The sequence below is a fragment of the Myxococcota bacterium genome (genome assembly GCA_035498015.1).
Taxonomy (GTDB): domain Bacteria; phylum Myxococcota_A; class UBA9160; order SZUA-336; family SZUA-336; genus VGRW01.
Map to the genome: position 1 here is coordinate 1 of DATKAO010000149.1, position 57,177 is coordinate 57,177.

52 protein-coding genes (1 of these 52 only partly in view) are annotated in these 57,177 nt (G+C 71.8%); 25 read left to right on the top strand and 27 right to left on the bottom strand.

All coding sequences use genetic code 11. The features are described 5' to 3' along the window. The 3 genes from VMR86_13475 to VMR86_13485 all read left to right on the top strand — a co-directional run. Positions 1-1,194, top strand: a 1,194-nt coding sequence (locus tag VMR86_13475; protein HTO08053.1) for a carboxyl transferase domain-containing protein, incomplete at its 5' end; no start/stop codon positions are given. Positions 1,195-1,204: 10 nt separating this feature from the next. Continuing rightward, entirely contained in the window at positions 1,205-2,026 is an 822-nt protein-coding gene (locus VMR86_13480; GenBank protein HTO08054.1) for an enoyl-CoA hydratase, read from the top strand. Positions 2,027-2,037: 11 nt separating this feature from the next. Further along, positions 2,038-3,507, top strand: a complete 1,470-nt coding sequence (locus tag VMR86_13485) for an exosortase/archaeosortase family protein (protein HTO08055.1) — start codon at positions 2,038-2,040, stop codon at positions 3,505-3,507. Here VMR86_13485 and VMR86_13490 read toward each other — a convergent pair. Both VMR86_13490 and VMR86_13495 read right to left on the bottom strand, forming a co-directional pair. Beyond that, a complete protein-coding gene (locus VMR86_13490; GenBank protein ID HTO08056.1) occupies positions 3,480-4,544 on the bottom strand; it encodes a GDSL-type esterase/lipase family protein in 1,065 nt (354 codons plus the stop codon). The two genes, VMR86_13485 and VMR86_13490, sit on opposite strands and share 28 nt — an antisense overlap. 3 nt (positions 4,545-4,547) lie before the next feature. Continuing rightward, positions 4,548-5,411, bottom strand: coding sequence for a GNAT family N-acetyltransferase (locus VMR86_13495; GenBank protein ID HTO08057.1), 864 nt, complete (start codon positions 5,409-5,411; stop codon positions 4,548-4,550). 26 nt (positions 5,412-5,437) lie between these two features. Here VMR86_13495 and VMR86_13500 point away from each other — a divergent pair, with 26 nt between their 5' ends. Continuing rightward, the gene (locus VMR86_13500) at positions 5,438-7,396 is read left to right on the top strand and encodes an ABC transporter ATP-binding protein (GenBank protein HTO08058.1); all 1,959 of its coding nucleotides are present in this window, start codon (positions 5,438-5,440) and stop codon (positions 7,394-7,396) included. Then, positions 7,393-9,318: an ABC transporter ATP-binding protein gene (locus VMR86_13505; protein ID HTO08059.1), complete on the top strand. Its 1,926-nt coding sequence runs from the start codon at positions 7,393-7,395 to the stop codon at positions 9,316-9,318. Before VMR86_13500 ends, VMR86_13505 begins: the two co-directional genes overlap by 4 nt. On the opposite strand, the gene VMR86_13510 is transcribed toward VMR86_13505, so the two are convergent. Further along, the gene (locus VMR86_13510; protein ID HTO08060.1) at positions 9,315-10,379 is read right to left on the bottom strand and encodes a MaoC family dehydratase; all 1,065 of its coding nucleotides are present in this window, start codon (positions 10,377-10,379) and stop codon (positions 9,315-9,317) included. The genes VMR86_13505 and VMR86_13510 overlap by 4 nt on opposite strands. Before the next feature lie 25 nt (positions 10,380-10,404). Beyond that, positions 10,405-11,700, bottom strand: a complete 1,296-nt coding sequence (locus VMR86_13515; GenBank protein ID HTO08061.1) for a Mur ligase family protein — start codon at positions 11,698-11,700, stop codon at positions 10,405-10,407. 21 nt (positions 11,701-11,721) lie between these two features. Here VMR86_13515 and VMR86_13520 point away from each other — a divergent pair, with 21 nt between their 5' ends. After that, the gene (locus tag VMR86_13520) at positions 11,722-12,858 is read left to right on the top strand and encodes a lipopolysaccharide kinase InaA family protein (GenBank protein ID HTO08062.1); all 1,137 of its coding nucleotides are present in this window, start codon (positions 11,722-11,724) and stop codon (positions 12,856-12,858) included. Positions 12,859-12,970: 112 nt separating this feature from the next. Here the strand turns inward: VMR86_13520 and VMR86_13525 are convergent, their stop codons facing one another. The 4 genes from VMR86_13525 to VMR86_13540 form a co-directional block, all read right to left on the bottom strand. Continuing rightward, entirely contained in the window at positions 12,971-14,005 is a 1,035-nt protein-coding gene (locus tag VMR86_13525) for a radical SAM protein (protein HTO08063.1), read from the bottom strand. 23 nt (positions 14,006-14,028) lie between these two features. Next, positions 14,029-14,349, bottom strand: a complete 321-nt coding sequence (locus VMR86_13530; protein ID HTO08064.1) for a hypothetical protein — start codon at positions 14,347-14,349, stop codon at positions 14,029-14,031. Positions 14,350-14,361: 12 nt separating this feature from the next. After that, on the bottom strand, positions 14,362-15,120 hold the full coding sequence (locus tag VMR86_13535) for an NRDE family protein (GenBank protein ID HTO08065.1): 759 nt from the start codon (positions 15,118-15,120) through the stop codon (positions 14,362-14,364). Positions 15,121-15,254: 134 nt separating this feature from the next. Next, the gene (locus VMR86_13540) at positions 15,255-16,565 is read right to left on the bottom strand and encodes a patatin-like phospholipase family protein (GenBank protein HTO08066.1); all 1,311 of its coding nucleotides are present in this window, start codon (positions 16,563-16,565) and stop codon (positions 15,255-15,257) included. 259 nt (positions 16,566-16,824) lie between these two features. Between VMR86_13540 and VMR86_13545 the strand changes: the two genes are divergently transcribed. After that, positions 16,825-18,273, top strand: a complete 1,449-nt coding sequence (locus VMR86_13545; protein ID HTO08067.1) for a hypothetical protein — start codon at positions 16,825-16,827, stop codon at positions 18,271-18,273. Positions 18,274-18,283: 10 nt separating this feature from the next. Here the strand turns inward: VMR86_13545 and VMR86_13550 are convergent, their stop codons facing one another. From VMR86_13550 to VMR86_13560, 3 genes are all read right to left on the bottom strand, one after another. Next, positions 18,284-19,654: a vWA domain-containing protein gene (locus VMR86_13550; GenBank protein HTO08068.1), complete on the bottom strand. Its 1,371-nt coding sequence runs from the start codon at positions 19,652-19,654 to the stop codon at positions 18,284-18,286. A gap of 13 nt (positions 19,655-19,667) precedes the next feature. Then, the gene (locus VMR86_13555; GenBank protein ID HTO08069.1) at positions 19,668-20,279 is read right to left on the bottom strand and encodes an OmpA family protein; all 612 of its coding nucleotides are present in this window, start codon (positions 20,277-20,279) and stop codon (positions 19,668-19,670) included. A 68-nt stretch (positions 20,280-20,347) separates the two neighbouring features. Further along, on the bottom strand, positions 20,348-21,298 hold the full coding sequence (locus VMR86_13560; protein HTO08070.1) for a M28 family peptidase: 951 nt from the start codon (positions 21,296-21,298) through the stop codon (positions 20,348-20,350). 93 nt (positions 21,299-21,391) lie between these two features. On the opposite strand from VMR86_13560, the gene VMR86_13565 reads away from it, so the two are divergent. Continuing rightward, positions 21,392-22,903, top strand: coding sequence for a YifB family Mg chelatase-like AAA ATPase (locus tag VMR86_13565; protein HTO08071.1), 1,512 nt, complete (start codon positions 21,392-21,394; stop codon positions 22,901-22,903). Positions 22,904-22,907: 4 nt separating this feature from the next. Here the strand turns inward: VMR86_13565 and VMR86_13570 are convergent, their stop codons facing one another. The 7 genes from VMR86_13570 to VMR86_13600 are packed head-to-tail and all read right to left on the bottom strand — an operon-like array spanning position 22,908 to position 27,529. Beyond that, complete coding sequence (locus VMR86_13570; protein HTO08072.1) at positions 22,908-23,492, bottom strand: hypothetical protein; 585 nt, start codon at positions 23,490-23,492, stop codon at positions 22,908-22,910. Then, a complete protein-coding gene (locus tag VMR86_13575; protein HTO08073.1) occupies positions 23,446-24,126 on the bottom strand; it encodes a dienelactone hydrolase family protein in 681 nt (226 codons plus the stop codon). Before VMR86_13575 ends, VMR86_13570 begins: the two co-directional genes overlap by 47 nt. 48 nt (positions 24,127-24,174) lie before the next feature. Next, positions 24,175-24,846: a methyltransferase domain-containing protein gene (locus VMR86_13580; protein HTO08074.1), complete on the bottom strand. Its 672-nt coding sequence runs from the start codon at positions 24,844-24,846 to the stop codon at positions 24,175-24,177. A gap of 43 nt (positions 24,847-24,889) precedes the next feature. Further along, positions 24,890-25,309: a YkgJ family cysteine cluster protein gene (locus VMR86_13585; GenBank protein HTO08075.1), complete on the bottom strand. Its 420-nt coding sequence runs from the start codon at positions 25,307-25,309 to the stop codon at positions 24,890-24,892. Beyond that, positions 25,306-26,316 carry a low-specificity L-threonine aldolase gene (gene ltaE, locus VMR86_13590; GenBank protein HTO08076.1) on the bottom strand — a complete coding sequence of 337 codons (1,011 nt, stop codon included), beginning with the start codon at positions 26,314-26,316 and terminating at the stop codon, positions 25,306-25,308. Before ltaE ends, VMR86_13585 begins: the two co-directional genes overlap by 4 nt. Next, positions 26,313-27,206, bottom strand: coding sequence for a CehA/McbA family metallohydrolase (locus tag VMR86_13595; protein HTO08077.1), 894 nt, complete (start codon positions 27,204-27,206; stop codon positions 26,313-26,315). Before VMR86_13595 ends, ltaE begins: the two co-directional genes overlap by 4 nt. Before the next feature lie 5 nt (positions 27,207-27,211). Beyond that, the gene (locus tag VMR86_13600; GenBank protein HTO08078.1) at positions 27,212-27,529 is read right to left on the bottom strand and encodes a tetratricopeptide repeat protein; all 318 of its coding nucleotides are present in this window, start codon (positions 27,527-27,529) and stop codon (positions 27,212-27,214) included. Positions 27,530-27,564: 35 nt separating this feature from the next. Between VMR86_13600 and VMR86_13605 the strand changes: the two genes are divergently transcribed. The 5 genes from VMR86_13605 (at position 27,565) to VMR86_13625 (ending at position 32,584) form a co-directional block, all read left to right on the top strand. After that, entirely contained in the window at positions 27,565-28,581 is a 1,017-nt protein-coding gene (locus VMR86_13605) for an isocitrate/isopropylmalate family dehydrogenase (GenBank protein HTO08079.1), read from the top strand. Between the two features lie 3 nt (positions 28,582-28,584). After that, on the top strand, positions 28,585-29,538 hold the full coding sequence (locus tag VMR86_13610; protein ID HTO08080.1) for a GNAT family N-acetyltransferase: 954 nt from the start codon (positions 28,585-28,587) through the stop codon (positions 29,536-29,538). 255 nt (positions 29,539-29,793) lie between these two features. Continuing rightward, positions 29,794-30,951 carry a 2-isopropylmalate synthase gene (locus tag VMR86_13615; GenBank protein HTO08081.1) on the top strand — a complete coding sequence of 386 codons (1,158 nt, stop codon included), beginning with the start codon at positions 29,794-29,796 and terminating at the stop codon, positions 30,949-30,951. Then, the gene (locus VMR86_13620) at positions 30,948-32,213 is read left to right on the top strand and encodes a metallophosphoesterase (protein HTO08082.1); all 1,266 of its coding nucleotides are present in this window, start codon (positions 30,948-30,950) and stop codon (positions 32,211-32,213) included. The genes VMR86_13615 and VMR86_13620 overlap by 4 nt, the downstream gene beginning before the upstream one ends. Then, the gene (locus tag VMR86_13625) at positions 32,210-32,584 is read left to right on the top strand and encodes a VOC family protein (GenBank protein ID HTO08083.1); all 375 of its coding nucleotides are present in this window, start codon (positions 32,210-32,212) and stop codon (positions 32,582-32,584) included. The genes VMR86_13620 and VMR86_13625 overlap by 4 nt, the downstream gene beginning before the upstream one ends. A 76-nt stretch (positions 32,585-32,660) precedes the next feature. Here the strand turns inward: VMR86_13625 and VMR86_13630 are convergent, their stop codons facing one another. After that, positions 32,661-34,169 carry a beta-ketoacyl synthase N-terminal-like domain-containing protein gene (locus VMR86_13630; GenBank protein ID HTO08084.1) on the bottom strand — a complete coding sequence of 503 codons (1,509 nt, stop codon included), beginning with the start codon at positions 34,167-34,169 and terminating at the stop codon, positions 32,661-32,663. 54 nt (positions 34,170-34,223) lie between these two features. Between VMR86_13630 and sppA the strand changes: the two genes are divergently transcribed. Next, entirely contained in the window at positions 34,224-35,927 is a 1,704-nt protein-coding gene (gene sppA, locus VMR86_13635) for a signal peptide peptidase SppA (protein ID HTO08085.1), read from the top strand. 118 nt (positions 35,928-36,045) lie between these two features. Here sppA and VMR86_13640 read toward each other — a convergent pair whose 3' ends face one another. Continuing rightward, positions 36,046-37,602 carry a VCBS repeat-containing protein gene (locus VMR86_13640; protein HTO08086.1) on the bottom strand — a complete coding sequence of 519 codons (1,557 nt, stop codon included), beginning with the start codon at positions 37,600-37,602 and terminating at the stop codon, positions 36,046-36,048. Between the two features lie 44 nt (positions 37,603-37,646). Further along, on the bottom strand, positions 37,647-39,173 hold the full coding sequence (locus VMR86_13645) for an AarF/UbiB family protein (GenBank protein HTO08087.1): 1,527 nt from the start codon (positions 39,171-39,173) through the stop codon (positions 37,647-37,649). 125 nt (positions 39,174-39,298) lie between these two features. On the opposite strand from VMR86_13645, the gene VMR86_13650 reads away from it, so the two are divergent. The 11 genes from VMR86_13650 to VMR86_13700 all read left to right on the top strand — a co-directional run bounded on the left by VMR86_13650 (position 39,299) and on the right by VMR86_13700 (position 48,647). After that, the gene (locus VMR86_13650) at positions 39,299-39,718 is read left to right on the top strand and encodes a hypothetical protein (protein ID HTO08088.1); all 420 of its coding nucleotides are present in this window, start codon (positions 39,299-39,301) and stop codon (positions 39,716-39,718) included. Positions 39,719-39,728: 10 nt separating this feature from the next. Further along, positions 39,729-40,544 (top strand): alpha/beta hydrolase, encoded by an 816-nt coding sequence (locus VMR86_13655; GenBank protein ID HTO08089.1) that lies wholly within the window; start codon positions 39,729-39,731, stop codon positions 40,542-40,544. A 33-nt stretch (positions 40,545-40,577) separates the two neighbouring features. Continuing rightward, positions 40,578-40,784, top strand: coding sequence for a hypothetical protein (locus tag VMR86_13660; protein ID HTO08090.1), 207 nt, complete (start codon positions 40,578-40,580; stop codon positions 40,782-40,784). Between the two features lie 79 nt (positions 40,785-40,863). Further along, positions 40,864-41,415 carry a sigma-70 family RNA polymerase sigma factor gene (locus VMR86_13665; protein ID HTO08091.1) on the top strand — a complete coding sequence of 184 codons (552 nt, stop codon included), beginning with the start codon at positions 40,864-40,866 and terminating at the stop codon, positions 41,413-41,415. Then, the gene (locus VMR86_13670) at positions 41,415-41,918 is read left to right on the top strand and encodes a zf-HC2 domain-containing protein (GenBank protein HTO08092.1); all 504 of its coding nucleotides are present in this window, start codon (positions 41,415-41,417) and stop codon (positions 41,916-41,918) included. The genes VMR86_13665 and VMR86_13670 overlap by 1 nt, the downstream gene beginning before the upstream one ends. Before the next feature lie 31 nt (positions 41,919-41,949). Continuing rightward, positions 41,950-42,333 (top strand): DUF3106 domain-containing protein, encoded by a 384-nt coding sequence (locus VMR86_13675; GenBank protein ID HTO08093.1) that lies wholly within the window; start codon positions 41,950-41,952, stop codon positions 42,331-42,333. Positions 42,334-42,379: 46 nt separating this feature from the next. Beyond that, entirely contained in the window at positions 42,380-43,291 is a 912-nt protein-coding gene (locus tag VMR86_13680) for an SDR family NAD(P)-dependent oxidoreductase (GenBank protein ID HTO08094.1), read from the top strand. Continuing rightward, positions 43,288-43,914: a glutathione S-transferase gene (locus tag VMR86_13685; GenBank protein ID HTO08095.1), complete on the top strand. Its 627-nt coding sequence runs from the start codon at positions 43,288-43,290 to the stop codon at positions 43,912-43,914. Before VMR86_13680 ends, VMR86_13685 begins: the two co-directional genes overlap by 4 nt. Positions 43,915-43,931: 17 nt before the next feature. Continuing rightward, complete coding sequence (locus tag VMR86_13690) at positions 43,932-45,476, top strand: alpha-isopropylmalate synthase regulatory domain-containing protein (GenBank protein HTO08096.1); 1,545 nt, start codon at positions 43,932-43,934, stop codon at positions 45,474-45,476. Beyond that, complete coding sequence (locus tag VMR86_13695) at positions 45,473-46,396, top strand: hypothetical protein (GenBank protein HTO08097.1); 924 nt, start codon at positions 45,473-45,475, stop codon at positions 46,394-46,396. Before VMR86_13690 ends, VMR86_13695 begins: the two co-directional genes overlap by 4 nt. After that, the gene (locus tag VMR86_13700) at positions 46,374-48,647 is read left to right on the top strand and encodes a hypothetical protein (protein ID HTO08098.1); all 2,274 of its coding nucleotides are present in this window, start codon (positions 46,374-46,376) and stop codon (positions 48,645-48,647) included. The genes VMR86_13695 and VMR86_13700 overlap by 23 nt, the downstream gene beginning before the upstream one ends. Here the strand turns inward: VMR86_13700 and VMR86_13705 are convergent, their stop codons facing one another. From VMR86_13705 to VMR86_13730, 6 genes are all read right to left on the bottom strand, one after another. Next, complete coding sequence (locus VMR86_13705; GenBank protein ID HTO08099.1) at positions 48,648-49,877, bottom strand: (Fe-S)-binding protein; 1,230 nt, start codon at positions 49,875-49,877, stop codon at positions 48,648-48,650. Position 49,878: 1 nt separating this feature from the next. After that, the gene (locus VMR86_13710) at positions 49,879-51,069 is read right to left on the bottom strand and encodes an FAD-binding oxidoreductase (protein ID HTO08100.1); all 1,191 of its coding nucleotides are present in this window, start codon (positions 51,067-51,069) and stop codon (positions 49,879-49,881) included. A 3-nt stretch (positions 51,070-51,072) separates the two neighbouring features. After that, entirely contained in the window at positions 51,073-52,518 is a 1,446-nt protein-coding gene (locus VMR86_13715) for an FAD-linked oxidase C-terminal domain-containing protein (protein ID HTO08101.1), read from the bottom strand. Further along, positions 52,511-53,506 (bottom strand): tetratricopeptide repeat protein, encoded by a 996-nt coding sequence (locus VMR86_13720; protein ID HTO08102.1) that lies wholly within the window; start codon positions 53,504-53,506, stop codon positions 52,511-52,513. Before VMR86_13720 ends, VMR86_13715 begins: the two co-directional genes overlap by 8 nt. A gap of 190 nt (positions 53,507-53,696) precedes the next feature. Next, entirely contained in the window at positions 53,697-54,404 is a 708-nt protein-coding gene (locus tag VMR86_13725) for a hypothetical protein (GenBank protein HTO08103.1), read from the bottom strand. A 588-nt stretch (positions 54,405-54,992) separates the two neighbouring features. Then, positions 54,993-57,177, bottom strand: partial view of a hypothetical protein gene (locus tag VMR86_13730; GenBank protein ID HTO08104.1) — the 3' portion only. It continues 1,118 nt past the right edge of the window; 2,185 of the gene's 3,303 nt are visible here — the last part of the coding sequence; the start codon falls outside the window, past its right edge — the gene reads right to left on this strand; its stop codon occupies positions 54,993-54,995.

Below are 57,177 nucleotides of genomic sequence, written 5' to 3' on the forward strand. Positions count from 1 at the left end.
CCGATCGTGCGCCTGGTCGACGGCACGGGCGGCGGCGGCAGCGTGAAGTCACTCGAGACCACGCGCCGCACCTACGTGCCCGCCAATCCCGCCATGGAGATCATGGCCGAGTCACTCGCCACGGTGCCGGTGGTGGCGGCCGCGCTCGGCCCCGTGGCCGGGCTGGGCGCCGCGCGCGTGGTGCTGTCGCACTTCTCGGTCATGCCGCGCGGCACGGCCCAGCTGTTCGTCGCCGGGCCGCCCGTGGTGCGCCGCGGCATCGGCCAGGACGTCGACAAGGAGACTCTGGGCGGCTCGTCGATCCACACGCGCGAGAGCGGCGCGGTCGACAACGAGGTCGCGAGCGAGGACGAGGCCTTCGCGCAGATCCGGCGCTTCCTGTCGTATCTCCCGAGCTCGGTCTTCGAGCTGCCGCCGGTCGCGCCCTCTTTGGACCCGCCGACCCGGCGCGCGGAGGAGCTCCTGCAGATCGTGCCGCGCAGCCGGCGCCAGCCGCACGACGTGCGCCGGATCATCGGCCTGGTGTGCGACGCGGCCAGCTTCTTCGAGATCTCTCCGCGCTTCGGGCGCTCACTCGTGACGGGGCTGGCGCGGCTGGGCGGGCGCCCGGTCGGCGTCTTGGGCAACGACCCGAAGTGGCTCGGCGGCGCGATCGACGGACCGGCGGCCGACAAGTGGACGCGCTTCGTCGACCTGTGCGACACCTTCCACCTGCCGATCGTGAGCTTCGTCGACAACCCGGGCTTCCTGGTCGGCGTGGCGGGCGAGCGCCAGGGCACGATCCGGCGCGGCGCGCGCGCGATCGCCGCCGTGTACCAGGCCACCGTGCCGACCGCCTCGATCCTGGTGCGGCGCGTGTTCGGCGTGGCCGGGGCCGCGCACGGCAATCACTCCAAGCTCAACCTGCGCTACGCCTGGCCCTCGGGCGACTGGGGCTCGCTGCCGATCGAAGGCGGCGTCGAGGCGGCCTACAAGCGCGAGCTCGCGGCCGCGCCCGACCCCGAGGCGCTGCGGCACGAGCTCGAGACCAAGCTCCACGCCATGCGCTCCCCGTTCCGCACCGCCGAGATCTTCGGCGTGGAAGAGATCATCGATCCGCGAGACACTCGGCCGCTGCTGTGCGAGTGGGCCGAGACCGCGTACCGTCTGCTACCCGCCGAGGTCGGCGTGAAGCGGCGTGGCATGAGGCCTTGAGGGAGGTTCCGTGTACGAGCAGATTCTCTACGACGTCTCCGACCCGGTCGCGACCATCCAGCTGAACCGGCCGGACCGGCTGAACGCCTGGACCGATCGCATGGGTGAAGAGGTCCGGCACGCGCTGGCCAAGGCCGAAGCCGACCGCAGCGTGGTGGGCATCGTGCTCACCGGCGCGGGCCGCGGCTTCTGCGCGGGCGCGGACCTGAAGAACCTGCAGGCGATCAGCGCGGGCGAGCGCGGCGGCCGGGCCCACGCGGAGCTCGCGGCCGACCCCGGCGACCCCGAGATGGGTGACTCGTTCCGCAAGACCTACTCGTACCTGATGTCGCTGCGCAAGCCGATCGTGGCTGCGATCAACGGCCCGTGCGCGGGCATGGCCATGCCGATCGCGCTGTTCTGCGACCTGCGCTTCGCCAGTGAGTCGGCGACCTTCACCACGGCGTTCGTGCGCCGCGGGCTGATCGCCGAGTGGGGCCTGTCGTGGACCCTGCCGCGGCTGGTCGGCACGGCCCACGCGCTCGACCTCCTGCTCTCGGGCCGCAAGATCGACGCGCGCGAGGCCGAGCGCATCGGGCTCGTGAATCGCGTGCTGCCCGACGAGAAGCTCGTGAGTCACTGCCAGGACTACGTGCGCGAGCTGGCGGCCAACTCCTCGCCCTCGTCCATGATGGTCATGAAGCGCCAGGTCTACCAACAGCTCACGCGCGAGCTCGGGCCGTCTTGTGACGAGGCGGTGAAGCTGATGGTCGAGAGCTTCAGCCGGCCGGACTTCAAGGAGGGCGTGCAGTCCTTCCTGGAGCGCCGTCCGCCGAAGTTCCCGAGGATCTGAACCCCAGCGCCATGACGCGCCGCTGGCTCTGGCTCGCCATCTTCGCGCTCGCGTTCGCGCCGACGTTCGCCTGGCTCGTGGGGCGTTGGACGGACTCGATCTACCGCAACGGTCACGGGATCTTCGTGCCGTTCCTGATCGCCTACCTCGCGCTGGACCAGCTGAAGCAGGACACCGACCCCGAGCCGCGCGCGTCGGCCTGGGGCTTCGCGTTCGTGGGCGCGGCGGTGGCGCTCCTGGTGTTCGACAGCGCGATCAAGACCCAGATCCTGTCGGCGCTCGCGCTGGTGCTCGCGCTGCCCGGGCTGTCACTCCTGTTTCTCGGTGGCGCGCGCACGCGCGCGATCGCGCTGCCGCTCGCGATCGGTCTGTTCATGCTGCCGATCCCCGCCGGCGCGATCTCGGCGCTGTTCATGGTGCTGCGCACGATCACCGCGATCGCGGTCGCGGCCGTGCTGCCGTTCCTGGGCCTGCCCGTGGCGCGCGACGGCACGATCCTCGCGATCCCCGGCCAGAGCGTGAACGTGGCCGACAACTGCAGCGGCTTTGCGACGCTGTACGCGGCGATCCTGACCGCGGTCATCCTCGCCCACCTGTCGCGCAGCCCGGCGCGGCGCGCGATCGTGCTCGCGGCCGCCGTTCCGCTCGCGCTCGCCTGCAACGTGGTGCGAGTCACCGTGCTGACTCTCCTGGTGAGCCGCTACGGCGGCGGGATCCTCGAGACCTGGATCCACCCGGGCTCGGGTCTGTTCCTGTTCGTGTTCGTGATCGGGGCGCTGGTCTGGCTCGCGGGCCGCGACGCGCTGCATGGCGCGGCCGGCAACGCACGGCCGCCGCTCTCGGGGCGCTTCGCGCTGCCCGCGGCTGCGCTGTTCGCCGTGGCGCTGGTGCCGGTCTCGATCCACTCGTACCTGCACGTGCGCAGGGACGACTGCGCGAACCCCGACGCGCTCGTGCCCGCCATGGGCCCCGGCATGGTGACTGCGGAGCGCGACGCCGAGGTGCGGCGCAACTTCGACGTGCACCAGTGGCGCGAGGGCCGGCTGCCGCCGGGCGAGGGCGCGCCCGAGCTCAAGTTCGCGATCGTGCGCTCCTACGACCCCAAGCAGCTCTACTACCGCGGCACGCGCCGGCTGTGGTGGGACATCGAGCCCGGCGGCGACCAGCCCGACTGGCTCGAGGTCGACGGCGCGAAGCTGCCGATCGTGCGCTCGAGGCTCGGAGGCGACGACGACGCACACCGCGACCGGGACGCGGTGATCGAGTCGTTCACCGTCTACGAGGGCAAGCCCGTCGAGAACGGCTGGCGCACCCAGCTGCGCGCGGCGCCGCGGCAAGCGTTCACGGGCAGCCGCCCGATGACCCTGTTCGCGATCCGCAGCGACGTGAACGCGTCGCAACGCGAGGCCGCCGAGAGACGCGCGCGCGAGTGGCTCGCGGCTTCCTGGCGCAACTACCGGGCGGTCTGCGGAGCCGAGTAGCCGGCGCGCGACCGGACCCGCGGCAGCACCTCGCGCGCGAGCTCCTGGGCCACCAGCCGTGCGTACAGGCGCGAGCCGTCGTCGTTCACGTGCAGGCCGTCGTAGTAGAGCTCCTCGGGCTTCCGCACGCTGAGCTCGCGCTGCATCAGGGCCGCCAGGTCGATCACGCTCGCGCCCTCTTCCACTCCGATCGCGCGCACGCGGTCGTTGAACAGCGCGAGCGCGCCCGCGTCGGTCCAGGGCGGCGTGTACTGATTGCGCATGCTCGACAGCGGCTCGGTGATCAGCACCGGCTCGATGCCGAAGGCGCGCGCCGTGCGCACCCACGCGCGCACGCGCGCCACGTAGGGCAGCGGGTCGGGCTGGCCCGCGAGCTTGCCCGCCTCGCTGCGCACGCCGGCCAGGTCGTTCTGCGCCGGGAAGTCGAGCGCGCGGCGCACCAGCCCGGCCAGCGCCGAGTGACTCGAGAGCGACATGCCCGCCCAGCGCAGCCCGACGCGCCAGCCGTCGTGGTTCGAGCCGTGGCGCGCGTAGCCGTACTCGGCCAGGAGCCCCACGTCGTTGACCGCGTTCATCAGCAGCACCACGTCGGGCCGGCTCGAGCCGATCAGCTCGACCAGGTTCACCAGTGAGTCGTGCGCGGTGTTGCCCGACTTGCCGGCGTTCAGCGCGTTCACGCGGAAGCCCATGGGCTCGAGCTGCACCGGCACCAGGTTGGGCCAGCGCAGGTCCTCCTGCACCACCAGACACTCGGTAGTCGAGCCGCCCTGGAAGACCAGCGTGAACTCGGGCCCGCTGACGCGCGCCACCGGCTCGATGAAGCCGCGCGCGTCGGTGCGGAAGCGGACCTTGGGCGGGTCGAGGTGCAGGACGCTGCGGTCGACCAGCCGGTCGGTGAGGTTGTGCTGCCAGCGCAGCGTGAGCAAGAGGTCGGGTGACTCGCTGGCGAACGGGTTTCGCCAGAGCACGCGCAGCGCGAGCTCGCCCAGCACGAGCATGAGCAAGAGGGTGCCGACCAGCAGCGCGAGCTTACGCACGGCTCACGACGGGACGGGCGAGCCCTCGAGCGGCTCGTCGAGCAGGTAGCTCCGGTTGGAGTACACGCGCCGGAAGCCGAGCCGTTCGTACACGCGGCGCGCAGCGGTGTTCGCCTCGTCGCAGTACAGGGTCACCATGTCGTGGCGCTCGAGCATGCGCGCGGTCACCGCGCGCATGCCGCGCGTGGCGTGGCCGCGCCCGCGCGCCCAGGTCGGCACGAAGACGCCGCCGAGCTGCACGGCGGTCGGGCTCGCCGCGCCCACGTGCACCTGGAACACGATCTGGCCGCGCACGCGCGAGACCCACCAGCGGCCCTCGCGCACGTCGCGGTGGTGGCGCTCGCGGAAGCCGGCCTCGTCGGCCGCGTAGCGGTCGTCGCCCAGGTCTTCGCGGTGCTGCTGGGCGCTGTTCTCGGTGATCTCCTCGGCCTCGCCCGGCCGCGCGGGGTCGACGCGCACCAGCCGCGCGCCGTCGTCGCTGCGCGCGAGGTCCTCGGCGCGCATGGCGAACACCGGCTCGCGCCGCGACCAGCGCAGCGCCGGTGCGTGGCGCGCGTACTCATTCCAGAACGGCTCGGTCACGTCCTCGCTGCCCACGATGTGGCGCGGGCGCAGCGCGGCGCGCCCTGCGGCGTCGGCGAGCGGCGCGTAGGCCGCGGGGTCCTGCACCTCGAGCGCGGTCCCGCCCAGAGGCCCGATCAACAGGATTCCCAGCAGGCGGCCACCCGACTCGAAGCCCAGGAAGCCCGGTGCACGCCCCAACGCACCGGCCGAGACCACGTAGTCCAGGAAGACGTTCCGCAGCGGCCGGGCGCGCAAGAGACTGCGCGCGTCCGCCGTGTCGGCCAGAGTCAGGGCTCGAACCATCGCTGGCAGGGTAACATCGCGCGCGCATGAGCTGGAACGGACCCGAGCTCGCCCCGGCTCGCGACGCCGGGCTGGACTTGCGCGGGCTGGCCCGGCTGGTCGTGCGCACGTGGCCGCTCCTGCGCGGCCTGCGCCGGCATCTCGTGCTGCTGGCGCTCTCGGCGTCGGCGCTCCTGCTCGCCGGGCTCTCCTGCTTCCTGGTGCTGGCGCCGGCGCTCTGGAACGGGGTGCTGCAGGGCCACGACTTCTCGCCCCTGGCGGCGCGCGTGCTCGGGCTCGACCCGGCGGCCGCGAGCGCACTCACTCCCGAGCTGCGGCGGCACGCAGCCGAGCGACTCACCTGGCTGGTGGGCGGCGTGGCGATCGCGACCGCGGCCGGGGCGATGGCCGTGATGTACTACGGCGTCTGGATCCTGCAGAGACTCAACCAGTCACTGCGCATGCAGATGGTCGATCGGCTGCAGGCGCTCTCGCTGCGCTTCCACGACCAGAGCCGCGTGGGCGACGCGATCTACCGCACGGTGCAGGACAGCGCCATGGTGACTCAGATCGTGCAGTCCTTCCTGCTGGCGCCCGGCTTTGCGCTCTTGCGTTTCGTGGCCCTGACCGCAGTGCTGGCCTCGTTCTCGCCCTGGCTGGCGCTCGCGCTGGTCGCCGTGTGGCTGCCGCTGGGCGTGCTCGCGCACACGCTGGGCGCGCGCCTGCGCGGCCGCTTCCGCGTGGCGCGCGCGTCGAACAGCGCGCTGACCTCGCAGATCCAGGAGAGCCTGTCGGGCATGCGCGTGATCAAGGCGTTCGGGCTCGAAGCGTTCGAGCAGGCGCGCTTCGAGTCGGCCTCGCGCGCGGCCTTCGCCGGCGCGCGCGCGGCGCGCAGCTGGGTGGCGGCGTTCGGGGTCGGGGCGTTCTGGGCGGTGGGCGCGGTGGTGCTGGGCGCGACGCTCGTGGCCACGCTCGCGACCGCCGAGGCCCGGCCGCTGTGGCTGGCCGAGGTCGCCTCGCGCCTGCAGATCGGCCCGCTGCAGGCGTTCTTGCTGCAGGCCGGCTTCGCGGTCTGGACGCTCGGGCTCTACAACACCTGGAAGGGCCTCTACGCCAGCGGCTCGGACGGGATCACCGACGTGTTTCGCGTGTGGACGCACGCGCAGGACATCGCGGTGGGGCTCGACCGCGCGTTCGAGCTGCTCGAGCGCGAGCCCGAGATCGCCGACGCGCCCGACGCGCGGCCGCTCGCGCCGCTCGCGCACGAGATCGCCTTCCGCGACGTGTCCTTCGCCTATCGCCCCGACCGCCCGGCGCTGGTCGGTGTGGACTTCACGGCGCCGGTCGGCGGAGTCACTGCGCTCGTCGGGCCCACGGGCGCGGGCAAGAGCACGGTCATGGCGCTGCTCCTGCGGCTGTTCGATCCCGACTCGGGCGCGATCGAGATCGACGGTGTCGACCTGCGCCGGCTGCGCGTCGCCGAGCTGCGGCGCGCGGTCGCGATCGCCCTGCAGGAGAACGTCTTGTTCGCGGCCAGCATCCGCGAGAACATCCGCTACGCGCGGCCGGGCGCGAGTGACTCCGAGGTGCGCGCCGCGGCGCGCGTGGCCTGCGCCGACGAGTTCATCGCCGCCCTGCCCGAGGGCTACGACACGCAGCTCGGCGAGCGCGGAGCGAAGCTCTCGACCGGCCAGCGCCAGCGGCTCACGCTGGCGCGCGCGCTGCTCAAGGACCCGCGCGTCCTCCTGCTCGACGAGCCGACCGCCTCGCTCGACGCCGAGACCGAGCACAGGCTGGTGCGCAACCTGGCCGAGTGGGGCCGCGGCCGCTGCATCTTCCTGGTGACTCACCGGCCGTCGACGGTGCGGCTGGCGGACCGGGTCGTGTTTCTCGACCACGGCAAGGTGGTCGAGACCGGAACGCCCGCCGAGCTGCTCGCGCGGCCGGGCGGCGCCTACCGCGCGCTGGCGGAGGCCGACGCGAGCGCGGCAGGGGCCCGGCCGTGAGCACCTGGGCCACGCTCGCGCGCGCGCTGCGCTACGTGCGGCCGCTGCGCGCGCGCTTCGCGGCCAAGGTCGCGATGAGCCTGCTCTCGATCACGCCGCTGCTCGTGCTGCCCGTGCCGATCAAGCTCCTGATCGACCACGTGATCGGGAATCTCCCGCTGGCCGAGCGCATCCACACCTTCCCGTTTCTCGCGCGGCCGCTGGTGCGGCTCCTGATCGGCGCGTCGCCCGTCGAGATTTTGTGGCTCACGGTCGCGGCGCAGGTGGTGCTGCTCTTGGTGATCGGGCAGATCGGCACGAGCGGGGGCGAGCGTGACCAGACCAATGCGTTCGGCGCCGGCGGGGTCGACGCCGCGACCGAGACCGAGAACGCGGCGAACCTGGGCTTCAGCTACGTGGGCGGGATCTTCGGCCTGTTCGAGTTCGGCTGGACCCTGCGACTCACCCAGGACCTGAATCACGGCTTCCGCTCGCGCCTGTTCGAGCGCATCCAGGCGCTGCCGCTGTCCAAGCTCGAGGACGCGCGCATCGGCGATGCGGTCTACCGGCTGATGTACGACACGCCGTCGATCAGCTGGGCGTGCTACCGGCTGGTGCTGATCACGACCGTCGCGCCGTTCGGCGTGGCGGTGTACGCCTACGCGATCTGGGACAGCTTCGGGGTGCCCGAGCTCGCGCTCTGGGCGCTCGCGCTCGCGCCGGTCACGCTGCTCGCGACCTGGCCGTTCGCGGAGCTCTTGCGGCGCCGCATGCTGCGCAGCCGCAGCGCGGGCGCGATTGCGACCAGCTCGCTCGAAGAGGGCGTGGCGAACATCGTGGCCGTGCAGACGCAGAGCGGTGAGTCGCGCGAGCGCGCGCGTTTCGACCGCGAGAGCCTGGAGTCGTTCCAGCGCCACCGCGGCATGATCGCGGTCGCCATGCTCGCGGTCCTGTGTGCGCTGGTGCCGGGTGTGGCCGTGGTGCGGGGCGCGTTCCTCGAGGTCGTCGACCTCGCGATCGCCGGCCGCATCAGCCTGGGCGACGTGTCGGTGCTGGTGACCTGGTTCGTGCAGATCGCCGTGTTCTGCGGGTATCTGGGCGGCATGTGGTTCTCGCTGAACTTCTCGGCGCCGGGCCTGGAGCGCGTGTTCGCGCTGCTCGACGCCGAGCCGGAGCGCGACGCGCCCGGCGCGCGCGACCTGCCGCGCGCCCGCGAGTCGCTGCGCTTCGAGCACGTCGACTTCGCTCACACCGAGGGTGGGGCGACGCTGCGCGACGTGGACTTCGAGGCGCGCCGCGGCCAGATGACCGCGATCGTCGGCCCGGCGGGCGCGGGCAAGACCACCCTGCTCTGGCACGTGCCGCGCTTCCTCGCGCCGCAGCGCGGCTGCGTGCGGGTCGACGGCGTCGACCTGGCGGGAGTCACGCGCGAGTCGCTGCGCGCGCAGATCGCGTTCGTGTTCCAGGAGACCGCCCTGTTCGCGGGCACGCTCGAGGAGAACCTGCGCCTGGCCAAGCGCGACGCGAGCGAGCTCGAGCTGCGCCGCGCCGCGCAGGTCGCCGGCGTGGACGAGCTGGTGCGCAGCCTGCCGGACGGCTGGCAGACGCGGCTGGGCCGCGGCGGCGCGGGGCTCTCGGTGGGGCAGAAGCAGAGACTCGCGATCGCGCGCGCGCTGCTGCGCGACGCGCCGATCCTGATCCTCGACGAGCCGACCTCGGCGCTCGACCCCGACACCGAGCGCCACCTGCTCGCCTCGCTGCGCGAGGCCGCGCGCGACCGGATCGTGCTGCTCGTGTCTCATCGGCTCTCGACGGTGCGCGACGCCGACCAGATCCTGTTCCTGCGCGAGGGCCGGATCGTGGAGCGCGGAACGCACGAAGAGCTCGTCGCGTTGCCCGACGGCGCGTACCGGCATTTCGTCGAGCTGCAAGCGGCCGGCTAGCTCTTGGCGTAGTGACTGCGGCGCTTGACCGAGAGCTCGCGCTCGAGCTCGAAGATCTGCACGCGCTTCTCTTCCGTGCCGGTGCGCTCGAACTTGTGGCCGCGCAGGGTGACCTCGAGCCGGCCGAGGTCGGGCCGGCCGGCGAAGTCGCGCTTGCCGCGGATCTCGGTCGAGGCGAACACCGTGTCACCCGAGAAGATCGGCGCGGTGTGGCGGCCGGTCCTGTAGACGACGTCGCCCAGGCTGTTGTCCGAGATGTCGGGGCTGGAGAGGCCGAGGCACAGCGCGAACGGGATCCCGCCGTAGACCACGAGCTTCCCGCCGAGATAGCGGCTGGGGTCGCGGTCGATCAGCGTCTGGTTGCAGTGCACCTGACTGGTGTTGTCGAGCATGCCGGTCAGGAAGATGTGCTCGTCGGTCATGACCCGGCCGCGCGAATGCTCGATCGTGTCTCCCGCGCTGAAGTCCTCGAAGTAGGTATCGGAGTTGGACAGATGCGCGAGCTCGGCGTAGCCGGCGTTGGGATCGTAGGCCGGCAGCTCGAGTGACACGTCGACCGGCGCGGCCGGCACCTCGCCCTCGTCGAGCTTCGCAGCGGCCTCGTGCCGGAACACCTGCACCTTGCGCTGGTAGGCGAGCACGATCTGGCCGGTCTGCTTGCGCGCGATGCTCTGCACGTGCACGACGCCGAGCTCGGGCCGGCTCGCCGAGCTCTTCACGCCCAGCACGGTGGTCTCGGTCTCGATCGTGTCTCCCACGTACACGGTCGCGCCGAAGCGCATGTCGATGTACTCGAGGTTCGCGCGCGCGTTCTCGGAGATGTCTTCGACGGTCTGGCTGAACGCGACGGCCATCACCAGACCGGGCGGGATCGGCATCGACTCGTAGCCGTAGCGCTGCGCGTAGCGCAGGTTCCGGTGCAGCGGGTTCGCCGTGTAGGAGAAGTCGGTGAAGTGAGCGGTGAGTCCCTCGCTGACCGTGCGCCCGCCCTTGTGGCGGAACAGCTGTCCGAGTCGGAAGTCCTCGAGAAAGTTGCCGGTCTTCTTGCGGATCAGGGCCACGGGGGATCTCCTCGGGGGCGGCAGTCTACACGGGGCGCGCGGCGGCCACCAAGTGCCGGCGCAGCGCGCCGGCGAGAAACACCGAGCCCGAGACCGCGATGCGGTCGCCCGGGTGCAGCAGCTCGCGCGCGCGAGCCAGCGCCTTCACCGGCTCGGGCTGGGTCTCGACCGCGCCGATGCCCGCGGCCCAGGCCAGCGACGCGATCTCCTCGGGGTCGAGCGAGCGCGTGGCTTCGGCCGCCGTGGCGACACAGGCGCGTGTCACCGGCGCGAGCTCGGCCAGGATGCCGGCCGCGTCCTTGTCGCGCGAGATCGAGAGCACGAACACCCAGCGCGTGTCGGGCCAGAGCGCCGCGAGTGTCTCGCGCAGGGCCCGGGCCGAGTCCGGCGTGTGTGCGTCGTCGACGATCGCGTCGCCGATCGGCTCGACGCGCGCGGGCAGGCGCAGGCTGCCCAGTGTCGCGAGCTCGCTGGCAGCGAGCGTGCGGCCCAGGTGGAGCTCGACCGCGCGCACCGCCAGCGCCAGGTTGCCCGCCTGGTGCGCGCCCAGCACGGGGCTCGCCAGCGCGCGGCCGTCGGAGAGTCGGAAGCGCAGGCCCGCGCGGTCGGCGCGCACGTCGAGCGCGCGCACCTCTTCGAGCGGCGCGTCGACGGCGATGGCCTGCGCCGCCACCGCGCCCCAGGCCTCGGGCGCGAGCGCCCCGTGCAGCGCGGGCACGCCCGCGCGGAAGATGCCGGCCTTCTCGCGCGCGATCGCCTCCAGCGTGTCGCCCAGCTTGTCGGTGTGCTCGAGCTGGATCGCGGTCACCACGGTGACTCGCGCGTCGACGGCGTTGGTCGAATCGAGCCGGCCGCCCAGGCCGACCTCGATCGCGCCCACCTCGGCCCCCGCGCGGCGGAACAGCACGAGCGCCAGCGCGACCGTCACGTCGAAGAAGCTCGGACACCGTTCGGTGTCGCCGCGCAGGCCCTCGATCGCCGGCTGGATGTCGCGCAGCGCGGCGACCAGATCGCCCTCGGCCACGAGCTCGCCGTCGACGCGGAAGCGCTCGCGCCAGCTCTCGAGGTGGGGCTTGGTGAAGGCCCCCACGCGCCGCCCCGCGCCGCGCAGCAGCTGCTCGGCCGCGAGCGTGGTGGTGCCCTTCCCCTTCGAGCCCGCGACCAGGAGACAAGGGAAGCCGCGCTCCGGGCTCCCGACGGCCGCGAGCAGCGCGCGGATCGGCCCCAGACCCAGCCGCTCGTAGTCGTACTGAGTCTTCTGCTCGCGGTTGATGAGTCCGTCGAGATAGCGCTCCGCATCGCGGAGCGTTTCGATCTTCATCTCTGCTAGCCTCGTGTCTCGATGGCGCGCTCCGAGACGAGCCTCCGCTGGTGGGTCGACGGCGAGCGCACTCCGCGCCTCGAAGCGCTCATGGCCGCGCCGGAGCGCGCGCTCGAGGGCCCGGGCAGTGTGGCTCGCGAGTCCGCGGGCCGCAAACGCTTCTACCGGCTGGAAGGCGGCGGCGAGCCGGTCCTGTACGTGAAGGTGTTCAGCCTGCCGCCAGGCCTCGCGCGCTGGCGCTACTTCTGGCGCCCGTCGAAAGCGCGGCGCGAGCGCGCGGTGGCGCGCCGGATCGCCGCACGCGGCGTCGAGGTGGTGCGCCCGGTGGCGGTGGGGGAGCGGCGCAGCCGGGGCCTGCTCGAGCGCAGCTTCGCGGTGAGTCGCGACGCGGGAGCGCGCGACCTGCGCGCCGTGTTCGAGGGGCTGCGCGAGCAGGGCCTGGAGCGCCGCGAGTTACTCGTGCGCTTCGCCGCGTTCGCCCGCCGGCTGCACGACGCCGGCGTCGACCAGGACGACTTCTCGCCCAACAACTTCCTGCTGCGCCCCGACGGCGCGTTCGCGCTGATCGACTTCGAGCGCGCGCGCCTGCGCCGCGGCCCGCTCGGCGCGCGCGCCTGGACCTTGCTCGCGAAGCTGCACCGCAAGGATTTCGGTATCTCGCGCAGCGACCGCCTGCGCTTCCTGGCCAGCTACCTGGGCCCGGGCACGGGCCGCGCCGAGCGGCGCGCCGCCTGGCAACGCATCTGGCCCGAGTTCCGCCGCATCCGCGCGCGCGACGCGCGGCGCGCCGCGGACTCGGCGCTCTCCGAGGGCCGCAATCTCGCGCGCGAGGGCAGTGCGCTCGTGGTGCGCGCGCGCGCCGGCGCGAAGACGCTGCGGCTCGAGCTCGGCCCCGACGAGGCGCGCCGCTGCTGGGTCAGCGCGCACCAGCTCGAGCGCCTGAACCTGCCCGCGCTGCGGCCCGTGCGGCTCGACGGGGCGCGCGTCGAGCTGCTCGACCCCGGCACGGCCTTGCCGCGCGCGCCCGCCGACCAGGTGATCGGCCGCGCGCTGGCCGCGCTCGCCCCCTACGGCCGCTTCCGGGCCCCGCCGCACTGGCGCTTCACGAGTCACGGCGCGCTGCTCGCGAATCCGCAGGCGTTCGAGTTCGAGGCCTAGGTCAGAGCGTTCGAGCGAGCGATGGCTGCCGCTCGATCAGAGGCTTGATCAGCTGACTCGCCTCGGCCTCCTCGATGGAAGAGCCGAAGCGCAAGGTGGAGGCGCCGGCGCCCTACAAGAACAAGTAGCCGTTGTGCTTGCAGGTCTTGCAGATCGTGTCTTGGGTCGGTGACTCGCCGATGATCTCGCGCCGCGCCTCGGTGTACATCGAGCCGTTCCAGATCTCGCCGAAGTCCTGCTCGTGGATCGAGCCGTAGTGGTGCTTCTCGCTGTAGACGCTGCAGCAGGCCAGCACCTTGCCGTCCCAGTTGATCGCGGTGTCCTTCCAGGGCAGCGTGCACATGGCCTCGCGCTGCGCGCTCTTCTTCTCGCGGTCGAACGCGAGATAGTCGGTCGACTCGGGCAGCCAGTGACCGTCGCGCTCGAGCGCCTGCTCGGCGGTCTCGAAGATCTCCTTGCCCATGTCGGTGCGCGCGGCGTTGAGCTGCAGCTCGACGCCGAGCTCGGCCGCCAGGCGCTTCGCGATCGGCACCTCGTGCTCGTTGTGGCGGAACACGTGGAACAGCCAGATCACGCGCGTGAAGTCGGCGTTCAGCTCGCGCTTCTTGGCGACCAGCATGCGGATGTTGTCCATGACCCGCTTCCAGTCACCGCCGCGGCGGTAGATCGCGTAGCTCTCCGGCGTGGCGCCGTCGGCCGAGATGTAGATCTTCTTCACCTTGGCGCGCAGCAGCCCCTCGGCGAGCTCCGGCGTCAGGTCGTTCAAGTGACTCGAGAGCTTCACCGACACGCGCCGGTCGTAGGCGAGCTGGCACATCTTCACGATGTGCTTGTTGAGCAGCGGCTCGCCCCAGTTGTAGAGCCGCACCGTGATCAGGTCCGGACCCAGCTGGTCAAGGACCTTCACGAACGTGTCGTAGGGCATCATGCCCTTCTGCGCCGAGCGGTCGCCCTGCCCCGTCGGGCACAGCGGGCAGCGCAGGTTGCACACGTTCCCCGACTCGACGGTGATCTTCGTCGGGCGATAGGGCAGCCGCACCCAGCGCAGGCGCGGGGCGATCGCCTCCAGCGCGAGGTTGTACAGCTTGCGCGGCGACAGGAACCGCAGCTCCTCGCGAGCAATGCGCGCCCTCGTGGAGAGCTTCACTGACTCACCCCCCTCGGTGTCAGTTACTGCGCCATGTACCGCTTCCAGGCGCGGTACTTGCTCACGGCCTCGTCGTTGCTCTCGACCGCGGGATAGAAGTAGCGGACCGCGTGCCCGCAGGTCTTGCAGATCTTGTAGCAGAACTTGAAGCCGTCGATCTCGCGCGTGTTGCCCACGAGCTCGCGGTTCTCGTCGGTGCAGCACTCCTTGGGCGTCGGCGGCGAGAGGATGCGGCGCGGGTAGTCGTTGTACGGCTTCTCGCTCGTCGAGTAGCGGATGATGCTGCGCAGGTTGCGGTGCGGCTTCTGGTCCGCGGGTCTCAGGTTGCTTCCGATTCTCTTCAACTGGTCATGCCCTCACACCTGCCCGACGACGCGAAGGTCGTGGAGCAGGCCGGTGAAATCGCGGTACTCGGACTGGCAGGGTGCCCCGTCGGCGTACCAGTACGCGCTGTGCGCTGCGCCCAGGAGGATCACGGACGACGAGCGGGTGCCGTACTCGGCGGTATGGACGCAGGAATTCTCGAAGGGATTCGAGGCCGAAGCGTGCCGGCGCAGCACGGAGAACAGCTCCCCGCGCAGCGCCTCCGGCTCGAGCAGAAGATCGATGCCGGCGACCTCCTTCTCGATACGTCGGACCTTCTCGGAGCTCGGGTCCTCGGGATCTCGATTGCAGATCACATGTAAGCCCGGATCGAGCGCGCGCACCTGCTGGCGTTCTGGGGTGCGCCGGATGAGCCACGTCTCGCGGCCGTCGGCGGCCAGCAGGTTGAACGGGGCGTAGTGCGTACGCGCCTGGCGCTCCAGCTCGGCTGCCACGGCCTCCGCGGAGCCCTGGCCCAGGGCATCGAGCACGAGGAGGCCCCGCGAGCGGGCACCCTGGGGCTTCTCGGAGACGGGCCGGTTGGTCAGACCCACGAATACTCCGGAGGCGTTCACCCCCATCCACGTGCCGCCCGCTTCGAGATCGCGGGGCGCCACGTGCGCCGGGCGACCCCCTGAGGCCGGAAAGAGGGCGGGCCGGGCCGCCGGCCGAGCGAAGAACTCGTCCCGGTTCGTGGCCGCGATCAGCGGGAAGTGCGGCACGACGCGGTCCAGGAGGATCAGCGTGCACATGTTCCCTGGTGGGCTCCCTCGGTGTGGTCCGGGCGCGTACGGGCGCGACCTCACGAACCCCGATTCCACGGAAACTCCGTGGTAAATCGCGGGCCAAGCTATCACGAGCCCTGTGCGGGCTCAAGGACGGAGCGCTAGCCCGAGACCACGCGCAAGTTGGGCCCGGCGGAGCGGGGCTCCGCCTGGGGGGCCTCTTCACCGCCCAGGTGGCGCAGGTCGGGGGCCCGGAAATCGACGCCGTAGCGCGCAAAGATCGGCTGCAGCACGTCGGCCGAATCGAGCAGCGTCTTGCGCACCGACTCCAGACCGTGGCGCACCGCGTCGGACCGGCGCCAGAACACGAGCGGGTTCAGATCGAAGAACTTCTCGTCGGTCTCGCGCGCCTCGATCACCACGATGTCGCCGCGGAAGTGCTCGTCGTACATGTACGCGCGCAGGCCCATCGCGAGCCGACTGTGGAGCAGCGTGCGCAGCACCTGATTCATCACGGTCTGCAGCCCGCGGTCCGACAGATAGCGGCTGCCGACGCGGCCGGGCGCGTGCGGCTCGTTCAGGTACGGCCGGAACGGGTTGTAACAGATGATCAGGTCGGCGCCCTGCTCCACCGCCACGTCGATGTTCGCGGTGCGGCGGATGCCGCCGTCGACGTAGTCGACGCCGTTGATGCGCGCGGGCCGGAAGAAGCCCGGCAGCGCGCTCGAGGCCCGCACCGCTTCCGAGATCGTGAGCCCGTGATCGTTCTCGGGCCCGAACAACACGCGCTCCGCCGTGTCGAGGTTGGTCGCCGTGATGTACAGCTTGCGGCCCGTCTCGCGGTAGAAGTCGGCGAAGTAGTTCGGCACGCCGATCTTCGCCATGTTGGTGGCGAGCCAGCGCTCGAGCGGCGCGTTGTCGAAGATGCCCGACGGCAAGAGCGCCCCCACCGACGGGAACTCGCGCTTGGGCGAGACCTCGGCGTAGAGCTCCATGAGAAACGACTCCAAATGCGTGTAGCTCGGCGCGTCCATCAGCCGGCGCAGCGACGGTCCGAGCTTGCCCGGCAGGTCGGGCAGCACCGACAAGAGATCGATCAAGAGCCCGGGCAGGTACGCCGCGAGGCGCGCGCTGAACACCGCGCCGCGCCCGATCACCTCGCCGATGTTCGGGTTGTAGAAGTCGATCGGGCGCAGCTGGTCGAGGCGCTCCGACGTGCCCTCGAGCGCCTCGATCATCTCGTCGGGCGTGATGCCCGCCGCGAGCGACGTGGCGAGGAACGCGCCCGCCGACAGACCGATGTACGAGTCGAAGTCAGTGACCTTGCGGCCGACGAGGAACTCGTCGAGCGCCTTCAGGCCTCCGACCTTGAACGCGCCGCCCGTGACCGCGCCCCCCGCGAGCACCAGCGCGATCTTCGGATTCTTCGGCGGCCTCGTGCCCGAGCTGCGTTGGATCAGCGTGAGGCCCACGCGTCCCTCATGAAACCGAGATCGGTCTCATTTTTCGCAGACCTGAGCATCTGCCCACCCATAGAACGTGTTCGAGCTTACGCAGCGCGTCAGCGAAGTCAACCAATCGCCTCGAGATCTTCCCGGGCCCGCCGTGGCGTAGAACACAAACGAGCGCAGCTGGTTGCGCGAAGCCCCGTCTCAAGCGCACGTTTCCGCCGACCGATCAGTCGTGGGGCAAAATCCGACGGGGCGGGTTAGAGTTGCCCGAGAGGCCGCGATGAAGCGCAAGCCGATGAGCGACGTCCCTCAGGTGATCCTGATCGGTTTGCTTTGCGCGAGCCTGGCGTGCGCGACGGCCAAGCCGACCCCGCCGAGCGCCCCCGCACCGGGCCCGACGCCCGTGTCGGACACTTCGTCGGCCCCGTCCGCTCCCGCGACCGACCCCGCGCCCGCGAAGACCGATCCGGCGGCGACTTCCCCGACGCCCGCGAGTGACTCGTCGGCGAAGCCCGCGGCGACCCCGGCGGCGTCGAAGGACGACGACGACAGCGCCCCCGATCCCGCGCCGACCAAGGGCGGCAAGAAGAAGCCCGCCACGCAGGCGCAGCGCGTGCGCCAGAGTGACATGGCGCGCCGCGCCGAGGCCGGGCTGGAGAGCATGATCATCGGCACCGTGATCGGCGCCCAGTTCGGCGGCATCGGCGCGCTCGCCGGCGCCGCGCTGTTCGGCATGTACGGCATCATCACGGGCGACGTTCCGTTCGAGTCCGGCCGGCGCCAACAGCCCGCCTCGAGTCACCCGCGCGGCAACGACGAGGACATGGAGAGCGAGGTCGACCAGGAGCTCAAGAAGCAGGAAGACCTCGAGGCCGAGATCGAGGCCGAGCTGAAGCACCAGGAAGAGCTGCTCGCCGCGATCAACAAGCAGGAAGAGATCAACAAGGCGCTGCAGAAGGAGTCGAAGGACTGCGCGGGCTCCACGCCGGCCGACGCCACCGCGGCGCCGCGGCGCCCGTGTCAGCGCGAGATCCCGGACTCGATCTTCGAGACCAAGACCGTGAAGGACGGCAAGCGCGAGCTCTTGGTGAAGACGCTCGACGCCGACCGCGACGGCAAGCCCGAGATCAAGATCACGATCGACCCGAAGACCGGTCAGGTGCTCACGCGCGAAGAAGACACCGACTACGACGGCACGCTCGACGCCGTGAACACCTATCTGCCCGACGGCCGCCTGAAGGACCGCGCGGAAGACACCAACCAGGACGGCAAGCCCGATCGCTGGATCATCTACAACGGCGCTGAGTCGGCGGAGCGCGTCGAGGTCGACCGCAACTTCGACGGCAAGCGCGACGGCTTCCTGCAGTACCAGAACGGCGTGCTCGCGTACGAGGAATACGACAACAACAACGACGGCAAGATCGACCGCCGCATCGAGTACGTGAACGGCAAGCGCCACGTCGAGATCGAAGACACGAACCTGAACGGCGTGATGGACTCACGCACGTTCTTCGACGACAAGGGCGTGCTGGTGCGCGTGGAGCGCGACAAGAACGAGGACGGCAAGCCCGACGTGTTCGAGTACTTCGAGGGCACCGACCCCGGCAAGGTCGTGCTGGTCAAGCGCGAGGAGGACACGAACGGCGACGGCGTCGTCGACGTGACCTCGTACTACGAGAAGGGCAAGCTCGTCCGCAAGGAAGTCTCGGACCCGAACCTCGTCAACTGACTCGCGCGAGTCAGCGGGGCTGGATGGTCGGGGCCGGCGGCGTCGGTGTGGACGGCGCGCTCGGCGCGGGCGCGGGCGCCGGAGCCGTCGACCCGCCGCGCTCCACGCCGATCGTGAGCGTGCGTTCGCGCTCCTGCTTGCGGAAGGCCTCTTGCTTGTCGCGCTCGAGCCGGAGCTGGATCTCCTTGGTCCGCTGACGGATGCGCTCCTGCTCGGCGGCGAGCTCGAGCGAGGTCATGCCCTGCGTGGCGAACTGCAGGTCGAACTCGGTCGAGCCGCGCGTGCCGTCCGAGGCCAGCGCAGACACACGGATGCGGTTCATGCCCGGTCGCACCGGCACGAAGCCTTTGAACGAGCCGTCGGGCAGGAGCAGGATGTCGTTCGGGCCGGCCCACTCCATGAGCGTCAGGTTCACGGCGACCACGTCTTCCACGTTGGCGAACGACACCCCGGACAGCAGCGAGACGATGTCGCCGGGTACACGGACCGGTGTATAGGTGCCGTTGGTGACCTTGGCCATCTCGCTGGCGGCGATCGGGTAGTTGATCGCCTCGGGCCCCAGGCCGTAGACGTTCAGCATCACGCCCGCGACCTTGGCCAGCGACGCGGCGTCGATCGCCGCGAGCTGGTCCTCCTTGTCCTCCACGTTGGCGAGCCCGAAGGGCAGCGACGGGCGGCCGTCGGTGAGGAACAGGATCACCTTCTTCGCGTTGGCGCGCGGCTGCGAGAGCGCGCCCGGCAGCGCCGCGAGCTCGCGCAGCGCGAGCTTCACGCCCGCCTGCATGTTGGTGCCGCCGCTCGCGCCGCGCAGGCGGATCGCCTCGAGCGCGCCGCGCACGGCGTTGAAGTCGGCGGTGAGCGGCAGCTCGAGCATGGCGTCGTTGGCGGCGTTCACGCCGCGTCCGGTGTTCGGGTCGATTTCGCCCGAGAACGACGCCACGCCCACGTGCACGCGGCTGGCATCGAGCCCGCCGAGCAGTGACTTCGCGGCCATGACCTCGGCCGACAGGATCGAGTCGTCGGGGTCGGTGTTCGGCGTGTCCTCCACGCCGGGCGTGGTCGAGCGCTCGGTCTGTCCCAGGATCCCGTCGTTGTCGACGTCGATGCCGCTGGGGTACTCGGTCGAGCCCGAGACGTCGATCACGACCATCACGTCGAAGTTGGTCGCGCGCTCACCCGCGATCGCGAGCCCGGCGAGCGGCGCCATGTCGGTCTTGTTGCGCAGCGTCTCGCCCGGCTTGGGCGTGCGGATCTCGATCTTCACGGGCAGCGCATCGTGCGGCGGCAGCGCGTCCTGCTGCGCGCGCGCCGTGAAGGGCGCGAGCGCGGCGGCGGCGCACACGAGTCGGATCAGGTGCAGGCGCATGAGGGTCCCGACCATACCACGGCGCGAGTCACTGCGAGCTCGCCCCCTGCAGCACGTCGTCGTCGGGCCGCAGCTCGAGCTCGATGCGCTGGTTCTGCTCCCGGCCTTCCGCGGTGGAGTTGCTCGCGACCGGCAGGCTCGCGCCCATGCCGATCGCCGTGATTCGCGAGGGCGCCACGCCCTCGGCGATCAGCAAGTTGCGCACGCTGTCCGCGCGGTCTTCCGACAGCCGCTGGCTGGCGCGTTCGCTGCCCTCGGAGTCGGTGTGGCCCTTCACGATCACGCGCTGCTTGGGATAGCGCTGGATCACGCCGGCGATCGCCCGCACGCGCTGCGCGCCGGCGTCGGAGAGCGCGGCGGCGTTCTGGTCGAACAGGCTCGCGCTCGCGAGGCTCACGACCAGCGCGTCGGGCCGCCGGTCCACGCCGCTCACGTGGGCGAGCGTCTCGAGGTCGCCCGTCTGCCGGTCGAGGTAGTCGCCGATCGGGCCGGGCCGGACCGACAGCGAGGAGACCACGGGCACGGTGGGGACGGCGGGTCCGGGCGGAGCCGAGACCGGGGCGCTCCCCGCAGTGACGCAGCCGAGTGCGGAGAGAGCGAGCAGGCCTGTGGCCGCAGCGAGGTTCGCAAGAGTGGGCATCGCGGACTCCTTGAAGTGGCGCCTGCCCCCTCGGACGTGGCGGCCCCTTTCCCAGCAGCCCCGCGAGCTTACGGCGCGCTCCCGGCGCCTGCACCCCGCTCGCGCAGCAGCTCGACCAGGGGCTTCCCGACCGCGGCCAGGCTCTCGGCGGACACGGCTTCGAGCGTGTCGCCGGCCGTGTGCCAGCGGGGGCCCGGCGATTTCCTAGAGCCGTATTGGAAGTCGATCAGGGCCAGCGACTGCGCCACGCCGTGCTCCTGGAAGGGCGTGTGGTCGTCGATCACGCCCATGGCCTGACCCGGGTCGAACGGTGGCGCCTGGCCGAGCTTCGCGGCCGCGCTCTCGTAGGCCTGGCGCAGCTCGGGCGAGGAGCGGAAGTCGAGCGCGAGATTCAGGTCGCGGTCGCCGACCATGTCGACCAGCACCACCGCCTGCACCTGCGCGAGTGAGCCGTCGTCGGCCATGCGCTGCGCGAGCGCCTTGCTGCCGTACAGGCCGTCGTCTTGGTCGATGTTGGCGCCGAAGGCCTCCTCGCCGTCGAAGAACACGAGCTCCACGCCCGCCGTGCGCGGGTCGCCCGAAGTGACTCGTGCGAGCTCGAGCAGCACGGCCGCGCCCGAGGCGCCGTCGTTCGCGCCCACGAACTCGATGCCCGCGATGTGCTTGGTGTCGTAGTGCGTGATCACCAGGGTGCGCGCGGGGCCGGCGCCGTGGCGCGCGATCAGGTTCTCCATGGCCACGGGCGCGGAGCCGCGACGCGGCACCTGGAAGTCGTGTGTCTCGACGCGCCAGCCCGCCTGGCGCAGCCGGTCGCGCAGGAGCTCGCGCGCCTGGCCGGCGGCGGCAGAGCCGGCGGGCCGGGGTCCCAGCTTCACCAGCGCCTCGAGGTCGCGGAAGGCCCGCGCGCCGTCGAACTCCGCGGCTGCGGGCGCCGCGGGCGCCTGCGTGGTCGCGCGGTCACTGCATGCGAGCAGACACCCCGCGGTCACGAGCACGGCCATGCGCACGAGCGGCGACAAGGCCGGGCAGGGTACTGCGCGCGGCCCGCCGCGCCACGCGTTCGGGCTGCGCCGCGACTCCTCTCTCATCCCGCGGTCCCGGTGGAGCGAGCCGTGCTGGTGCGGACGTTCGGTGCGACCGTGTCGGTGATCGACGGTGTGCGTGTCTCGGTCGAAGTCGAGGCGGGCGCGGGGCTGCCCGCGTTCCACATCGTGGGGCAGGCCGACCGGGTCGTGAACGAGAGCCGCGACCGGATCCGCGCGGCGTTCCGCCAGTCAGGTCTCGAGTTCCCGCCCGGGCGAGTCACGGTGAACCTCGCGCCCACCGGCCTGCCCAAGGTGGGTCCGGCGCTCGACCTGCCGATCGCCGTGGCCGTGGCCGGCACGCGCGTCGAGCTCGAGTCCGAGCGCCTGGCGCGCGTGCTGTTCCTGGGCGAGCTCGGCCTCGACGGCGCCCTGCGGCCGGTGCGCGGCGTGCTCGCCATGCTGGGCGCGGCCGAGGACAGCGCGATTCGCGAGGTGGTGGTCGCGCCGGGGAACCTGGGCGAGGCGGCGCTGGGCCCGGACCTGCGCGCGTTCGGCGCGCCCGACCTGGCCAGCGTGCTCGACTGGCTGCGCGGCGAGCGCGCGCTCGATACGCCGGCCGAGCCCCACGAGTCACCGGCGCCGGCGGCCGGCGGGCCCGATCTCGCCGAGGTACACGGTCAGGAGGCCGCCAAGCGCGCGCTCGAGGTCGCGGCCGCGGGCGGTCATGCGCTCTTGCTCGTCGGCCCGCCGGGCAGCGGCAAGACACTGCTCGCGCAGCGCCTGCCGGGAATCCTGCCGCCGCTCGGCTTCGAGGCCGCGCTCGAGGCCACGCGCATCCACAGCGCCGCGGGCGCGCTGGCGGCCGACGGCCTGCTCGCGCAGCCGCCCTTCCGCGCGCCGCACCACAGCACGTCCGACGCCGGCATGGCGGGCGGCGGCCGGCCGCTGCGACCCGGGGAGATCTCGCTCGCGCACCGCGGCGTGTTGTTTCTCGACGAGCTGCCCGAGTTCCGGCGGCCGGTGCTCGAGGCGCTGCGCCAGCCGCTCGAGGAGGGCGAGATCCGGCTCGCGCGCGCCCACGGCAGCGTGCGCCTGCCGGCGCGCTTCCAGCTGATCGCCGCCATGAACCCCTGCCCGTGCGGCTGGCGCGGCACGGCCGCGCGCGAGTGCCGCTGTCTCGAGCCCGAGGTCGCGCGCTACCGCGCGAAGCTCTCGGGCCCGCTGCTCGACCGCATCGACCTACACATTCCGGTGTCGCCCGTGCCGTGGCGCGACATGCTGCGCGCCGGGCCCGCCGGCGAGCCGAGCGCGCGCGTGCGCGAGCGGGTGTGCGCCGCGCGCGAGCGCCAGACGCGCCGCTTCGCTCGGGCCGGGTGGAGCTGCAACGCCGAGATCCCCCATCCGGCGCTCGCCGAGCACTGCCCGCTCGACCCGCCGGCGCGCGCGCTGCTCGAGCGCTCGGTGGCCCGGCTGGGACTCACCATGCGCGCCTTCGTGCGCACGCTGCGCGTGGCGCGCACGCTGGCGGACCTCGACGCCCGCGAGTCGCTCGGCCAGTCGCACGTGGCCGAGGCGCTGGCCTACCGCGCGTTCGCCTGACCGCTCAGGCCTCGATCGGCGTGTAGCGGATCACCGTGCGCGAGCCGTCGGCGTGACTCGACTGGAAGCGCGGCTTCCACTTGCCCCACTCCTCGGGGTACTTGTTGCCGTAGGCCTCGAGCAGGCGCTCGAACGTGCCCGGATCGCGGTCGATCTCGGCGCGGGTCAGGAACGTGGGGGCGCTGGCGAGCTTCTCCTTCGCGCCCGAGTAGGAGCCGAAGTCGCCCACCCAGATGCGGGCCTTCGCCGAGCCCTTCATGACCGAGCGCACCTTCCAGCCCTTGGTCGCGGTCGCAATCACGACTGCGCCCGCGTCGAAGAAGTACCAGACCTCGCCGTGACAGCGGCTCTCGCTGCCGTCCTGCTTGAGCGGCGAGACGTACACGAGCTTGCCCTTGGCGAGTCCGATCTTCGCCGCCTCGGACAGGTCGAAGTGGTCGTGACCCTCGTGCGCTTGCAGCGCGCCCGGCAGCAGTGCCGCCGCGGCCAGCGCGGCCGCGCCCGAGACGAGCAGCTCGCGGCGAGTCAGCGAGCCGAGCGAGTCAGTGCAGGTTTCGGCGGAAGAACTGCGTCGTGCGGTTCCAGGCATCGGTGGCGGCCTCGCGGTTGTAGACGTCGGGGCGCGTATCGTTGAAGAACGCGTGGTCGACGCCGGGGTAGATGTGCAGCTCGAACGACTTGCCCGCGGCCTTCACGTCGCGCTCGAGCTTGCGCGCGATCTCGGGAGTCACGAAGCCATCGCGCTCCGCGAACAGCCCCAGCACCGGCGCGGAGAGCTTGGCGAAGTCGAGGCGCACGTTGGGGTGCACGCCGTAGAAGTCGACGCACGCGCCCACGTCTCCGCTCTTGCAGGCCGTCGCCAGCGCGAGCTGCCCGCCCATGCAGAAGCCCACGGTGCCGACCTTGCGCGCACTGACTCCCTTGCGTGCGAGCAGGAACGCGACCGCGCCCGCGAGGTCGCGCGCCGAGCGGTCGATGTCGAGCGCCATCATGAGCCGGCCCGCGTCGTCGGGCTTTTTGGCCGACTCGCCGCGGTACAGGTCGGGCGCGAGCGCGAAGAAGCCTTCGGCCGCGAAGCGATCGGCCACGGCCTTGATGTGCGGCACCAGCCCCCACCACTCCTGGATCACCACCAGCGCGGGTCCGCTGCCCGAGGCCGGCGTCGCGAGGTAGCCCTGCGCCTGCCCGCCGTTGCTCGCGAACTCGACCATCTGTCCCGCCATCGCCGCCTCCTTGCGCCCTCGCGCGAGTGTATCCCGGCGGCGGGAGCTTCAGTGACTGGTCCCGCGGTTGCGCGGGCGCAGGCGCGTGCGCTCGGCGGCGATCACCAGGTGGTGCGGGCGCTCGCCGGGCGGCGCGCCGGGTGGCGCGGGCTCGGCGGCGTCGATGAGTCGCAGGCCGGCGTTGCGCAGCGCGCCGAGCAGCGCGGGCAGGCTGGCGAGCGGTCCCTTCTGCCCCTCCGCGCGCCACGGGTGCTCGAGCGCGAGCACGAGCCGGCCGCGCGGGTGGAGTAACTTCGCGGCCGAGCGCAGCGCGCGCTCCGGGTCGGCGCTCTCGTGCAGCGCGAGCACGCAGGTCACGAGCTCGAACGGTCCGCGCGGCAGCGAGTCGGGCGCGAGCAGATCGGCGACCGCGAACTCGGGCAGCGGGAGCTCGCCGGACTCCTTGGCCTCGTGGGCCGCCGCGTGCACGGCCGCGGGCGAGGCGTCGATCGCCACGACCTGCGCGCCGCCGGCGGCGAGCTGGCGCGCCAGCGCGCCGCTGCCGCAGCCCACGTCGAGCGCGCGCGCGCCGTGAAGGCGGCCCGCGAGCCGAAGCACGTCCTGCAGCAGGGCCACCCGTTCGGGCGGCAGGCTCTCGCGCATGCGCGCGGTCTCGCGCAGGTGCTGCGCCACCGCGCCCCAGGAACCCGGGCCTCTTCCTGTTTCACGGGGTCGAGACATGGCAGCGGGAGAATAGCCCAGCTCCGCTCGGGGCGGCCCCCGCTCAGCCCTCGTCCGCGAGCTCCATCTCGAGCATGCGGGCCTCGACGTCCGCCATGCGGTGGGTCGGCCCCCGGCCGATGCCCTCGCACAGCGCCCGCGCCTCGGGCGTGAAGCGCCCCCCGGACACCAGGTCGCGCCAGAACGGGAAGGTGCGGCACTGGGTGGGGCGCGCCCCGTAGACCGTGCAGCGGTTGGTCTTGCGCTCGAGGAACACGCAGGTGGAATCGTCGAAGCGCAGCTGGGTGTAGCCGTACTCGTCCACGAACGTGAAGCGGCGCCGGAACTCCTTGAGCGGGAGCTCGAGCTCTTTCGCCAGGTCCGCCGCCTCGTCCGGGTTCAGGTACACGTGCGCGTACTCGCCGCGCGCGGTGCAGCAGCCGCCGCAGCCCGTGCACTCGAAGCGCAGGCCCCGAGCGCTCACCGGCCCTCTTCGCGCATGATCGCGAGCGCGCGGTCGACGTCCTGCGCCGACACGTCGAGGTGGGTCACCGCGCGCAGCGAGTCACTCGAGATCTCGGACAGATATAGCCCGCGCGTGCGCAGCCGCGCCGCCCAGGCGCTGGCGTCGGGGCGGCGGAAGATCACGATGTTGGTCTCGGGCGGAGTCAGAGTGACTCCCGGCAGCGCCGCGAGCCCGTCGGCCAGCCGGCGCGCGTTGGCGTGGTCCTCGCTCAGGCGCTTGGTGTGGTGCTCGAGCGCGTACAGCCCGGCCGCGGCCAGCACGCCCGCCTGGCGCATGCCGCCGCCCTGCATCTTGCGGAAGCGGTGCGCGCGCACGATCCGCTCGCGCGAGCCCGCGACCAGCGAGCCGACCGGCGCCCCCAGCCCCTTCGAGAGACAGCACGACACCGTGTCGAACGGCTCGGCCCAGCGCGCCGCGTCGATGCCGGTCGCCGCCTCGGCATTCCAGATGCGCGCGCCGTCCAGGTGCAGGCGCAGGCCGCGCGCACGCGAGAGCTGGGCGACCTCGCGGATGCGCTCGAGCGGGAAGATGCGGCCGCCGCTGCGGTTGTGCGTGTTCTCGACGCACACCACGCGCGTGCGCGGGAAGTGGTCGTCCGAGGGGTAGATCGCCGCGCGCACGTCCTCGGCGCCGAACGACCCCTGCTCGCCGATCAGCGTGAACTGCACGCCGGCCAGCGCGGCGGCCGCGCCCGACTCGTAGAGCCAGATGTGCGAGTCGCGCGCCGCGATCGCGCCATCGCCGGGCTCGCTGAGTGAGCGCAGCGCGATCTGGTTGGCCATGGTGCCCGACGGCACGAACAGCGCGGCTTCCTTGCCCAGCCGCGCCGCGACCAGCTCCTGCAGCCGGTTCACGGTCGGATCCTCGCCGTACACGTCGTCGCCGACGTCGGCCCGCGCCATCGCCTCGCGCATGGCGGGGGTCGGGCGCGTCACCGTGTCGCTGCGCAGATCGATGCGAGTCACGGAGGCGAGTATAGCGGCGGCTCGAACGGCGGATTGCGCACTTCGAGCAGGCGCGCGCCGCCGTCGAGCTGGAGCTCGACCCGGCCCGACGGGAAGCGCACCTCGCGCGCCTCGGCGGCGCGCGGCTCGTAGAACGCCCAGCGCACCGCGCACGCGCCCTCGCGCAGCAGCCGCCACACGGCATGCGCTTCCAGCGGCGCGTCGGGGCAGACCATGCGCGCGCCGCGGAACTGCTGCGCGTAGGGGTCGAGCTGCCAGCCCAGCAGCGACACGTTCTGGTGCGCGTCGGTGCCCGCGAAGGCGGGAACGCGCCGGCCGGCCGCGAGCAGCGCATCCCAGCGGGCCAGCTCGGCCTCGGGGCGGAGCCAGAGCTCGCGCAGCACGGCCTCGCGGTCGAAGGCGAACCGGACCAGGCGCACGGGCAGGAGCGGCCCGTAGAGCCGCCGGAAATCCGAGGCCGTGTTCTGGATCTCGAGCCCGTCGAAAGGCGCGTCCCAGTCGTGCCAGCCCCCGTGGCTCTCGGGGTGCGGCACGACCGCGAAGCCGCCCTGCGCATGGACGTCCGCGATCACGTCGCGCCCGGGCCGGCCCAGCGCCGGCACGGCGCGCACCACGTCGAGCGCCAGCAAGTGGCCGTCGGCGGTGGCCAGCTCCGCGCCGACCAGCACCAGCACCTTCCGGCCGCTGGGCGCGATGCGCACGCCCGCGTGCTCGACCCCGGGCAGCGGCGCCGGCGCGCTCACGTCGGCGTGGTCGGTCATCACCACGAAGTCGAGGCCGTCCTGGTCGGCCGCGGCGAGCACGTCCGCGAACGGCGCGTCGCTGTCGTGCGAGGGCGCGTGGTGCACGTGCAGCACGCCCACGAGCGCCGCCAGCGCGAGTGACTTCAACGGCGCTAGTGGTGCGCGTTCTTGCGCGCTGCCACCGCCGCGGCCTCCTCGGCCTCGGGGATCTTCCCCTGGCGCTGCAGGAAACGCGAGAGACTGGTGTGGAACAAGGCCTCCTCGGGATCGCATTCGATCGCCTTGCGGATGGTGGCGATCGCATCGTCCAGGCGGTTCATGCGGCTGTAGACCTCGGCCAGGCCCTGGTAGGCGAGGCTGAAGCGCCGGTCGGCGGCGAGCACCTTCTGGTACGCGCTCACCGCCTCGTCATACTTCCCGGCGACGAACAGATCGAAGGCCTTTTGGTAGAGACTCCGCAGCTCGGACATTGCGGAACCGAGTCTAGCAGGACGATAGTCGAGCCATGGAACGCCTGCGCATCACCGAGCTTTTGGGCGACGGCATCGGCCCGGAGCTCGCCGAGTCCGTGCATTCCGTCGCGAGCGCGTTGCCGCTCGCGGTCGAGTTCGTCCCGGTCGATCTCTCGCTCGAGGGCCGCAAGCGCGACCCCGACACCTACCCGCGCGCCGAGGCCTCGCTGCGAGACACCAAGCTCGGGCTGAAGTACCCGACGGTGACTGCAGAGGAGAGCCCGAACGCGGTGCTGCGCCGGCGCCTGCACTTCTCGGTGATCCACCGGCCGGTGCTGTCGATCCTGGGCATCTCGTCGAACTTCAAGCAGAACGTCGCGCTCGACATCGTGCGCGTGGCGGTGGGCGGCACCTACGACGACCCCGGCCAGCGCATCGGCGAGGACGTGGCGGTGTCACTGCGCATCGTGGAGCGCCGGCCGTGCACCGAGGCCGCGCGGTTCGCGTTCGAGTTCGCGCGCCGCTACGGGCTGTCGGTCACTTCGTCGTCGAAGCACACCATCCAGCGCGCGACCGACGGCTTCTTCGAGGCGATCGTGCGCGAGGTGGCGGCGGGCTACCCCGACGTGAAGCACCGCGTGGAGCTGTTCGACGCGCTGCTCGCCAAGATCATCCTGCGGCCCAACGACTACCAGGTGGTGCTCGTGCTGAACGAGTACGGTGACTTCCTGTCGGACATGGCGTGCGGCCTGGTGGGGAGCCTCGGCACCGGCGCGAGCGGGAACTACTCGTTCACGCGGGCGGGCGAGATCGACGTGGCCATGTTCGACCCGGCGGGTGGCACCGCACCCGACATCGCGGGCCAGGGCATCGCCAATCCGACCGCCGCACTCCTGGCGTTCGGCCTCTTGCTCGACCACGTGGGACGGATCGAGCACGGCAACGCGCTGCGCTCGGCGGTGCTGGGCGCGATCGCCGACGGCCGCTCGACGCGCGACGTGGGCGGCCGGCTCGACACCCGCGCCTTCACGGCGGTGGTCGCCGACTCACTCGCCAAGGCGCAGAAGTAGCGCGTGCGCTTCCGCGACATGGAGCGCGCGGACCGCGGCGCGGTGCTCGACCTGCTCGAGCACGCGTTCGGCATCCGCGACCTGTTCGAGCGCTACATGGACTTCGACCCCGAGTTCGCCTACGGCGACGTGCTGCTCGCGCTCGAGGGCGACGCGCCGGTCGCCTGCGTGCAGGTGTTCCAGAAGACGATCCGCCTGGCCGGGCAGCCGGTGCGGCTGGGCGGGATCGGCAGCGTGGCGACCCGCGCGAGTCAGCGCGGCAGCGGCCTGGCGACCGAGCTCTTGGAGCGCGCGCTCGAGCGCATGCGCGCGCGCGAGCTTTCGCTGTCACTCTTGTTCGCCGCGCCGGTTGCGCCGCTCTACGAGCGCCTGGGCTGGCGGCGCATTCCCGCGCCGCTCCTGCGACTCACGCGCGCGCGCGTCGGCGAGCCGCCCGACCCCGGCCGCGACTTCCAGCCCGCGGACCTCGCGCGCGTGAGCGCGCTCTACGACGTCTTCACCGCCGCGCTCTCCGGGCCCACGCTGCGCGACGCGCGCTACTGGCGCGGCCAGCTCCGCACCGCCGGCACGCCCACCGAGACCTTCCGCCTGGCCCACAGCGTCGGTGAGCTCGCCGCCTACGCCCGCAGCGCCAACTTCAACGGCCGCCAGCGAGTCATCGAGTACGCGAGAAGCCCCGAGGGCGCCGAGTCACTGGCCGACCTCCTCGCCTCCTCCATCCCCCCCGACAAACCCACCTACGCCCCGTTCACGAACGACCCCGGCCTCGCCCGAGCCCTCGAAGCCCGAGGAGTCAGTCTGGCCCTGGCCGCCGACCCGAGCCCCATGTGGAAGGTCCTCGACACGGCCCGGCTCGCCCGCATCGCCGGCCTGCCCGGCAGCGCCAGCGACCAGGACCTGCTTCATTCACTCATCGAACGGCCGAGAGCGACCTACTTCCCCTCCGACCGCTTCTGACCCGGGCTCGCAGGTCCGACTTGACCCAGCCCGAGGCGGCCCGTAGGCTCAGGCGATCGTGAAACACTGGACCACCACCGCGAACGCCCTTTCCGGGCTCCTCCTTAGCGAGGCGGGTGGGGTCCGCCCAGCGCTCTAGCCAGCGCCGGGTCACCAGCGGACCTCTCCCGCCGTCGAGGCCGGAGAGGTTTTTTTCTGCCCGGACGCCTCTTTCGGTCTCTCGCGGCGCGAGGTCCGGAAACCAAGGAGGCAGTCATGTCGGAGAAAGTCGTCGTGTTCGACACGACGTTGCGCGATGGCGAGCAGGCGGCGGGCGTGTTCTTCTCGCGCGCGGCCAAGGTCGAGATCGCGGACCTGCTCGACGCCATGCGCGTCGACGTGATCGAGGCGGGCTTCCCCGCGTCTTCGCCCGGGGAACACGCGTCGGTGTCGGCGGTCGCGGCGCACGTGAAGGGCGCCACGGTGTGCGCGCTCGCGCGCGCCATTCCCGCCGAGGTCGACGTCACCTGGCAGGCGATCCGCGCCGCGCGCGATCCGCGCGTGCACGTGTTCCTGTCGAGCTCGGAGATCCACCTGGCGCACCAGCTGCGGCGCGGCGCCGACGAGGTGGTCGAGATGGCGCGCGCGGCCGTGGCGCGCGCGCGCACGCACACCCGGAACGTGGAGTTCTCGTGCATGGACGCCACGCGCTCGAATCCCGAGTTCGTGGCGCGCGTCGTACGCACGGCGATCGCCGAGGGCGCGACCGCGATCAACCTGCCCGACACGGTCGGATTCGCGCGCCCGGACCAGGTGGCGGAGATGTTCCGCGGGCTGTTCGCGCGCGTGCCCGAGCTGGCGGGAGTCACCGCGAGCTTCCACGGCCAGGACGACCTGGGCATGGCCACCGCGAACTCGCTGGCCGCGATCGCGGCGGGCGCGCGCCAAGTCGAGCTGGCCGTGAACGGGCTGGGCGAGCGCGCCGGCAACACGGCGTTCGAGGAGGTGGTGATGGCGATCCGGGTTCACGGCGAGTCACTCGGCGTGGCGACCGGCGTCGACACGAAGGGCATCTGGCGCGTGTCGCAAGCGGTCGCGAGACACTCCGGCTTCGCGGTGCCGCCGAACAAGGCGATCGTGGGCAAGAACGCGTTCCGCCACGCCTCGGGCATCCATCAGGACGGCGTGCTGAAGCACCGGCAGACCTACGAGACGGTCGACCCCGCGGAGATCGGCCACCCGACCGGCAGCGAGATCGTGCTGGGCAAGCTGTCGGGGCGGGCCGGCTTCGCGGCCCGCGCGCGCGAGCTGGGCTTCGCGCTCGACGGGCCAGCGCTGGAGCGCGCGTTCGAGCGCTTCCAGCGCGTGGCCGACCAGCGCGGCGAGATCGGCGACCGCGACGTGATCGCGATCTGCGTGGGAGCGGCCGCTTGAGCGAGACCGAGGGAATCGCCACTCTCCCACCCGTGGCGGTGGTGCAGCGGACGGTGAAGCGGAGCGGGCGCGCGGCGCTGCGCAACGCGCGCTGGAGCGCACTCCTGATCGCCGCGTCGTCGGAGACGCTGATCGTCGAGTGGGCGCTGCGCGCGACCGGCTGGGGCAGCCTCGGGCTCGCGGGCTTCGCGCTCTCGACCGTGGCGCTCGCGCTGTTCAACGCGGCGGCGCTCATGACTCTGCCGCGCATCGCGCGCTTCGGGCCGGCCGGGTATCTGGCCGGACGCGTGTGGCTCGTCGCCAGCGTGGCGGCGCTGGTGACCGGTCCATTGATCGCCGCGGTGTTCGTGCTGTTCGGGCCGCTCGCGTGGCTCGGGCCGCTGGCGAGCGAACGCCTGGGCGGGGTGGCGCGCGCGGTGCTCGTGCCGGGCGGCGGCGCGGCCGTGGCGGTCGGCTTCGGCTCCATGTTCTGGGGCTATCTCGTGGGGCAGCGCCGCGTGGAAGTCGACCGCGTCGACCTGCCGCTGCCGGGTCTGCCCGACGCGCTCGCGGGTCTGCGCGTCGCGCAGATCTCCGACCTGCACATCGGGCTGCAGCTGCGGGCGCCGCTCTTGCGCGAGCTCGTGGCGCGCGTGAACGCGCTCGAGCCCGACCTGATCGTGATCACGGGCGACGTGTTCGACTTCGACCCGTCGTTCATCGCCGAAGGCTGCGCCGAGCTGGCGGCGCTCGACGCGCCGCTGGGCGTGTATTGCGTGCTCGGCAACCACGACGTCTACACCGGCGCCGATGCCGTTGCGCGCGGGCTCGAGTCACTGACCAAGATCCGCGTGCTGCGCGACGCGTGGACCAAGATCGAGCTCCAGGGCGCGGCGTTCGCGCTGGTGGGCATCGAGGACCCCGGTCACGGCTGGTCGGAGCGCGATGCCACGCACGAGGCGCTCGCTAAGCTGGCGGCCGAGCTGCCCCCCGGCCTGGCGCGCCTGCTCCTGATCCACCGCCCGAGCTACTTCGCCGAGGCCGCGCGGCTGGGCTATCCGGTGTCACTCGCCGGCCACACGCACGGCGGTCAAATCGCCCTGCCGCTCGCGCACCAGCACAACGTGTCGCGCCTGATCTCGCGCTGGACGCGCGGCCTGTTCCGCGACGACGCGACCGGCGCGCTGCTCTACGTGAACCGCGGGCTGGGCGTGGCAGGCCCGCCGATCCGGCTCAACTGCGCGCGCGAGATCTCGCTGCACCGGCTCGTCAGGCCCAATTGACTGCGTTCAAGCGGCTCGTGCCGGTGCTGCCCGTGCGCGACGTGCTGGCGGAGCGGGAGTTCTACGAGTCACTCGGCTTCGCGCGCCACGTGGACCCGCGCGAGAGCTATCCCGAGTCCGTGTTCGCGGCTTTCACGGCCGGACCGAACGTGCAGTTCGGCGTGGCCATCGATCCCGGCTTCGACGCCGACACCGCGGACTCCCGGCTGTGGTGGCAGATCGAGGTCGACGACGTCCAGGACCTGCACGAGCTCGCCCGCCGCGAGAAGCTCGAGATCGAGCAGGCGCCGCGCATCGAATCCTGGGGACGCCGCACCCTGAAGCTGCGCTCGCCCAATGGCTACGTCGTCACGTTCGAAGAAGTGAAGTGAGGGCCGAGCGAAGGCCGCCCTGAGCGAGGCCGCAAGCGGCGGAAGCCGCGCGCAGTGAGCCGCAGGCGAACGTAGCTCAATAAGACTCAAGCGTGTGATCGCCGTCCTCGGTCACGAGGAAGCGAACGCGCCGGCCCGGTAACTCCTCCGACGACGCGCCCGGGGGGCACCTGGCGAACACGCGCCGGCCGTCGACCGAGAGCAGCGCCACCGCGATCGGCCCCTCGCCCGACGCCGTGACGTGGATCGTGGTCGCGGCCTCCACCACGGCGTCGCGGCCGTGCAGCGCCTGGGGCGGGAGCTGCGCGGCGCGCTGGGGCGCGCGGCGCTGCGGCCGCTCGAGACCCTGCGCGCGGCGCCGGCGCGAGTCGGCGCGCTCGAGCAGAGTCACATACACATTGTTGCCCGGACCGCCGATCGAGTGAGACAGGCCGATGCGCGCGTTGGCCGCCTGCGCCTGCGGGTTGGGGAAGCGGCCCGCGAGCTGCAGATACACCTCGGCCAGCTGGAACAGGCCGGTGCCGCCGACGGGATGGCCCCGCGACTTCAGCCCGCCGGACAGGTTCGTGGGCCGCGCGCCGCGCGGCCCGCTCCACGGGTGCGCGTAGGGGTCGAGGCCGGGCGCCGCACCGCGCGCGCTGCCGATCAGCGCCTCGAGCGACTGGCCCGGCTCGCACAGCCCCAGGTCGACCAGGTTCACCGGCAAGAGGCTGTTGAACGCGTCGTGTGACTCGAGCACGAGCCCATCGAGCGCGCGCGGGTCGGCGATGCCCGCGTCGAAGTACGCGAACTGCGCGGCGCGGCGCGTGGCGGGCAGCGAGTCGAGCGCGGCGCGGTCGAGCAGCGACGAGGTGTCGGTGGCGGCGCCCAGACCCGCCACGCGCACGGGCTGCGGCCGGTCGGTGAGCACGATCGCGGCCGCGCCGTCGCAGATCGGCGAGCAGTCCTTGCGCCGGAGCGGCGTCGCGACCGGGAGATTCTTCGACTCGTCGAAGTAGGCGGCGAGCGCCTCGGGCTTGCCGGAGAAGGCGGCGAGCGGGTTGTCGGCGCCGAGCGCGTGCGCGCGGAACATGAGCCGCGAGAGCACGTCCGAGACACTCTCGCCGCGCACGCCCTGGCGCTGGAAGAACGCCTGAGTCACGAGCGCGATCAGCGCGGGCATGGTGAAGCCGAAGCGGTGCTCCGCGGGATCGACGGTCTTCGACATGATCTCGGTCGCCACCTGCGTCGTGACCGTCTTCATGCGCTCACCTGCGACGACCAGCACGTTCGACGCCGAGCCCGAGCGGATCTTGTAACAGGCCTCATGGAAGGCGGCGGCGCCGGTCGACGACGCGGTCTCGGAGCGCACCGCGGGCACCCCGACCAGCCCGAGCCGGTCCGCGACCTTGGCCGCGATGTTGGCGCGGTTCTCGAACTCCTCCGCGTCCATGATCCCGACCTGCACGGCGTCGAACTCGCGCACGGGAGAATCGGCCAGCGCGCGCCGATACGCGGTCTGGAACAGCTCGAAGACGTTGCCGAAGACACTTCCGGTCAGGTCGACCTTGGTGAGTCCGACGGCAGCGATGTAGACTTCGCGCATCTCGCACACGGATCGGGAAGCACCGTGTTGCGATTGACACGCGCAAGGAGGCGCATGCGCCGCTCGGCAATCGCAGTGCTCGTGGTCGCGGTCCTGGTCATGATCGGCTTCGCGCTCTGGGCGGTCCGGCATCACGTGCCCGAACACTCGGTGCTCGTCCTCGAGCTCGAGGGCGACCTCGACGAGGCGCCGCCGCGCGACCTTTTGAGCCAGCTCACGGCGCGCGGGCCGGCGCTGCCGACGGTACTGCTCCTGCTCGACATGGCCGCCGCCGACGCGCGCCTCGACGGCGTGCTCGTGCACATCCAGGCGCTGAAGATCGGCTACGCGCGGCTGCAGGAGCTGCGCGACGCGCTGGCTGCGGTGCGCAGCAGCGGCAAGCGCGTGGTCGCGCTGGTCGACGAGACCAGCCTGAACGGCTCGCGCGAGCTGTTTCTCGCCTCGGTCGCGGACCGCGTGCTGGTCGACCCGGGCACGCTCGCGCCGATGGGCGGGATCGCCGGCCAGTACCTCCACCTCGCCGGCCTGTTCGAGAAGCTGGGCGTGAAGTGGGAGTACTCGCGCGTCGGCGAGTACAAGTCCGCCGTCGAGCAGTACGCCGCGCGCGAGATGAGCCCCAAGGCGCGCGAGAACGCCGACGCGCTGATCGACGGCGTGTTCGCGCAGCTCGTCGACGGCATCGCGAGCGGCCGCAAGCTCAGCGGCGAGAAGGTGCGCGCGCTGTTCCAGTCGGTGCCCGGCACGCCGCAGGAGCTGGTCGACGCGGGCCTGGCCGATGCGATCGCGGGCCGCAAGGAAGCGCTCGACAAGGGTGAGTTCCGCGACGCCCAGGAGCTCACCAGCGACGCCTACCTGCGCGTAGACGCGCGCTCGCTGGGCTTGCGCAAGGGCCCGCGCATCGCGCTGGTGTTCGGCGACGGAGTCATCGTGGACGAGCGCGGGCGCTCGCTCTCGAAGCTGTTCACGGCCGAGGAGACCGTGCAGGCGCTCGACGCCGCGGCCGACGACGACTCGATCAAGGCCGTGGTGCTTCGCGTGAACTCGCCCGGCGGAGAGACTCAGGCTTCGGACCGCATCTGGCGCGCGGTGACTCGTGTGCGCGCCAAGAAGCCGGTCGTGGTCTCGATGGCCGACGCCGCGGCCTCGGGCGGCTACTACGTGGCGAGCGCCGCCAACGCCGTGATCGCCGAGCCGGCCACGTTCACGGGCTCGATCGGCGTGTTCATGATGCGGCCTTCGTTCGCCGGTACGCTCGAGAAGCTCGACGTGGGTCACGAGACGATCGGCCGCGGCGCCTACTCCGGCATGCTCGCGGGCGATGCGCCCATGACTCCCGCGCAGCGCGCGCGCACCGATGCGTTCACGCGCTCTGCCTACGAGGACTTCCTGAAGCGCGTGTCCGACGGACGCGGCACGCCGACCGCCGACGTCGACAAGCTGGGCGGCGGCCACGTGTGGCTGGGCAGCGAGGCGCTCGCGAACCACCTGGTCGACGAGCTCGGCGGTCTCTCCGCCGCCGTCGCCCGGGCGCGCAAGGAGGCGAAGCTCGAGAAGGAGCCCGACCCCACGCGCGTGATCCTGCCCGCGTCACCCAGCCTGAGCGAGCAGGTGAAGGGCCTGATGCACGGCGAGCAGAATCACCGGCTGCTGCAGGCGCTGCTGCCCGTAGAGCTGCCCGAGCTCGGGTCACTCGCCTGGCTCGGCCCCAACGCCAGCGGACCCGCATATCTCCCGGGCTGGTGGGTCGAGGTGTACTGACTGACTACGTTCGCCTGCGGCTCACTGCGCGCGGCTTCGCCGCTTGCGGGCCTCGCTCAGGGCGGCCTTCGCTCGGCCTCGCAGTGACGATCCGCTAGCTCGAGAAGACCGCTCGCGGCTAGGGGGTGGGTACTGGTGTGCCTTTGTGGGGCGGCTTTGTGGCTGCGCCGATGCTTGGCAGGGTGCCGGGGAGGAGCCCGCGGTTGCGCGCGATCGCGACCGGGGCGTTGGGCGCGCGCGGGTCGTAGAGCAGGAGGTCCGCGAGCCCGTCGCCGTTCCAGTCACCGCCGCGCAGCCGGCCGCTCGACTCGAGCGTCTGGCGTCCGGCCAGGTTGTTCGACATGCCCTTGGGGCTGCCCAGCCAAACGTCGAGCCGGTCGCCTTTGCCCGGAGTCAGCAAGTCTGCGAAGCCGTCGCCGTTCAGGTCGAAGCTGCCGGTCGGCACGAAGCCCAGCGGGCGCGCGGTCTCGAAGCTGAACGCGATGTTCAGCTTGCGCTGGAACCAGGGCTGCTTCGCGAAGCCGGTGCCGTCGGAGGCGAGCCGGTAGACGCTCACGTCGGCGTCGATCGCGCGAGTCACCAGCACCTGGATGATGTCGAGCACGCCGAACGCCACGGCCACGTGCATCAGCTCGGGCTTGCCGTCGTGGTCGATGTCGATCAGCTGGTCGGCGCCCCAGCCGCTGCCGCCGTCGGGCGAGAAGTCGGGCTTGTCGAGGTTCCAGGTGCCGCCACGGTTGAGATACAGCCGGGTGACGTTCTTGGCGTCGGTGATTCCGCCCGAGAGGTGCGAGATCAAGAGGTCGACCTTGCCGTCGCCGTCGACGTCGCGCGCATCGACGCGCACCGAGCCCGAGCCGCGGATCTGGTCCTGGTCCGAGACCAGGTGGAGCTTCAGCTCGCGGCTGGGCTTCTTCGCGAACGTGCCGTCCTCGCGCTGCAGGAACACGCGCAGGAAGTGTCTGCCCGAAGCGATCACGTCGGGCCGGCCGTCGCCGTCGACGTCGCCCACGGCGATGCGCGGCACGTCGAGCAGGAGCTGGATGTCGCTGTCGACCAGGAGCGCCCCCGGCCGCTGCTGCACGAAGTAGTTGGCGCGGCCGGGCGCGTCGAGCCGCGCTTTCTCGCCGCCGGAAGGCGACAGGAACACCGCCTGCGAGAGCAGCGGCACGTAGAGCCACGGCTCCTTGCCGAACTCCGTGTACACGAGCTTCAGCCGGTCGAGGCCGCGCTCGTCTTCGGCCGGAATCATCGTGCCGCCATCCACGCGCAGGTCGCGCTGCGGCAGCGCGGGATTCGCGAACGACAGGATGGTGAGTCCCGCCGGGCGCAGCAGCAAGAGCTCGAGCCCCGGTGAGTCGGGCAGCACGTCGCCCACGTCGTAGGCCGCGCTGTCCTCCGGCAGCGGCAGCTCGTATCTCGGCCTGGCTTCGAGGTTTCCCTCGTCGTCCTGGGTCCACAGCCGGATCACGCGCTTGTCGTCGGGCGGCAGGCCGATGAAGGCGATCTGCAAGAGGTCGGTGCGGCCGTCGCCGTCGAAGTCGCCCATCTCGGCCGCCACCGTGCGGCCGGTGCCGGACAGCTCGACCAGGTCGAAGGGCTCCTCGACCGTCTCGGCGCGCGCGACCGACGGCAGGAGCAAGAGCGAGAGCGCGAGGAGGGTTCGCGCGAGCACGCCGGAATGCTAGCGCAAATCCGCCACCCGCAGCGTGACTCCGGTTACGGCTCCGGGAGCCGAGGTCCGCCCACGTCTTCCAGGCGCTTGCGCACCACCTCGCGGCGCTGGATCAGCTCGCGATGGGTGAGTGTCTCGACTTCGGAGCCCAGCCCCAGCCCGGCCTTGAAGCCGGTGAGGTCCATCTTGGCGAACTGGATGTCGCCGCCCACTTCGCGCGCGATGCGCTCGCCGTGAGTCTCGGTGAAGTAGGTGAAGATCCGGCCGATCTCGCCGAACAGATCGACGTCGGGCGCGAGGTCGCCGATCGCCCCGTCGAGGAAGATCAGGTTCTTCACGTACAGCATCAGGTTCTTCGGCAGGCGCGCGCCGTGCGCCAGCAGATGCTTCAGCACGTCCTGGATCTCGGCCACGAGCTCCTGGCCCGTGAGCTGGGTCGGGTCGACGGGCGGGCGGTCGAGCTTCAGGTCGCGAGACAGTGCGGCGAAGTCGACCCCCTCGGGCAACGCGCCCAGGTCGCGGAACGCCACCAGGTGACCCGGGATGTCGTTCACGATCGCGGTCACCAAGAGGCGCATGAAGGCCAGCCGCTCGCGCTCGTCCATGCGGCCGGTCATGCCGAAGTCGAGCAGCGCGACGCGTCCGTCGGGCATGACGAACAGGTTCCCGGCGTGCAGGTCGCCGTGGAAGACGCCGTAGATCATCGCGCCCTCGAGGAACGAGATCAGAAGCGCGCGCAGCACTTCTGCGGTGTCGATGCCCGCGGCGCGCATCTGCTCGGCCTGCGCGATCGTGTAGCCCTGGAGTCTCTCCATCACGAGCACGCGGCGAGTCACGAGCTCGGGGTGCGGCCGCGGCACGACCAGCTTGGTCTGGCCGGCGTCCTGCAGCAGCCGCGCGATGTCGAGCATGTTCTCGGCCTCGAGCCGGAAGTCGAGCTCCTCGGCGATGGTCTCGGCAAACAGCTCCACGAGCGCCGGCGGGTTGGCGAGGGCCGCGACCGGAATGCGGCCCACGAGAAAGGGCGCGATCCAGGCCATCGCGCGCAAGTCACTGCGCACGAGCCGCGCGACCTGCGGCCGCTGCACCTTGACCACGACCTCTTCGCCGCTGCGCAGGCGAGCCGCGTGGACCTGCGCGATCGAGGCCGCGGCGAGACTCTGCTCGTCGAAACGCAGGAAGACCTCGCCGAGCGGCCGGCCCAGGTCCTCCTCGACCACCGCGCGCACCGCGGCGAAGGGCTCGGGCGGCACGCGGTCGCGCAGCGCGGCGAACTCTTCGACCACTTCGTCCGGGAACAGCCCCCGGCCCGAAGACACGATCTGGCCGAGCTTGATGTAGGCCGGCCCGAGCTGCTCGAAGGCCCTGCGCAGCCGGCGCGAGAGCGCGGCGCGCGCCTCGGTCTGCTCGCGGCGGCGCTCCAGCGCCGCCCAGCACGCGACCGCCGCGCCCAGTCGCAAGCCCGCGCCCGCGAAGCGGTCGAGGGGCGGAATGCCGCGCGCGCGCACCATGCGGGGCAGCTGCGCCTGGGTCTCGGCCCGCAGGTCGGCGATTCCCGCCCGCCAGGGCATCCGCTCGGGATCCACGGTCCAGGGTCGCGCTTCGGAGAAAGATCCCGGCTCGTATGTCATTGGCCCGCGAGGCTATCCGACCGGCCGACTCGCCCGCAAGCAAGGGCCCTCGTTATGCTCGCCGCGTGAAGTTCGAGAACGAGTTCGTGGTGCGGCGCGCCAAGGCGGAGCTCGCGCAGGTGCTGGCCGCGGACGCGACCGTGACCCAGCTGTTCCCCGACACCGAGATCGTGTCGAGCCGGGGCGGCACGCGCGAGACCCGCACCCGCGTATCGGCGCTGGGCACGGAGTCGATCGTGCGCTTCGTGTTCAAGACCGCCGCGGACGGGGGGCTCACGTTCTCGAAGATCTGCGACGGCCGCGTCTGGCGCTCGCTCGAGGGCGCCATTCGACTCACTCCGCTGAACGACGCGACCACGCGCGTGCAGATCGCGATGGAAGGCACCACGCGCGCGCTGGTGCCCGAGTTCACGATCCGCACGCCGATGAAGGACCAGCTGCAGCAGATGACGCGCGCGCTGCGCGAGAGACTCGAGCATGGGTAGGGTGTGATTCTTGCCTTACCTCGAGGCGAGCGATGGCGCGCAGATCTTCTGGCGCGCGGCCGGCAACGGAGCTCCGCTGCTCTTGTCGTGCGCCTCGTTCTCGACTCACGCGCACTGGGCGGGGCAAGAGGCCGAGCTGGCGCGCTTCGCGCGCGTGATTTCATGGGACTACCGCGGCCACGGTCTCTCCGACGCGCCGGAGGAGCCTTCCCGCTACACCCTGGCGCAGGTGGTCGACGACCTGGAGCGGGTCCACCGCGCCGCGGCGGGTGACTCGCCGGCGATCGCCGCGGGGCTGTCCGTCGGCGGCATAGTGTCACTCTCCTACGCGCGCGCCCGGCCCGAGCGGGTGCGCGCCCTGGTCCTGTGCAACACCGGTCCGGGCTTCAAGAACCCCGAGGCGCTGGCGCAGTGGAACGACATGCTGGAGCGCGCGGCCGCCAAGATGGGCGAGGTCGGGCTCGAGAAGTATCTCGAAGGGAAGCGCGCGAGCGCCGAGCTGCTCGGACTGCATCCCGACTCGGCCTGGGCGCAGCGCGCCCGCGCCGGCCTCTTGTGCTCCTCCGTGCCCGGCCTGCAGCGCTTCGCGCGGGGCGTGGCGGGCCCGGTGCCGAACCTGGTCGACGCGCTGCCCGAGATCGCCCAGCCCGCGCTCGTCTTGGTGGGCGAGCACGACCAGAATTTCCAGCGCGCCTCGCACGTCCTGGCCGCGAAGCTCCCGAACGTGGAGCGGGTCGAGATCGCGGGCGCGGGCCACGTGCTCAACCTCGACCAGCCGCAGGCCTTCGTGCGCGAGCTGGAGCGCTTCGTCCGGAGCCAGCTTTGACCGGGTTCGAAGCGCCGTGGTCTACTCGGCCCCGTGAAATTCGTCTTCTACGCCATGCTGGTCATGATCGCGGCCTCGATCGCGACCGAGCTGGTGCTGCCCCGGGCCATCAAGGACCGTCTCGGAACGGCAATTTGCTGGGGCATGATGGCGATCACGATGGCATTTTTGGGCCTCTCCACCGTGGGGCTCATCTACGCCACCTTCACGCTCTTCATTCGCCCCCATCTCGGGACCTGAAACGCGCTCCTCGGAGCGCGAAACCCAAGTCCCAGCGGCCGGTTTGACGACCGGTAGACCGCAGGGACAAAGCGCGCGGATGCCGGACGAAGATGCGCGCCTGATGCTGGCCTTCCAGAAAGGAGACCGGCGCGCGTTCGAAGCCCTCTTTGCGCGCTACACGCCCCGCGTTCTCACCTTTCTCACACGGATGGTGCGAGACCGCGCTCGCGCCGAGGAGCTGACGCAGGACGTGTTCATCCGCATCTACAACGCCGCAGATCGCTACGAGCCCAGAGCCCGGTTCTCGACCTACCTGTTCGGGATCGCGCACAACATCGCGCTGAACGAGCTGGCGCGGGCGCACCGGAAGCACGAGCAGGCCCGCAGCGATCTGACCGAGCTGGGCGCGATCGACCCCGCGCCGAGCCCGGTCGAGAAGCTCAGCGCGGAGCGCACGCGCGAGCGGCTGGAGCGCGCGCTCGCCGATCTGCCGGAGCGGCAGCGCGCGGCGCTGCTGTTGCGCAGCGAGCAGGGTCTGGACTACGAGGAGATCGCAGGCTCACTCGACACGACGGTCGCGAGCGTGAAGAGCCTGCTGCACCGGGCGCGCGAGAGCTTGCTCGCCGCGCTCGGGGAGGACGAGATCTGATGGACTGCAAGCGAGACCGCGAAGAGATCGCAGCCTACGTAGACGGAGAGCTCGCGGGCGAGGCCCGCGCCGAGCTCGAGTCACACCTCTCGGCCTGCGCGGCCTGCCGCGCCGAGGTCGCCGCACAGGAGCGCCTGGCCCACGCCTTCGCCACGCTTCCGGAGGTGACTCCCGCCGGGGACTTCGAGGCGCGCTTCTGGGCGCGCGTCGCGCGCGAAGGCGAGGCGCGAGAGAGTCGCTGGAAGCGCTGGTTCGGCTGGCGGAACATCCTGGGCGCGGCCCTGGTCACGGCCGTGGCGCTCTTGCTCTTCCTGCCGCTGCCGGAGCGGCCGGCCGGCGACCAGGGGCCGCTCCGGCTGCCGCTCGCAGCCCACGCGAAGGTCGACCCCGACGTGAAGATCGTGAGCAACCCGAAGGACTTCGAGCTCCTTCAGGACCCCGACATCGACGCGATCTCCGAGGTGGACGTGCTCGAGGATTGGGATGACAACCCGCCGAGCTGAGCCAGCTCGGCGGGCCGTCCTGTGCGCGGCCGTGGTCGCGCTGGGCTGGTTTGCGCTGCCCGCGACCGCCCGCGCGGACGACCCGCGCCCTCCGCCGGAGCAGTGGCAGAAGCTCTCGCCCGAAGAGCGCGAGCGCCTGCACCAGCGCTGGCAGGACTTCCAGAAGCTGCCGCCGGAGAAGAAAGAGGAGATCCGCCAGCGCTCCAAGCAGTTCCGGCAGCTCCCGCCCGAGGACCGCGTGCGGGTGCGGCAGAACTACGAGCGCTGGCAGCAGCTCAGCCCGGAGCAGAAGCAGCTCATGCGCGAGCGCTACCAGCGCTTCCAGCAGCTCCCGCCCGACCAGAAAGAGAAGCTGCGCCAGAAGGCCAAGACGCCCAAGCCGCCCGCCCCCCCCAAGGCGCCGCCCAAGAAGTGACCCGACCGAGCGCGTAGAATGGGCTCCCCAAAATCTGGAGGAACCCATGACGGCGCTCGCGGGCAAGATCGCGATCGTGACTGGCGCCGGCCGCGGCATCGGCCGGGAGATCGCACTCGACTTCGCGCGGAACGGCGCGGCGGTGGTGGTGAACGACCTGGGCGGCAACGCCGACGGCACCGGCGCGGGCCGGGTCGCGGACGAGGTGGTGAAGGAGATCGAGAAGCTCGGCGGCAAGGGCGCGGCGAGCTACGACTCCGTCGCGACCATGGAAGGCGGCAGGAACATCTTCCAGACCGCACAGAAGGCGTTCGGCGGCTGCGACATCCTGGTGAACAACGCCGGCATCCTGCGCGACAAGACCATCTTCTCCATGGAAGAGAGTGACTGGGACGCGGTCATCTCCGTGCACCTGAAGGGTCACTTCTGCTGCTCGCAGCCGTTCGCGCGCTACATCCGCGAGACCAACCGGCAGGGCTGCCGGATCATCAACTTCTCGTCGGTCTCCGGGCTGTTCGGGAACTTCGGTCAGTCGAACTACGGCGCGGCCAAGGCGGGCATCGCGGGCTTCTCGCGCGTGCTCGCGCTCGAGCTGGCGAAGTACGGCTGCACGGTGAACACCATCTCGCCGGGCGCGGCCACGCGCATGACCATTCCGCTCATGGAAGGCCGCGGCGTGAAGCCGAACCTGGAAGACCCGCTGGTCGGCCCGCAGCAGATCGCGCCGGTCGTGACCTGGCTGGCCTCGCCGCAGGCGCAGGAGCTCACGGCGCAGATCCTCCACGTGAGTCGCGGGCAGGTGGCGATCATGCAGCAGCCCGCGCTGATCCGCGCCTTCAAGAGCGACCACCTGTGGACGCAGGACGACCTCGACCGCGTGATTCCGGCGCTGTTCGACGCCAAGAAGGCGCACGACGCGCGCGCCAAGAAGGAAGCCGAGCCCGAGGCGCTGTCGTGATCGAAGTCCATCACCTGAACAACTCGCGCTCGCAGCGCGTGCTGTGGCTGCTCGAGGAGCTCGAGCTGCCCTACACGATCGTCCCCTACCAGCGCGACGCCACGACCAACCTCGCGCCCGACTCACTGCGCGCCATCCACCCGCTGGGCAAGTCACCGGTGATCAAGGACGGGTCGAACGTGGTGATCGAGTCCGGGGCGATCCTCGAGTACATCGTGCGCAGGCACGGCAAGGGCCGGCTCGCGCCCGCGGAGAGCGCGCCCGACTGGCCGCGCTACCTGCAGTTCATGCACTACGCCGAGGGCTCGGCCATGCTGCCGGTCATGCTCAAGCTCTACCTGTCGCGCATCGGCGACGCCGGCGCGCCGCTCGCGCCGCGAGTCACGAGCGAGATCGAGAACCACTTCGGATATCTCGACCGGGAGCTGGCCGGGAAAGACTGGTTCGTGGGCAAGGAGCTCAGCGCCGCCGACATCAACCTGTCGTTCCCGATCCAGGTCTGCCGCCTGCTGCACGGCCTGGACAAGTTCCCGAACCTGGCGCGCTTCCTCGAGCGCGTGCACGCCCGCCCCGCCTACAAACGGGGGCTCGAGAAGGGCGGCCCGTACGCATTCGGGAGTTAGCGGGCTAGCCTTCTCCCATGGCGCGCGGATCCCTGGTCCAGGTGATGGACACCACGTTGCGCGACGGCGAGCAGACGCCGAACGTGGCCTACGCTCCGTCCGAGAAGCTGCAGATCGCGCGGCTCCTGCTCGAGCAGGTGCGCGTCGACCGGCTCGAGATCGGGCAGGTGTTCGTGTCCGAAGGCGAAGCCGAGGCGGTGAAGCGCATCACCTCGTGGGCGCGCCGCGCGGGTCACTCGGAGCGGATCGAGATCTTCGGCCTCACCGACGGCAAGCGCTCGGTCGACTGGATCGTCGAGCACGGCGGCGTGGCCATGAACCTGCTCACCAAGGGATCGCGCAAGCACTGCGAGCTGCAGCTGCGCAAGACGCCGGAGCTGCACTTCAAGGACATCGCCGAGACCGTGCGCTACGCGCGCCGGCGCAAGCTGATCGTGAACGTGTATCTCGAGGACTGGTCGCAGGGCGTGCGCGACAGCTTCGACTACGTGTTCGGGCACATCGAGAACCTGGCCGGACTGGGCGTGCGCCGCGTGTATCTGCCCGACACGCTCGGCACCTTCACGCCCGACGACACGGCGCGCTACGTCGAGCTCATGACGCGCACCTGGCCCGAGGTGCACTTCGAATTCCACGCGCACGGTGACTACGGGCTCGCGACCGCGAACTGCCTGGCCGCGGTGCGCGCGGGGGCGCGCGGCATCCACACCAGCGTGAACGGCATGGGCGAGCGCGCGGGCAACACGAAGCTCGCCGAAGTCGTGGCCTCGCTGCACGATCTCACTCCGTTCCGCACCGGGGTCGACGAGAGTCACCTGATCGCGATCTCGGAGCTGGTGGCGCGGCTCTCGGGCAAGACCGTGTCCGACAACGCGCCGGTCGTGGGCCGCGACGTGTTCACCCAGACCGCGGGCATCCACGCCGACGGCGACGCCAAGGCCGACCTGTACGCGAACCGGCTGCTGCCCGCGCGCTTCGGCCGGCGGCGGCGCTACGCGCTGGGCAAGATGTCGGGCAAGGCGTCGATCGAGCAGAACCTGCGCACGCTCGGCATCAAGCTGCCCGCCGAGCAGCGCGACCTGGTGCTGCGGCGCGTGGTCGAGCTCGCGGACAAGAAGCACTCGGTCACCGCCGAGGACCTGCCGCTGCTGATCGCCGACGTGTTGAAGACTCCGGGAGAGCAGCTCGTCCGAATCGAACGCTATGAGTCGCACTCGCAGAGCGACGGCCTGCCCTCCGCGGCGGTGTCGGTGCGCTACCGCGGCAAGACCGCGTCGGCCCGCGCGACCGGCGACGGCGGTTACGACGCTTTCATGAAGGCGCTCGCCAAGGCGCTGCGCGGCTTCGGTCTGCGGCTCCCGCAGCTCGTCGACTACAAGGTGCGCATCCCCCCCGGCGGAAAGACGGGGGCGCTGGTCGAGACCGTGATCTCGTGGCAGCTCAGTCCGCGCGCGCAGCCCTTCCACACGCTGGGCGTCGATTCGGACCAGCTCGCCGCGGCGGTGATCGCGACCGAGAAGATGCTCAACCTGCTGGCGGCGCGGCGCACGGCACGACTTTGAGCGCGCGCGTCCCGCGCGTGCTGGCCGCCGCGCTGCTCGCCAGCGCCTGCGCGAGCGCGCCGCCGTCAGACCCGGCCGACCAGCCGACTCAGGACCTGCTCGAGGTGGTGGCCGTGCTGCGGCTGCACGTGGACGACGACACCTACCGCTTCGCGCCCGCGCGCGACATCTCGGGCCGGAACGTGTTCCGCGCCTCGTTCGAGAGACTCGAGACGCTCGAGACCGCGCACGCCGAGAAGATGTCCACGGGCTACATGACCGACGTGCTGTGGTTCGCGAAGGCGCGCGCGCTGGAGCGGATCGGCGAGTACCAGCTCGCGCAGGCGCACTACGCGCGCGTGGCCGACCTCGACTCCGAGCTGAAGGAACCCGCGCGCGCGGGCCGCGACGTGTGCGAGCGGCTGCTCGCAGCCAGCACGCCCGACGCCAAGCCACCGCCCGACGCGCAGGCCGCGGCGGACCGCTGGACCGAGCGCCGCGCGCAGCTCGAGGCGCTGGGCAAGGACGTCGCGGAGACTCACTGGCGCTACGTGGTGTCGGAGGAGATCGAGCGCGGCGACGTGGCCGAGGCGGCGTACTTCGCGGCGCAGTCCGAGAGTGACCCGAGCCTCGAGCCCACGGCGCTGCAGCGCGCGCAGCAGGTCGTGGAGCTGCACCGCGACAGCAAGAACAAGAACCGCCACCTGCTCGCGCTCGCCGACCTGTACGCGGAGCTGTCGCGCCGCTACGCGCGCCGCAACCCGCCGCCCTCGCTCGGCTTCGACCCGGCCACGTTCGACGAGTACGCGCACGGCGCCACGCGCGTGTACGAGGTGGTGTCGGAGCAGGATGGCACGGTCGAGAAACTCGAGGCCGCGCACAAGCTCGAGGCGTATCTGAGCTACACGCTGCAGGTCCATGAAGACAAGCTGCCTCACTAGCCGCGTCACCATTCTGTGTAGCGCGTTCCTGCTCGCGGCGTGCTCGTTCGAGCACGGGCCGCAGCCCGCCGAGTGGCGGCCGCTCCAGGCCGCGCACGCGGCGCGCGAGCCGCTGCCCGACACCTCGGAGCGGATCGCCTCGCACCTGGCCGCGGCTGTGCTGGTCGGCCGGCGCCACGAGGCCGAGGCGGCGCGCACGGCGCTCGAGCACGAGGAGCAGGCGCGCGCCGCGCGCGGAGAGCTGCCCTCGGGGCTGTGCGACAACGCGGCCGAGCTGTTCGCGGCCGCGGGCGGGAGCGACGCGTTCCCGGACCGCGCGCGCGAGCTGCTGCGGCGCGACGACCTCGATCCCGCGCTGCGCCGCCGGCTCGAGCTGGCGCGTGACTCCGCGCCGCTCGTGGTCGCCGACGCGCGCCTGTCCGAGGAGACGCGCTGGAAGCTCGGCGCGCTGTTCAACCGCATCGTCGAGCCGCTCTCGACCATGGCGATCAGCGGCGCGATGAACCCGATCGCGGCCTCGCGCAGCGCGCTCTCCACGCTGCTGACCGCGCACCAGTTCCCGATCGCCAGCTCGCGCGAGCGCCAGGCGCTGCACACCTGGGACGAGTGGCTCGAGCGGCATCCCGACGATCCGCGCGCGCCCGAGATCGCGCGCCGCGCCGACGGCTTGCGCGACCAGCTCGCGCGCGAGCGCGTGAAGAACAACCTGCGCGCCGCCGAAGCGGCCGCCGAGCACGGCGAGTGGCGGGCCGTCGCGGTGCTGGCGCACCGCGCGCAGAGCCAGCTCCCGGACGACGCGCGCGCGGCCGAGCTCGCCGCCCGCGCCGACGCGATCCTGCGCGAACGCGAGGCGCGTGCCCGGCGCAGCCTCGAGGTGCGCGCCTTCGAGAGCGAGTCACTGAGCGAGTCACAGCGCGTGGCCTGGCAGCGCCTGGCGCGTGCCGCCGCGGCCGCGCCCTACGCCGAGGTCGCGGCGCGCGCGGACGAGCTCGAGGCAACGGCTCCGCCGCCCGAGCTCGCGCCCGTGGTGCGGCTGGCCTCGAGCTTCGAGCCGCTCGCGCGCGGCGACGAGGACGGCTTCGCCGAGTCATTGGCGCGCGTGCCCCGGCCCGCGGGCGCGCCCGACACCGCCTCGCGCCAGGCGGGTGCGCTGCTCGCCGACCCGATCCGCAACGCCTGGCCCGCGTACCGCGCGGCCGAGGCGGCCGACGACCGCGGGCGCCTGGCCTGGATCGCCCTGGGCCAGTTCACCAACGGAGCCAGCAAGCGCGACCTGTGGCGCCCGCTCGAGTATCTGGTCGATCTGCCCTCGATGGCCATGACGATCGCGCTCTTCCCGCTGCGCGTGCTGCAGTACCCGATGGCGCGCGGTCACTTCGGAGCCGGCGTGCTGCAGGCCGGTGAGCGCTACGTGGCGAGTCACCCCGACGGCGCGCACGCCGACGAGGTCCACGCCACGCTCGAAGCCCTGTATGCCGACAAGGGCCAGCCGAACGCGGCCCTGCGCCACGCCGAGGCGCGCCGCGAGCCCGACCCCAAGGAGATCGCGAAGTACCGCAAGGACGCCGCGGCGCAGATCGTGGCCGCCGCCGACAAGCAGCCGCGCCTGGACCTGAAGGTCGCCTATCTCAGCACGGTGCTGCGCGAGTTCCCGGACACGCCGGCGGCCGCGGACGCCAGGAAGAAGTTCCTCGAGGCGCGGCGGAGCGCCTCGCCGCAGCGCATCCGGCTCACCAAGGAGTTCCTGCTCGAGCACCCGCCGCTCTGGGCGCCGGGCGCGCTCGGCATCCGCTCCGAGCTGCTCGACGGCCGGCGCGGGAACGGCGAGATCGCGGATACGGGAGTCACTCTCTTGGGCAGGAACGTGCTCGAGATCGCGCTCGAGGGCCGCGATCCGGTCACCAGCGAGGTCCCGCCCGACGACTTCGCGCGCTTCGTGGCGCGCCTCGAGGAAGTGAGCCGCTCCTCGCTCGCCACCGACGACCGCGAGCGGGCCGTGGCCGACTCGGCGCGCGACGCGTACTTCTCGAGCTCGCGCCTGGGCCTGGTCGAGAGCACGGACCCCCGGCCCGAGGCGCGCTCCGACGCCGTGTTCGAGAGCACGCACGAGAAACACGGCTGGGTGCGCTCGCGCGAGAGCATCCTGCCCGTCGACCTGGTGCTGCGCGGAGACATCAGCACGCTGGGGCTGGCGGCGTTCCCGCGCATCCGGCTGCCGGAGTCGACCCCGGACGCCATGCTGTACGAGTGACTAGGGGCCGTAGGCGCGAGCGAGCAGCTCGAGCGGGTGGATCACTTCGACCTCGAGCCCGGCGGCGCGCACGCCTCCGCCGATCTGCAACAGACACCCGGGATTCCCGGTCGTCACGACCTCGGGCGCCGTGTCGACGATCGCCTGGACCTTGCGCGCGAGCAGCTTCGCCGCCATCTCGGGCTGAGTCAGGTTGTAGATGCCGGCCGCGCCGCAGCAGTCACGGCAGCCCGGCAGATCGAACAGCTCGAGCTCGGGAATGGCGCCCAAGAGCGCGCGCGGGGCGGCGGCGACGCGCTGGCCGTGCAGCAGGTGACACGGGTCGTCGTAGGCCACGCGCAGCCGCAGCGGGCGCGGCTTCGCGCGCAGGCCGACCTCGGCCAGAAACTCGGTCGCGTCGCGCACCTTGCGCGCGAAGTCGTCGCCCCGGTCCTTGAGCGCGGCGCCGCAGCCGGCCGAGTTCACGATCACGGCGGAGACCGAGTCGAGCCGGAAGGCCGCGCGGTTCTTGGCGTGCAGCTCCGTGGCCGTGGCGGGGTCTCCGGCGTGCGCGTGCAGCGCGCCGCAGCAGACCTGGCCGCCGGGGATCTCGACCTCGAAGCCGTTGCGCGCCAGCACCGAGACCGTGGCGGCGTTCGCGGCGCCGAAGATCTCGGGCATGACGCAGCCCGCGAAGAACGCCACGCGCCCGCGGCGCTGGCCGTCGGCGGGCACGACCAGCGGGGGCCGGTAAGGGTCGGCCAGCTCGGGCAGCATGCGCTCCATGCGCGCGAGCGGCGGCACCAGGGCGAGCGCGCGCGTGGCGCGCAGCGCGCGCTGCAAGCCGCTGCGCTGGTAGGCGCGCAGCAGCGCGAACAGGCGCGCCAGCCGGTCCGGGCGCGCGATCACTCCGCGCAGCGCGAGCCGCTCGAACGCGCGAGTGACTCGGCTGCGCGCGCCGCGCGCGTCGATCTCGGCGCGCATGCTCTCCACCAGGTGCCCGTAGCGCACGCCGGCCGGGCAGGCCGACTCACACGCCCGGCACGCGAGACAGAAGCTCATCTCGCCCACCACCAGCTCGTCGAGCGGGATGCGGTCCTCCGCGACGCCGCGCATCAGGTAGATGCGCCCGCGCGGCGAGCTGCTCTCGCGTCCGGTCTCCTGGTAGGTCGGGCAGTGCGGGAGACACAGGCCGCAGTGCACGCAGTCGAGCGTGGCGGCGTAGTCGAGGTGGCGGGGCGCGTCGGCCATCTCAGATGCCCGCCACGAAGCGCCCGGGCGAGAGCACGCGCGCCGGGTCGAAGCGCGCCTTCAGCGCGCGCATGAGCGCGAGCGCCGGGGGCGGCGGCCCGAAGGCGTCGCAGGCGAGCGCGGCGCCCGGCGTGCGCTCGATCAGGAGCGCCGCGCCCGCGCGGGCCGCGAGCTCCACGAGCGCGGGCACGCGCGCGAGCGGCACCCGGCCGAGCGCGATCCCGGCGCGCGGCAGCGCCAGCCGCAACGACGAGTCACCGGCCGCCGCGCACAGGCCGCGCACCAGCACCGGGAGATCGCTCGGCCGCGCGCCGAGCTGCACGCGCGCGCCGGCCGGCGCGGGCGGCTGCGCGAGCTCGTCGCGCACGGCCGACCAGGCCGCGGGCTCGACGGAGTCACCGGGCGCGTGCGCAAGCTCCGCCTCGACCTCGGCCGCGCTGCCGGCCGCCCGCAGCCACAGCTCCGCGCCGCCGGCCACCGGGCGCACCGCGGCTGCGAGCGGGCTCTCCGGCGCCACCGCCTCGGCCGCGGCTGCCAGCGCCGCCTCCAGGCTCGGGAAGCGCGCGCGAGTCACTGCCGTGCGCTCGGGCGCCGCGCGCAGCCGCAGCACGGCGCGAGTCACCACGCCCAGGCTCCCGAACGAGCCGCAGTAGAGCCGCACCAGGTCGAAGCCGGTCACGTTCTTCACCACGCGCCCGCCGCAGCGCGTGAGCTCGCCGTTGGGCAACGCCAGCTCGAGACCCAGGAGGTCGCCGCGCAGCCGGCGCTCCGGCGCGTCCGGAGTCAGCGGGTCCACCGCGATCGTCCCGCCCACGGTCGCGCCGGCGCGAAGCGGGTCGAAGGGCACGCTCTTGCCCGACGCCGCCGCGGCGCGAGCCAGCGCCTCGAGAGTCACTCCGGCCTCGACCTCGCCCACGCCCTCGTCCGGGTCGAGCTGCGCCGGCGCGCACAGCCGCCCCAGCTCGAGCCGCACGCAGCTCGCCGCGTCGAGCGGGTTTCCGAGCCCGAGCCCCGTGCCGCCGCCCACGGGCAAGAGCGCGATGGCCGACTCACTCGCCGCGCGCAGACACGCGGCCACCTCGTCCGCGCTCCCCGGGCGCACGACCGCCGCGACGCGCGCGCCGCAGACGGTCTCCTGCTCGGCGCGCGAGACGTGACCCGCGCCGACGATCGCCTCGAAGGGGTCGCCCATGCGCTAGAAGCTTACCTGCCCATAACCCCGGTGTCGGGGATTGCTCTCGGTGCAGGCGCGCGGCGCGGGGATCTGCTTGCCCGGGTTGCAGCGGTCCTCGGGGTCGAACACGTCGTGGACCCAGCGCATGGGCTCGAGGTCGGCCTCGGAGAACACCAGACACATGTGCTGGAGTTTCTCGAGCCCGATGCCGTGCTCGCCCGAGAGCATGCCGCCCGCCGCCACGCAGATGCGCAGGATCTCGGCGCCGACCTCCTTGATCGTGCGCAGCTGCTCCGGGTCGCGCCGGTCGAAGGTGATGTTCGGGTGCAGGTTGCCGTCGCCCGCGTGCAGGATGTTCGCGATCTGGATGCCACGCGCCTCGGCGGCGCGGTTGATGGCCTCGACCACCTCCGGGAGCTTGGTGCGCGGCACCACCGCGTCGTGCACGTACAGGTCGGGCGCGAGCCGCCCCATGGCGCCGAACGCGCCCTTGCGGCCGCGCCACAGCGCCAGCCGCTCGGCCTCGTCGCGCGCCACCCGCACCTCGAGCGCGCCCCGGCCCCGGCACAGCGACTCGATCTCCGCGCGCTCGGCCTCGACCGGCGCCCGCGCGCCGTCGAGCTCGACCAGGAGCACCGCGCGCGCGTCCCGGGGGTAGCCCGCCGCGAACACCGAGGCCTCGACCGCGGCGATCGTGCGGTCGTCGATCAGCTCGAGCGCCGCGGGCACGATGCCGCGCGCGATCACCGCCGAGACCGACTCACACGCGGCCGAGAGACTCTCGAAGCTCGCCAGGAGCGTGCGCACGCACTCGGGCTGCGGCATCAGCCGCACGGTGACTGCGCTCGCGATGCCGAGCGTCCCCTCCGAGCCCACGAACACGCCGCGCAGGTCGAAGCCGTGCGCGTGGCCGTCGCGCCGGCCGAGCTGTGCGATCTCGCCGTCGGGCAGCACCACCTCGAGCGCCAGCACGTGCGGGCTCGTGGTGCCGTACTTCAAGGTGTGCGGCCCGCCGCTGTTCTCGGCCACGTTGCCGCCGATCGTGCAGGCGGACTGACTCGACGGGTCCGGCGCGTAGAACAGGCCCAGCGGCCGCACCGCCGCCGACAGGTGCTCGTTCACGATCCCGGGCTGCACGGTGGCGGTGCGGTTGGTGGCGTCGATCTCGAGGATGCGGTTCATGCGCGAGCACTCGATCACCACGCCCCCGGTCACCGGCGTGGCCCCGCCCGAGAGACCGGTGCCCGCCCCGCGCGGCACGTAGGCCACGCCCGCCTGGTTGCACGCTCGCACCACCGCCGCGAGTGACTCGCTGGTGGTCGGAAAGACCACGCACAGCGGCGCGCCGCGCTCCAGGGTGAGTCCGTCGGACTCGTAGGAGAACAGCTCAGCGCGCCGGTCGAGGACCTCGGCGACGTCGCGGATGGCGCGCAGGCGGTGGGCGAGCGACGCGCTGCGCTCAGCCAAGGCCGAGGCGTTCGACCTCTTCCTCGTCCATGCCGAGGTAGTGGCCGATCTCGTGCTTCACCGTGATCTGGATCTGCTCCACGAGCTCCGCGCGGTTCATCGCGATCTTCTCGAGGTTGCGCTTGAACAAGAGGATCTTGTCGGTGTCGGTGCGCTGCAGCGTGCCCAGCGTCGGGCTCGCGCCCGGCTCGGTCGCCGCCACGCCCGAGAACAGCCCGAGCACCTGCGGCGAGACGAACTCCTGGCGCACGAGCTCCTCGCTCGGCAGGTCCTCGACGATCACCGGGCAGTTCTCGGTGTACTTGCGGATGGGCTCAGGCAGGCTGCGCAGCGCCTGGTCGGCGGCGGCCTCGAACTCCGCATCGTCGATGCGGGTCGGCAGCGGGTACAGCTCGGGCGCCAGCCGCGCCGCCTTGGCGAAGGAGCGCTCGGCGTTCTCGAGCTGACCCGTGTGCTCCATGACCAGCGCCATGTGATAGGTGCTGTGTGCGCACTCGGGCTCGAGCGCGAGCCCGCGCTCGAGCGAGCGCCGGGCCTCGTCGTAGTTGCCCAGCTCGAACAGCACCTGGCCCTCGAAGCCGCGGTAGATGCCGACCTCGCCCTGGATCTTGATCGCGCGGCGCAGCAGGAACAGCGCCCCCTCGAGGTCGTCGAGATAGAACAGCGCCTTGGCCTTGAGATAGTAGACCTCGGCCTCGATCGGCTTCTCGAGCGAGCCCTGCAAAAGCTCGTCGGACAGGTCGAGCGCTTCCTCGTGCTCCTGGAACTCCTCGATCAGGATCTCGACGCGGTTCAGGTGCGCGGGCTGATACTCGCCGTCGGCCTCGATCGCGCGCTCGAACTCCTCGAGCGCCTCCTCGGCGCGCGCGTTGTCCCAGAGTATCTCGCCGCGGCTGTTGTGGGCCTCGGCGCCGGTCGGGTTCGCGCGCAGAGCTTCCTCCAGCCAAGCGAGCGCTTCGTCCGTCTGGCCGTTGGAGGACGCTTCCATCGCCTGGTCCAGGCAATCCCAGTAGCGATCTCGATCGAGCATGTGTGCCCCCAGGACCGGGGCGCGATTCTAGCAAACCGCACCCGGCGAATGCTGCGCGGGTCCCCGTCGAGAGAACCCGCTAACTCATCGGAAAATAAGCGAAAATTCTACGATTGCGGCGCGCGCGGCAGAGTCCGGCAAGTGCGGTTCAGGAGCGCGCGGCGCCCGGCACGAAGATGCGCTGGCAGCTCACGCAGATGTGCACTTCACCTGCCGTCACGCGGTTCTGCATCTCGGGCGGGACCGACCGATGGCAGCCCGAGCAGGTCGCCTGCTCGATGCGCGCGATGCCGTAGCCGCGCGCCTTCACCGCCCGAGTATACAGCGCCTGCACCTGGCCGCCGAACGCGACCAGGAGCTTGCTGCGCTCCTCGACCGTGGCCGCGTGGCGCTCTTCGACCTCGGCCAGGCGCGCGCGCAGCTCGTCGGTCTCCTTGGCGACCTCCTGCGACACCTGGCGCGCGCTCGCGTCGGCGCGGCGCGCGTCGTCGCCGAGTGTCTCGGCGCGCTCCATCGCGACCAGTATCTCGTCCTCGATCTCGGCGATGCGCTTCTGGTGCGCGTCGATCTCGTGCAGCAGCGCCGTGTACTCCTTGTTGGTCTTCACGACGGCCGACTGGGCATGGAGCTTGTCGCGCTTGGCGGACACGTCCTGGGCCTCGGCCTCGCGCGTGCGGCGCAGCTTCTCGACCCCGTCGAGCTCGCCGCGCAGGCGGGCGGCTTCGTCCTTGGCGGCGCTGCTGCGCGCCTCGGCCCTCTCGATCGCCTGCGGCAGGGCGGCGCGCGCCCGCTCGAGCTCGAGAATCACTCCCTCGAGCTCGGCGAGCGCCTGCAAGCTCGGCTTCGCGGGATCCATGGCGAGAAAGCTCCCACGCGCGCTGGCTGGGGTCAACCGTCCGTGGGCCTCGAGCCCCGCCGCGCGGGGGTCGATAAGTGGGCATGTCCGACCAACGCTATGCGCCCCCGATGGCCGCGCTGGCCGAGCCCGCGCTGCGCTCGGGCGGAGGGGGCCTGATCGATATCGGGGAGGCCTTCCGGCAGGCCTGGGGCGCCGTCTGGCCGAACCTGGGGCTGTTGCTGGGCGCGAGCATCGTGAGCGGCCTGGTGGCGCTGCTCTCGGCCTGCACGCTGATCGGCGTCGTGGTCGTCTGGCCGGTGCTGTGGTGGGGCTGGTGGCGGCTCCTCTTGAACGTGCTCGACGGCGAGGGCGAGGTCCGGGACCTGTTCTCGGGCTTCGAGAGCTACCGCGAAAATCTGTCGGGCATGCTGAATCTGTCGGGGCTGATGCTGGTGATCATGCTCGCGGGCCAGTCGGTCTCGCACCTGGGGCAGGTCGTGCACTCCATGCCGCTCATGGTGCTGGGCACGGTCGCCAGCATGGGCTGGTCGATCGGCGTGATGCCGCGGCTGTCGTTCGTCTGGTACTTCCTGGTGGACCAGCGACTCACTCCGTCGGAGGCGGTGCGGGCGAGCTGGGACGCCACGGCCAACCAGCTCGGACTGTGTTTCCTGCTCGGGCTGGTGTCGGGACTGACCACGATGCTGGGCTTCCTGTTCCTGATCGTCGGAGTGATTCCGGCGGCGTTCGTGGCTTCGCTGATGCAGGCTGCGGCGTACCGCCAGCTTGCGGGCCGGTGAAGCGCCGCTGCATGAACTGGTACTCCTCGACGAACGCGCGGTCGTCGCGGTTCTCGCGCGCCGCGGTGCGCGCCACCAGGAGCGCGTGGTCGGTCGCGCCGGCGAGCGCCGCGTTCCAGGCGATCCAGAACCACATCGGCTTGTAGTCCACCTCCTCGCGCCAGATCTCCACGATGCGCGCGAAGCGCGGCACGGTCTGGAAGCGCGCCACGGTGGCGATCCAGCTGGCGGCGTTCATGCGGATGCGCCGGTCGTTCTCCTGCTTGATGTCGCGCAGCTCGGCGCGCAGCTTCGGCTCGTCGCCCTCGACCAGCGCGGTCACGAGCCGGATCTCGCGCAGCTCGTGCTCGAAGCTGCGGTGGTCCAGGCCCAGTGAGTCGGCTTCGTCGCGCGCCTTTACGGCGCGCTGGGCGAGATAGGCCACGCGCGCCGGGTCGAGCGACTTCTTCTCCTTGGCGAACAGGGCCGCGATCTCGCTCGACCAGAACGCCGGCGAGATGCGGATGAACGAGAAGTCGCGCGCCAGCTGCTCCGGGCCGCTGCCGCGCTGGGTGTGGTCGATCACGGGCGGGTCGGGCAGCGGCGCAGCCTCGATCCTGGCCAGCACCTCGTTCGGGTCCGAGGTGGCCTCGAGCAGCCGCCCCAGCACGGCGTAGCGCGAGAGCGGGCTCTCCGCCGGATCGAGCTCGCGGAAGCCGAGCTCGTTCAGCCAGCGCAGCGAGGTGCCGGTCAGCACCGCGCGCGCCGCGGAGTCGGCCAGCTCGCCTTCGCGGGTCGCGAACAACAGCGCGATGCTCGAAGACACGTACCAGCGCACGCGGTCGCGGACCGGCTCGGTCTGCAGGCGCCAGCTCTCCATGTCGATGTCTTTCTTCTTGAGTGACTCGACCAGCGTGTCGATGGCGGAGACGGTCTCGGGAGTCACGTCGTTGGCGAGGATCTCGAGCGCGAGCGCGGGGTCGCAGTTCTCGACCATCACCGAGTCGGCCAGCGAGAGCTTCGCCTCGGCCAGCCGCAGGCCCATCTTGTCCTCGAGCTCTGGAATCTCGTGCTCGCGCAGCTCGCGCGCCAGCGCGCGCGCCTCGTCCTTCTTGCCCGCGCTGGCCAGCGCCACCACGCGGTCGATCTCCATCGAGACGCGCGTCTGGCCCGGGTCGCTGCGCGCGACCGCTTCGACCAGCGCGTCGGCGGCGAGCTGGTACTGACCGGTGTAGTGGTACAGCCCGGCGAGCTCGGTGTAGTTCGCGGGGTCCTGGTCACCCGACGCGATGCGGTCGGTCATCTTCACGATCGCGCGCTGGTAGGTCTGGAAGTGCCAGTCGCGCTGCACGTCGATCATGGTGCGCGCGTACTCCGGGTCGGCGAAGACGCGCCACGAGAGATACCAGCTCGAGCGCGTGTTCTCGCCCGAGAAGCGCAGCAGGATCTCGAGCTTGGTGCGGTCGAAGAGCTCGCTCGAGCCGAAGCTCTTGTAGGTGAGCTCGAGGCTGTCGGGCAGGGTCGCGCCCGGGAACGCCAGCGGCTGGCCCGTCTGCAGGATGTAGGTGAGCCAGCTCCCGTCGGGCTGCTTGTCGGCCCAGGCGAGCGCCGCGTGCGCCGGCAGCCCGATCATCTGCGCGTTGCGGCCCTGGCGCCCGGCGATCTCCTGGTCGAGCTCGGACAGGTCGTCGCAGTCGCCGCGCATCAGGCCGCCGGTGGTGGTCGCGAGCGTCTCCGACGCGGTCTGGTGGATGTCGCCGCTCACCATGCGCGTGCCGAGCAGCGCGGGGTTGCGCGGGTCGGGGCTGTCGAAGGCGTAGACCAGGAGATACTCGCCGATCAGGTCGAGGTGCGCGGCGTCCGGGAGCGCCTGCGCCGCCTCGGCGTAGAACTTCTCGTCGTCGGCGGTGCCGCCGCTGCGCGCCGGGTGCACGACACCGAAGCGTGTCGCCAGCGCGAGCACGTCGCCGTCCGGCTCGGTCACCAGCACGTGCGGCGGCAGCGCGTCCGGC

What these genes read in the sequence shown, in the direction of transcription:
- VMR86_13485 (HTO08055.1), top strand. Translation starts at nt 2,038, where the DNA reads ATGACGCGCCGCTGGCTCTGGCTCGCCATCTTCGCGCTCGCGTTCGCG.
- VMR86_13495 (HTO08057.1), bottom strand. Translation starts at nt 5,411, where the DNA reads ATGGTTCGAGCCCTGACTCTGGCCGACACGGCGGACGCGCGCAGTCTC.
- VMR86_13500 (HTO08058.1), top strand. Translation starts at nt 5,438, where the DNA reads ATGAGCTGGAACGGACCCGAGCTCGCCCCGGCTCGCGACGCCGGGCTG.
- VMR86_13515 (HTO08061.1), bottom strand. Translation starts at nt 11,700, where the DNA reads ATGAAGATCGAAACGCTCCGCGATGCGGAGCGCTATCTCGACGGACTC.
- VMR86_13520 (HTO08062.1), top strand. Translation starts at nt 11,722, where the DNA reads ATGGCGCGCTCCGAGACGAGCCTCCGCTGGTGGGTCGACGGCGAGCGC.
- VMR86_13535 (HTO08065.1), bottom strand. Translation starts at nt 15,120, where the DNA reads ATGTGCACGCTGATCCTCCTGGACCGCGTCGTGCCGCACTTCCCGCTG.
- VMR86_13545 (HTO08067.1), top strand. Translation starts at nt 16,825, where the DNA reads ATGAAGCGCAAGCCGATGAGCGACGTCCCTCAGGTGATCCTGATCGGT.
- VMR86_13550 (HTO08068.1), bottom strand. Translation starts at nt 19,654, where the DNA reads ATGGTCGGGACCCTCATGCGCCTGCACCTGATCCGACTCGTGTGCGCC.
- VMR86_13555 (HTO08069.1), bottom strand. Translation starts at nt 20,279, where the DNA reads ATGCCCACTCTTGCGAACCTCGCTGCGGCCACAGGCCTGCTCGCTCTC.
- VMR86_13570 (HTO08072.1), bottom strand. Translation starts at nt 23,492, where the DNA reads ATGCCTGGAACCGCACGACGCAGTTCTTCCGCCGAAACCTGCACTGAC.
- VMR86_13575 (HTO08073.1), bottom strand. Translation starts at nt 24,126, where the DNA reads ATGGCGGGACAGATGGTCGAGTTCGCGAGCAACGGCGGGCAGGCGCAG.
- VMR86_13580 (HTO08074.1), bottom strand. Translation starts at nt 24,846, where the DNA reads ATGTCTCGACCCCGTGAAACAGGAAGAGGCCCGGGTTCCTGGGGCGCG.
- VMR86_13600 (HTO08078.1), bottom strand. Translation starts at nt 27,529, where the DNA reads ATGTCCGAGCTGCGGAGTCTCTACCAAAAGGCCTTCGATCTGTTCGTC.
- VMR86_13605 (HTO08079.1), top strand. Translation starts at nt 27,565, where the DNA reads ATGGAACGCCTGCGCATCACCGAGCTTTTGGGCGACGGCATCGGCCCG.
- VMR86_13615 (HTO08081.1), top strand. Translation starts at nt 29,794, where the DNA reads ATGTCGGAGAAAGTCGTCGTGTTCGACACGACGTTGCGCGATGGCGAG.
- VMR86_13630 (HTO08084.1), bottom strand. Translation starts at nt 34,169, where the DNA reads ATGCGCGAAGTCTACATCGCTGCCGTCGGACTCACCAAGGTCGACCTG.
- sppA (HTO08085.1), top strand. Translation starts at nt 34,224, where the DNA reads ATGCGCCGCTCGGCAATCGCAGTGCTCGTGGTCGCGGTCCTGGTCATG.
- VMR86_13645 (HTO08087.1), bottom strand. Translation starts at nt 39,173, where the DNA reads ATGCCCTGGCGGGCGGGAATCGCCGACCTGCGGGCCGAGACCCAGGCG.
- VMR86_13665 (HTO08091.1), top strand. Translation starts at nt 40,864, where the DNA reads ATGCCGGACGAAGATGCGCGCCTGATGCTGGCCTTCCAGAAAGGAGAC.
- VMR86_13670 (HTO08092.1), top strand. Translation starts at nt 41,415, where the DNA reads ATGGACTGCAAGCGAGACCGCGAAGAGATCGCAGCCTACGTAGACGGA.
- VMR86_13680 (HTO08094.1), top strand. Translation starts at nt 42,380, where the DNA reads ATGACGGCGCTCGCGGGCAAGATCGCGATCGTGACTGGCGCCGGCCGC.
- VMR86_13690 (HTO08096.1), top strand. Translation starts at nt 43,932, where the DNA reads ATGGCGCGCGGATCCCTGGTCCAGGTGATGGACACCACGTTGCGCGAC.
- VMR86_13700 (HTO08098.1), top strand. Translation starts at nt 46,374, where the DNA reads ATGAAGACAAGCTGCCTCACTAGCCGCGTCACCATTCTGTGTAGCGCG.
- VMR86_13705 (HTO08099.1), bottom strand. Translation starts at nt 49,877, where the DNA reads ATGGCCGACGCGCCCCGCCACCTCGACTACGCCGCCACGCTCGACTGC.
- VMR86_13710 (HTO08100.1), bottom strand. Translation starts at nt 51,069, where the DNA reads ATGGGCGACCCCTTCGAGGCGATCGTCGGCGCGGGTCACGTCTCGCGC.
- VMR86_13720 (HTO08102.1), bottom strand. Translation starts at nt 53,506, where the DNA reads ATGGAAGCGTCCTCCAACGGCCAGACGGACGAAGCGCTCGCTTGGCTG.
- VMR86_13725 (HTO08103.1), bottom strand. Translation starts at nt 54,404, where the DNA reads ATGGATCCCGCGAAGCCGAGCTTGCAGGCGCTCGCCGAGCTCGAGGGA.